Source organism: Falsiroseomonas tokyonensis, from assembly GCF_019024325.1.
Classification (GTDB): domain Bacteria; phylum Pseudomonadota; class Alphaproteobacteria; order Acetobacterales; family Acetobacteraceae; genus Falsiroseomonas; species Falsiroseomonas tokyonensis.
This window is the reverse complement of sequence record NZ_JAFNJS010000004.1, coordinates 55,039-108,715: the sequence shown is the minus strand read 5'-3', so window position 1 is coordinate 108,715 and position 53,677 is coordinate 55,039. Positions and strand designations below refer to the sequence as shown.

Annotated in this window: 59 protein-coding genes (2 of these 59 running past the window's edge); 36 read left to right on the top strand and 23 right to left on the bottom strand. The window is 71.8% G+C overall.

The window, feature by feature from the left end; translation table 11 throughout:
* Positions 1-1,864 carry the 3' portion of a hybrid sensor histidine kinase/response regulator gene (locus J3S20_RS31125; RefSeq protein ID WP_216837172.1) on the top strand. The gene continues 197 nt to the left of window position 1, outside the view, so the window shows 1,864 of its 2,061 coding nt (coding positions 198-2,061); its start codon lies beyond the left edge, outside the window; it ends in the stop codon at positions 1,862-1,864.
* Between the two features lie 89 nt (positions 1,865-1,953).
* Here J3S20_RS31125 and J3S20_RS14275 read toward each other — a convergent pair whose 3' ends face one another.
* Both J3S20_RS14275 and J3S20_RS14270 read right to left on the bottom strand, forming a co-directional pair.
* Positions 1,954-3,132: a M20 aminoacylase family protein gene (locus J3S20_RS14275; RefSeq protein WP_216837171.1), complete on the bottom strand. Its 1,179-nt coding sequence runs from the start codon at positions 3,130-3,132 to the stop codon at positions 1,954-1,956.
* An 80-nt stretch (positions 3,133-3,212) separates the two neighbouring features.
* The gene (locus tag J3S20_RS14270; RefSeq protein ID WP_456305697.1) at positions 3,213-4,109 is read right to left on the bottom strand and encodes a LysR family transcriptional regulator; all 897 of its coding nucleotides are present in this window, start codon (positions 4,107-4,109) and stop codon (positions 3,213-3,215) included.
* 128 nt (positions 4,110-4,237) lie between these two features.
* On the opposite strand from J3S20_RS14270, the gene J3S20_RS14265 reads away from it, so the two are divergent.
* From J3S20_RS14265 to J3S20_RS14255, 3 genes are all read left to right on the top strand, one after another.
* Positions 4,238-4,645, top strand: coding sequence for a cyclophilin-like fold protein (locus tag J3S20_RS14265; protein WP_216837170.1), 408 nt, complete (start codon positions 4,238-4,240; stop codon positions 4,643-4,645).
* Positions 4,646-4,718: 73 nt separating this feature from the next.
* Positions 4,719-5,819, top strand: a complete 1,101-nt coding sequence (locus J3S20_RS14260) for an alpha/beta hydrolase (RefSeq protein WP_216837169.1) — start codon at positions 4,719-4,721, stop codon at positions 5,817-5,819.
* A gap of 91 nt (positions 5,820-5,910) precedes the next feature.
* A complete protein-coding gene (locus J3S20_RS14255; protein ID WP_216837168.1) occupies positions 5,911-6,306 on the top strand; it encodes a (R)-mandelonitrile lyase in 396 nt (131 codons plus the stop codon).
* A 42-nt stretch (positions 6,307-6,348) separates the two neighbouring features.
* On the opposite strand, the gene J3S20_RS14250 is transcribed toward J3S20_RS14255, so the two are convergent.
* Both J3S20_RS14250 and J3S20_RS14245 read right to left on the bottom strand, forming a co-directional pair.
* Positions 6,349-8,055 carry a dihydroxy-acid dehydratase gene (locus J3S20_RS14250; protein WP_216837167.1) on the bottom strand — a complete coding sequence of 569 codons (1,707 nt, stop codon included), beginning with the start codon at positions 8,053-8,055 and terminating at the stop codon, positions 6,349-6,351.
* A 43-nt stretch (positions 8,056-8,098) separates the two neighbouring features.
* Positions 8,099-9,073 carry a Bug family tripartite tricarboxylate transporter substrate binding protein gene (locus J3S20_RS14245; protein WP_216837166.1) on the bottom strand — a complete coding sequence of 325 codons (975 nt, stop codon included), beginning with the start codon at positions 9,071-9,073 and terminating at the stop codon, positions 8,099-8,101.
* Positions 9,074-9,270: 197 nt separating this feature from the next.
* On the opposite strand from J3S20_RS14245, the gene J3S20_RS14240 reads away from it, so the two are divergent.
* Positions 9,271-10,695 carry an aldehyde dehydrogenase family protein gene (locus J3S20_RS14240; protein WP_216837165.1) on the top strand — a complete coding sequence of 475 codons (1,425 nt, stop codon included), beginning with the start codon at positions 9,271-9,273 and terminating at the stop codon, positions 10,693-10,695.
* Positions 10,696-10,699: 4 nt separating this feature from the next.
* Here J3S20_RS14240 and J3S20_RS14235 read toward each other — a convergent pair whose 3' ends face one another.
* Both J3S20_RS14235 and J3S20_RS14230 read right to left on the bottom strand, forming a co-directional pair.
* On the bottom strand, positions 10,700-11,092 hold the full coding sequence (locus J3S20_RS14235) for a VOC family protein (protein ID WP_216837164.1): 393 nt from the start codon (positions 11,090-11,092) through the stop codon (positions 10,700-10,702).
* Between the two features lie 62 nt (positions 11,093-11,154).
* Complete coding sequence (locus J3S20_RS14230; RefSeq protein WP_246602830.1) at positions 11,155-11,547, bottom strand: YkvA family protein; 393 nt, start codon at positions 11,545-11,547, stop codon at positions 11,155-11,157.
* Positions 11,548-11,665: 118 nt separating this feature from the next.
* On the opposite strand from J3S20_RS14230, the gene rplM reads away from it, so the two are divergent.
* The 6 genes from rplM to J3S20_RS14200 all read left to right on the top strand — a co-directional run bounded on the left by rplM (position 11,666) and on the right by J3S20_RS14200 (position 15,580).
* Positions 11,666-12,169 carry a 50S ribosomal protein L13 gene (rplM, locus tag J3S20_RS14225; protein ID WP_216837162.1) on the top strand — a complete coding sequence of 168 codons (504 nt, stop codon included), beginning with the start codon at positions 11,666-11,668 and terminating at the stop codon, positions 12,167-12,169.
* 2 nt (positions 12,170-12,171) lie between these two features.
* Positions 12,172-12,693, top strand: a complete 522-nt coding sequence (gene rpsI, locus J3S20_RS14220; RefSeq protein ID WP_216837161.1) for a 30S ribosomal protein S9 — start codon at positions 12,172-12,174, stop codon at positions 12,691-12,693.
* Positions 12,694-12,847: 154 nt separating this feature from the next.
* A complete protein-coding gene (gene argC / locus J3S20_RS14215; RefSeq protein WP_216837160.1) occupies positions 12,848-13,807 on the top strand; it encodes an N-acetyl-gamma-glutamyl-phosphate reductase in 960 nt (319 codons plus the stop codon).
* A gap of 10 nt (positions 13,808-13,817) precedes the next feature.
* Complete coding sequence (locus J3S20_RS14210) at positions 13,818-14,345, top strand: gamma carbonic anhydrase family protein (protein ID WP_216837612.1); 528 nt, start codon at positions 13,818-13,820, stop codon at positions 14,343-14,345.
* Between the two features lie 130 nt (positions 14,346-14,475).
* Positions 14,476-15,048, top strand: coding sequence for a hypothetical protein (locus tag J3S20_RS14205; RefSeq protein WP_216837159.1), 573 nt, complete (start codon positions 14,476-14,478; stop codon positions 15,046-15,048).
* Positions 15,032-15,580 carry a hypothetical protein gene (locus J3S20_RS14200; RefSeq protein ID WP_216837158.1) on the top strand — a complete coding sequence of 183 codons (549 nt, stop codon included), beginning with the start codon at positions 15,032-15,034 and terminating at the stop codon, positions 15,578-15,580. Before J3S20_RS14205 ends, J3S20_RS14200 begins: the two co-directional genes overlap by 17 nt.
* 74 nt (positions 15,581-15,654) lie before the next feature.
* On the opposite strand, the gene J3S20_RS14195 is transcribed toward J3S20_RS14200, so the two are convergent.
* Positions 15,655-15,861: a cold-shock protein gene (locus J3S20_RS14195; protein ID WP_216837157.1), complete on the bottom strand. Its 207-nt coding sequence runs from the start codon at positions 15,859-15,861 to the stop codon at positions 15,655-15,657.
* A gap of 317 nt (positions 15,862-16,178) precedes the next feature.
* On the opposite strand from J3S20_RS14195, the gene J3S20_RS14190 reads away from it, so the two are divergent.
* From J3S20_RS14190 to J3S20_RS14165, 6 genes are all read left to right on the top strand, one after another.
* Positions 16,179-17,108 (top strand): metal ABC transporter substrate-binding protein, encoded by a 930-nt coding sequence (locus J3S20_RS14190; RefSeq protein WP_216837156.1) that lies wholly within the window; start codon positions 16,179-16,181, stop codon positions 17,106-17,108.
* Positions 17,108-17,980, top strand: coding sequence for an ATP-binding cassette domain-containing protein (locus J3S20_RS14185; protein ID WP_216837155.1), 873 nt, complete (start codon positions 17,108-17,110; stop codon positions 17,978-17,980). The genes J3S20_RS14190 and J3S20_RS14185 overlap by 1 nt, the downstream gene beginning before the upstream one ends.
* Before the next feature lie 184 nt (positions 17,981-18,164).
* Entirely contained in the window at positions 18,165-19,022 is an 858-nt protein-coding gene (locus J3S20_RS14180) for a metal ABC transporter permease (protein WP_216837154.1), read from the top strand.
* Complete coding sequence (locus J3S20_RS14175) at positions 19,019-19,876, top strand: metal ABC transporter permease (protein WP_216837153.1); 858 nt, start codon at positions 19,019-19,021, stop codon at positions 19,874-19,876. The genes J3S20_RS14180 and J3S20_RS14175 overlap by 4 nt, the downstream gene beginning before the upstream one ends.
* Positions 19,877-19,932: 56 nt before the next feature.
* Positions 19,933-20,406, top strand: a complete 474-nt coding sequence (gene mntR / locus J3S20_RS14170; protein WP_216837152.1) for a manganese-binding transcriptional regulator MntR — start codon at positions 19,933-19,935, stop codon at positions 20,404-20,406.
* Positions 20,403-21,356, top strand: coding sequence for a sterol desaturase family protein (locus J3S20_RS14165; protein ID WP_216837151.1), 954 nt, complete (start codon positions 20,403-20,405; stop codon positions 21,354-21,356). The genes mntR and J3S20_RS14165 overlap by 4 nt, the downstream gene beginning before the upstream one ends.
* A gap of 169 nt (positions 21,357-21,525) precedes the next feature.
* Here the strand turns inward: J3S20_RS14165 and J3S20_RS14160 are convergent, their stop codons facing one another.
* The 7 genes from J3S20_RS14160 to J3S20_RS14130 form a co-directional block, all read right to left on the bottom strand.
* On the bottom strand, positions 21,526-21,735 hold the full coding sequence (locus J3S20_RS14160) for a DUF4170 domain-containing protein (RefSeq protein ID WP_216837150.1): 210 nt from the start codon (positions 21,733-21,735) through the stop codon (positions 21,526-21,528).
* Between the two features lie 141 nt (positions 21,736-21,876).
* Positions 21,877-22,212, bottom strand: a complete 336-nt coding sequence (locus tag J3S20_RS14155; RefSeq protein WP_216837149.1) for a hypothetical protein — start codon at positions 22,210-22,212, stop codon at positions 21,877-21,879.
* A 94-nt stretch (positions 22,213-22,306) separates the two neighbouring features.
* Entirely contained in the window at positions 22,307-23,230 is a 924-nt protein-coding gene (locus J3S20_RS14150; RefSeq protein WP_216837148.1) for a LysR family transcriptional regulator, read from the bottom strand.
* 78 nt (positions 23,231-23,308) lie between these two features.
* Complete coding sequence (locus J3S20_RS30840; protein ID WP_216837147.1) at positions 23,309-23,782, bottom strand: M23 family metallopeptidase; 474 nt, start codon at positions 23,780-23,782, stop codon at positions 23,309-23,311.
* Positions 23,783-23,843: 61 nt separating this feature from the next.
* Positions 23,844-24,164 carry a glycine zipper domain-containing protein gene (locus J3S20_RS14140; protein ID WP_216837146.1) on the bottom strand — a complete coding sequence of 107 codons (321 nt, stop codon included), beginning with the start codon at positions 24,162-24,164 and terminating at the stop codon, positions 23,844-23,846.
* A gap of 17 nt (positions 24,165-24,181) precedes the next feature.
* Complete coding sequence (locus J3S20_RS14135; protein ID WP_216837145.1) at positions 24,182-24,643, bottom strand: Rap1a/Tai family immunity protein; 462 nt, start codon at positions 24,641-24,643, stop codon at positions 24,182-24,184.
* 158 nt (positions 24,644-24,801) lie between these two features.
* On the bottom strand, positions 24,802-25,572 hold the full coding sequence (locus tag J3S20_RS14130; RefSeq protein WP_216837144.1) for a DUF3750 domain-containing protein: 771 nt from the start codon (positions 25,570-25,572) through the stop codon (positions 24,802-24,804).
* A gap of 106 nt (positions 25,573-25,678) precedes the next feature.
* On the opposite strand from J3S20_RS14130, the gene J3S20_RS14125 reads away from it, so the two are divergent.
* Positions 25,679-26,467 (top strand): SDR family NAD(P)-dependent oxidoreductase, encoded by a 789-nt coding sequence (locus J3S20_RS14125; protein ID WP_216837143.1) that lies wholly within the window; start codon positions 25,679-25,681, stop codon positions 26,465-26,467.
* A gap of 13 nt (positions 26,468-26,480) precedes the next feature.
* Positions 26,481-27,278 carry an alpha/beta fold hydrolase gene (locus J3S20_RS14120; protein ID WP_216837142.1) on the top strand — a complete coding sequence of 266 codons (798 nt, stop codon included), beginning with the start codon at positions 26,481-26,483 and terminating at the stop codon, positions 27,276-27,278.
* 1 nt (position 27,279) lies between these two features.
* Here the strand turns inward: J3S20_RS14120 and J3S20_RS14115 are convergent, their stop codons facing one another.
* Both J3S20_RS14115 and J3S20_RS14110 read right to left on the bottom strand, forming a co-directional pair.
* The gene (locus J3S20_RS14115) at positions 27,280-28,902 is read right to left on the bottom strand and encodes an ankyrin repeat domain-containing protein (protein ID WP_216837141.1); all 1,623 of its coding nucleotides are present in this window, start codon (positions 28,900-28,902) and stop codon (positions 27,280-27,282) included.
* A gap of 132 nt (positions 28,903-29,034) precedes the next feature.
* On the bottom strand, positions 29,035-29,706 hold the full coding sequence (locus J3S20_RS14110; protein ID WP_216837140.1) for a hypothetical protein: 672 nt from the start codon (positions 29,704-29,706) through the stop codon (positions 29,035-29,037).
* Between the two features lie 77 nt (positions 29,707-29,783).
* On the opposite strand from J3S20_RS14110, the gene J3S20_RS14105 reads away from it, so the two are divergent.
* Positions 29,784-30,500 carry a cytochrome b/b6 domain-containing protein gene (locus tag J3S20_RS14105; protein WP_216837139.1) on the top strand — a complete coding sequence of 239 codons (717 nt, stop codon included), beginning with the start codon at positions 29,784-29,786 and terminating at the stop codon, positions 30,498-30,500.
* A gap of 79 nt (positions 30,501-30,579) precedes the next feature.
* Here J3S20_RS14105 and J3S20_RS14100 read toward each other — a convergent pair whose 3' ends face one another.
* Positions 30,580-31,032 carry a cytochrome c gene (locus tag J3S20_RS14100; RefSeq protein ID WP_216837138.1) on the bottom strand — a complete coding sequence of 151 codons (453 nt, stop codon included), beginning with the start codon at positions 31,030-31,032 and terminating at the stop codon, positions 30,580-30,582.
* 156 nt (positions 31,033-31,188) lie between these two features.
* Here J3S20_RS14100 and J3S20_RS14095 point away from each other — a divergent pair, with 156 nt between their 5' ends.
* Entirely contained in the window at positions 31,189-32,187 is a 999-nt protein-coding gene (locus tag J3S20_RS14095) for a Bug family tripartite tricarboxylate transporter substrate binding protein (protein WP_216837137.1), read from the top strand.
* A gap of 40 nt (positions 32,188-32,227) precedes the next feature.
* Here J3S20_RS14095 and J3S20_RS14090 read toward each other — a convergent pair whose 3' ends face one another.
* Complete coding sequence (locus tag J3S20_RS14090; RefSeq protein WP_216837136.1) at positions 32,228-33,094, bottom strand: calcium-binding protein; 867 nt, start codon at positions 33,092-33,094, stop codon at positions 32,228-32,230.
* Positions 33,095-33,268: 174 nt separating this feature from the next.
* Here J3S20_RS14090 and J3S20_RS14085 point away from each other — a divergent pair, with 174 nt between their 5' ends.
* A complete protein-coding gene (locus J3S20_RS14085; protein ID WP_216837135.1) occupies positions 33,269-34,861 on the top strand; it encodes a GMC family oxidoreductase in 1,593 nt (530 codons plus the stop codon).
* A gap of 13 nt (positions 34,862-34,874) precedes the next feature.
* Entirely contained in the window at positions 34,875-35,615 is a 741-nt protein-coding gene (locus J3S20_RS14080) for an SDR family NAD(P)-dependent oxidoreductase (RefSeq protein ID WP_216837134.1), read from the top strand.
* Between the two features lie 43 nt (positions 35,616-35,658).
* On the opposite strand, the gene J3S20_RS14075 is transcribed toward J3S20_RS14080, so the two are convergent.
* The 3 genes from J3S20_RS14075 to J3S20_RS14065 all read right to left on the bottom strand — a co-directional run bounded on the left by J3S20_RS14075 (position 35,659) and on the right by J3S20_RS14065 (position 38,594).
* Positions 35,659-36,636 carry a cyclase family protein gene (locus tag J3S20_RS14075; RefSeq protein ID WP_216837133.1) on the bottom strand — a complete coding sequence of 326 codons (978 nt, stop codon included), beginning with the start codon at positions 36,634-36,636 and terminating at the stop codon, positions 35,659-35,661.
* A gap of 117 nt (positions 36,637-36,753) precedes the next feature.
* The gene (locus J3S20_RS14070) at positions 36,754-37,989 is read right to left on the bottom strand and encodes an aminopeptidase (RefSeq protein WP_216837132.1); all 1,236 of its coding nucleotides are present in this window, start codon (positions 37,987-37,989) and stop codon (positions 36,754-36,756) included.
* A 17-nt stretch (positions 37,990-38,006) separates the two neighbouring features.
* Positions 38,007-38,594 (bottom strand): TlpA disulfide reductase family protein, encoded by a 588-nt coding sequence (locus J3S20_RS14065; protein ID WP_343215223.1) that lies wholly within the window; start codon positions 38,592-38,594, stop codon positions 38,007-38,009.
* Positions 38,595-38,612: 18 nt separating this feature from the next.
* On the opposite strand from J3S20_RS14065, the gene argH reads away from it, so the two are divergent.
* From argH to J3S20_RS14050, 4 genes are all read left to right on the top strand, one after another.
* Positions 38,613-40,007 (top strand): argininosuccinate lyase, encoded by a 1,395-nt coding sequence (gene argH / locus J3S20_RS14060; protein WP_343215222.1) that lies wholly within the window; start codon positions 38,613-38,615, stop codon positions 40,005-40,007.
* Complete coding sequence (locus J3S20_RS30835) at positions 40,004-40,129, top strand: hypothetical protein (RefSeq protein ID WP_281419527.1); 126 nt, start codon at positions 40,004-40,006, stop codon at positions 40,127-40,129. The genes argH and J3S20_RS30835 overlap by 4 nt, the downstream gene beginning before the upstream one ends.
* Before the next feature lie 20 nt (positions 40,130-40,149).
* The gene (locus J3S20_RS14055; protein WP_216837131.1) at positions 40,150-40,743 is read left to right on the top strand and encodes a TetR/AcrR family transcriptional regulator; all 594 of its coding nucleotides are present in this window, start codon (positions 40,150-40,152) and stop codon (positions 40,741-40,743) included.
* A gap of 86 nt (positions 40,744-40,829) precedes the next feature.
* On the top strand, positions 40,830-41,279 hold the full coding sequence (locus J3S20_RS14050; protein ID WP_216837130.1) for a DUF2852 domain-containing protein: 450 nt from the start codon (positions 40,830-40,832) through the stop codon (positions 41,277-41,279).
* 5 nt (positions 41,280-41,284) lie between these two features.
* On the opposite strand, the gene J3S20_RS14045 is transcribed toward J3S20_RS14050, so the two are convergent.
* A complete protein-coding gene (locus tag J3S20_RS14045; protein WP_246602828.1) occupies positions 41,285-41,653 on the bottom strand; it encodes a winged helix-turn-helix transcriptional regulator in 369 nt (122 codons plus the stop codon).
* Between the two features lie 104 nt (positions 41,654-41,757).
* On the opposite strand from J3S20_RS14045, the gene J3S20_RS14040 reads away from it, so the two are divergent.
* From J3S20_RS14040 to J3S20_RS14020, 5 genes are all read left to right on the top strand, one after another.
* A complete protein-coding gene (locus J3S20_RS14040) occupies positions 41,758-42,366 on the top strand; it encodes an NAD(P)-dependent oxidoreductase (protein WP_216837129.1) in 609 nt (202 codons plus the stop codon).
* Positions 42,367-42,472: 106 nt separating this feature from the next.
* On the top strand, positions 42,473-43,816 hold the full coding sequence (gene lysA / locus J3S20_RS14035; RefSeq protein WP_216837128.1) for a diaminopimelate decarboxylase: 1,344 nt from the start codon (positions 42,473-42,475) through the stop codon (positions 43,814-43,816).
* Positions 43,813-46,461, top strand: coding sequence for a DUF4175 domain-containing protein (locus J3S20_RS14030; protein ID WP_216837127.1), 2,649 nt, complete (start codon positions 43,813-43,815; stop codon positions 46,459-46,461). The genes lysA and J3S20_RS14030 overlap by 4 nt, the downstream gene beginning before the upstream one ends.
* A gap of 4 nt (positions 46,462-46,465) precedes the next feature.
* Entirely contained in the window at positions 46,466-46,969 is a 504-nt protein-coding gene (locus J3S20_RS30250) for a GNAT family N-acetyltransferase (RefSeq protein WP_216837126.1), read from the top strand.
* Between the two features lie 26 nt (positions 46,970-46,995).
* Positions 46,996-47,838, top strand: a complete 843-nt coding sequence (locus tag J3S20_RS14020) for an alpha/beta fold hydrolase (protein ID WP_216837125.1) — start codon at positions 46,996-46,998, stop codon at positions 47,836-47,838.
* A gap of 11 nt (positions 47,839-47,849) precedes the next feature.
* On the opposite strand, the gene J3S20_RS30830 is transcribed toward J3S20_RS14020, so the two are convergent.
* The gene (locus J3S20_RS30830) at positions 47,850-48,587 is read right to left on the bottom strand and encodes a DUF4189 domain-containing protein (RefSeq protein ID WP_216837124.1); all 738 of its coding nucleotides are present in this window, start codon (positions 48,585-48,587) and stop codon (positions 47,850-47,852) included.
* A gap of 182 nt (positions 48,588-48,769) precedes the next feature.
* Between J3S20_RS30830 and hrpB the strand changes: the two genes are divergently transcribed.
* The 4 genes from hrpB to J3S20_RS13995 form a co-directional block, all read left to right on the top strand.
* The gene (gene hrpB, locus J3S20_RS14010; RefSeq protein ID WP_216837123.1) at positions 48,770-51,235 is read left to right on the top strand and encodes an ATP-dependent helicase HrpB; all 2,466 of its coding nucleotides are present in this window, start codon (positions 48,770-48,772) and stop codon (positions 51,233-51,235) included.
* A 103-nt stretch (positions 51,236-51,338) separates the two neighbouring features.
* A complete protein-coding gene (locus tag J3S20_RS14005; protein WP_216837122.1) occupies positions 51,339-52,439 on the top strand; it encodes a trypsin-like peptidase domain-containing protein in 1,101 nt (366 codons plus the stop codon).
* Positions 52,440-52,584: 145 nt separating this feature from the next.
* Positions 52,585-53,265: a winged helix-turn-helix domain-containing protein gene (locus J3S20_RS14000; protein WP_216837121.1), complete on the top strand. Its 681-nt coding sequence runs from the start codon at positions 52,585-52,587 to the stop codon at positions 53,263-53,265.
* 165 nt (positions 53,266-53,430) lie between these two features.
* A protein-coding gene (locus J3S20_RS13995; RefSeq protein ID WP_216837120.1) for a sensor histidine kinase crosses the window boundary here: on the top strand, positions 53,431-53,677 show its beginning. 1,214 nt of this gene lie beyond the right edge of the window; only the first 247 of its 1,461 coding nucleotides appear in the window; the start codon lies at positions 53,431-53,433; its stop codon lies beyond the right edge, outside the window.

The following is a 53,677-nucleotide window of genomic DNA, read 5'->3' as shown; positions in this document are numbered from 1 at the left end:
GTTGGTGGCAGGCCTCGATTCCGAACTGCGCGCCGGGCTGCGCGCGCTGGATGCGCTGGCCGGGTCGCAGCACCTGAAAAGCGGCGACCTCTCCGGATTCCGGCAGGAGGCCCAGCGCCTGCTGGCGCGGGAGCCCTATTGGTTCACCATCGCGCTGACCGATGGCGAACGCCAAATTCTCAACCTGCGCTACCCAGAGGGCGCGCCGCTGCCGGCGATCCAGGACCTGGCCGCCGTCGGCAGCGTGCTGCGCACCGGCTATGCCGCCCTGGGCGGGCTGGTGGAGAGGCGGGTGTCCTACCGCGTGCCGGTGCGGGTCGATGGCGTGGTGCGCTTCGCCCTGGTGGCCACGCAGGAAGCCACGACCTTCGCCATGCTGCTGGACCGCGCCGGCCTGCCGCGCGGCTGGTCCGCCCTGCTGCTGGACGGCGATGGCCGGGTGATCGCCCGCGCCGCCAGCGGCCGGTCGGAGCCCGAGCTGCTGCGCCCCGCGCTCAGCCATCGCGACGTGACCGAGGTGGGCGGGATGACGGCCCTGGCCCTGCCCTTGGGCGACAGCCGCTGGTCGCTGCTGGTCGCGGCGCCGCCGCCAGGCTTCATCGAGAAGGCAACCAGCTGGCTGGTGGTGGCGCTCGGCCTCGCCACCCTGGTCGCGGCACTGGGCATTGCCGCGCGGATGACGCGCCGCGAACCGGCGCAGGAGGTGCCGCGGCCCGGTGGGCAGAGCGAGGCCATGGCCCGCGCCGCCGAGCAGGATCGCAGCCGCAACGCGCTGATGGCCGCCGTCAGCCAGGAGCTCTGCGCCCCGCTCACCGGCCTGCTGGACTATACGGACCGCCTGGCCAAGGCGGAGCTGCCGGCGGAGGCGCGGGGCTGGGTGGAGCAGCAGCGCCAGGCCGGCGGCGCGCTGCTGGCCCTGGTGGGCGATGTACTGGACTTCGCGCGGCTGGAGGAAGGCAGCATCGCGCTGGAGGACACCGATATCGAGATCGCCGCCCTGCTGGAGGATTGCGCCGCGCTGATGCGCCCGGCGGCGCAGGCCAAGGGGCTGGCCCTGCAACTGGCGATCGATGCCGGCCTGCCGCGCTGGATCCGCGGCGACCCGATGCGGCTGCGCCAGGTGACGACCAAGCTGCTGGACAATGCCATTCGCGCCAGCCCGCAAGGCTCGGTGGTGCTGGCCGCCCGGCTGACACCGCGGCCGGAGCGGGTGGAGATCTCGGTGCTCGACCAGGGTCCCGGCATCCTCGAGGCCGAGATGCCGCGGCTTTTCGACCGGTTTCGCGACAGCGCCGCGCAGCAGGCCGTGGGCGTCCAGGCCGTGCGCGGCGGCTCCGGCCTCGGCCTGGCCATCTGCCGGCGGGTGGTGGAGGCGATGGGCGGGGCGATCGGCGCCGAAAGCCCGGGCGGGAACGGTGCGCGCTTCGTCTTCTGGGTCCCCTTCCGCCCTGGCGCCGCCCCGGCGCAGGCGCGTGGAACCCAGGCGCTGCGCATCCTGGTGGCGGAAGATGTGGCGGCCAGCCGGCTGCTGCTCGCCACGCTGCTGGAACGCGCCGGCCACCAGGTGACCGCGACGGCCGATGGCCCGGCCGCGCTGGCGGCGCTGCATGGCGCACGCTTCGACCTGGCGGTGCTGGACCTGCATATGCCGGGGCTGGGCGGGCTCGGCGTGGCGCAGGCGGTGCGGGCGCTGCAGGGGGAGGCGTCCCGCATGCCGATGATCGCGCTGACCGCGGATTCGGCGGAGGAGCTGGAAGGGCAGTGCCGCGCCGCCGGCTTCGACGCGGTGCTGCGCAAGCCCTTCGAGACGCGGCGGCTGCTCGGCCTGGTCGATGGCCTGCGCATGCGCAGGGTGGGCGCCTGAGACATTCGAGCCTTTTCGGTGAAAAGGCTCCCTCGAACGCCGGCGCCCCTCCGGGGCTTGGCTTCTTGCGCCGCGTCGCGCGCCGGGGGCTATCGCCGGGGCAGCACCTGCTCCGCCAGGGTGGCGAACCAGCTGGCGCCGACCGGCAGGATCTCGTCGTTGAAGTCGTATTTCGGGTGGTGGACCATGGCATCGCCCTCCCCCTTGCCGCCGCCCAGGAACAGATAGGCGCCGGGCTTCTCGTTCAGCATGAAGCTGAAATCCTCGCCCCCCATGGTCGGCTGCGGCAGTTTGCGCGCGCGCGCCTCGCCCACCACGGTGGCGGCGGCCTTCGCGGCGATCTCGGTGCTCTCGGCCTCGTTCACCGTGGCGGGATAGGCGCGGGTGAAGCTGGCTTCCGCCGTGGCGCCGAAGCTGGCGGCGATGCCGGTGACGATGCGCAGGAAATTGGCCTCCAGCAGGTCGCTCACCTCGGGCAGGAACCAGCGCGCGGTGCCCTGCATCTGCACGCTTTCCGGGATCACGTTGAAGGTGAAGCCGCCCTTGATATGGCCGATAGTGATGACCCCGGCCTCCAGCGGATTCACGTTGCGCGCCACCACGCTCTGCAGGGCGGTGACGATGTGCGACGCGATCAGGATCGGGTCGATGCCGTTATGCGGCATGGCGCCATGCGCGCCGCGGCCGGTGATGGTGGCCTCCAGATTGGCGACCGCGGCCATGACCGGGCCGGGGGCGTGCAGGAAGGTGCCGGCCGGGGCGCCGGGCCAGTTGTGCAGGCCGAAGATGCGGTCCATCGGGAAGCGCTCGAACAGCCCCTCCTTCACCATCACCTCGCCGCCCGCCAGGTTCTCCTCCGCCGGCTGGAAGACCAGGTAGACGGTGCCGGAGAAATTGCGCGTCTCGGCCAGGTAGCGCGCGGCGCCGAGCAGCATGGTGGTGTGCCCGTCATGGCCGCAGGCATGCATGATGCCGGGGGTCTGGGAGGCATAGGGCTTGCCCGTCGCTTCCTCGATCGGCAGGGCGTCCATGTCGGCCCGGAAGCCGATGGCGCGGCCATTCGGGCCGCCCTGGCCGTGGATCACGCCGACCACGCCGGTGGTGGCGATGCCGGTGATGACCTCGTCGCAGCCGAATTCGCGCAGCTTGGCGGCGACCACGCCGCTGGTGCGGACCTCCTGGAAGCCGAGTTCCGGATGGCGGTGCAGGTCGTGCCGCCATTCGGTCATCTCGGGGTGGAATTCGGCGATGCGGTTGATGATCGGCATGGTGCGGCTCCGACAGGTCCCGGCCTGTTTGCGGCCGCGCCGCCGCCAGGGCAAGGGGATTGGCCCGCAGCGCGACGGCCTCAGTCGCGGGCGCGCAGCGCCTCGACCAGCAGGGCGAAGGCCGGCGTGGGCTGGCGCCGGCTCGGGTAGTAGAGGTGATAGCCCGGGAAGGGCGGGCACCAGTCGTCGAGCACGCGCTCCAGCCGCCCCTCGGCGAGGTAGGGCTGCGCCTGGTCCTCGAAGACATAGGCCAGGCCGAGGCCCGCCAGCGCGGCCCGCAGCAGCGGCGGTGCCACGTTGAAGACGAGCGGTCCCTCGGCACGCACGCGAAGCTCGCGCCCGCCCCTCTCGAATTCCCAGGCATAGACCCCGCCATGCGTCGGCAGGCGAATGTTGATGCAGGCATGGCTGGTCAGGTCCTGCGGCGTCTTCGGCGCTGGCCGTCGCGCGAAATAGGCCGGCGCGCCGACCACGGCCATGCGCAGCGGCGGCCCGATCCGCACCGCAACCATGTCCTTGCCCACCAGCTCGCCGATCCGGATGCCGGCGTCGAAGCGCCCCGCGGCCAGGTCGGCGAGGGTATTGTCCACATGCACCTCGGCTGAAATCTCCGGATAGGCTGGCAGCAGACGCTCGAGCGCCGGCCAGAGTACCGTCTCGGCCGCGTGCTCGCCGGCCGTGATGCGGATGGTGCCGGCTGGCCGGTCCCGGAGGTCGCCCAGTGCGGCGAGCGTCGCCGCGATCTCGTCCAGGGCGGGTCCAAGGGTACCCAGCAGGCGCTCGCCGGCCTCGGTGGCGGAGACGCTGCGCGTGGTGCGGGTCAGCAGGCGGAGCCCGAGCCGCGCTTCCAGGCCGCGCAGCGTCTGGCTCAGGGCCGAGGGGGAGACACCGAGTTGTGCCGCGGCCCGCGTGAAGCTTCGCGCCTCCGCGACAGCGCGAAAGGCCCGGAGGTCGTTGAGGTCGGCCTGCGGCATCATGAAGTCCACCTTCAAGGTCCATGCGGATATTGCCAGCTAATCGTGTGTGACCGCACCCGCCATCTTGCAGGCCACACCCCGCAGGCCCCGCGGATCGACCGGCGCCCGCGCAAGCCAGGAGACCCGGGATGCTGAAATCCATCACCGCCGCCGTGGCCGCTGCCCTCTGGTCCGACCCGGCCCTGGCGCAGGAGCGCATCCGAATCACTTCCGACTGGGGCGAGGTTGCCGTCGAGCTGGCCGACAACGACGCCGCACGCAGGCTCATGCAGATGCTGCCGCTGACGCTCTCCATGCGCGACCACCTCCGGCAGGAGAAAACGGGCCGACTGCCCGAGCCGCTGCCAGCGGCGGATCGGCAGCAGGACTTTGCGGTCGGGACGCTGGGCCTGTGGGCGTCGGGCAACCTGGTCATCTACTACCGCAGCGGCCGCGTCCCGCTGCCCGGCATCGTCGTGCTTGGCCAAGTCAGCGGTGATGTCGCGATCTTCGACCGGCCTGGCCCGGTGACCGTGCGGCTGGAGCGGGGCCCGTGAGCGCGCCGGCCGGCCCCGCACAGACACGCCACGCACCGACACGCCACGCACCGACGCACGAAGGAGCCCGCCCGTGACCGAAACCCATGCCGCCGCCGACCGCACGCGCCGCCCGGGTGCCGGCCCTGCACGCCGCGACCTGCTGCAGCTGGCCGCCGCCGGCGCTGCCACGTCGATCCTTTCCTCTCCCTCCGCAAAGGCCCAGGACATGTCGAATGGCGCCAACAATTTCTATGTCAGCGACCGGGTGACCGCGCAGAAGGTCGCCTTCCGGAACCAGTACCAGATGACCGTCGCGGGCCAGCTGTTCACGCCCAGGGACCTCGCCCCGAACACCGCGCTGCCGGCCCTCGTGGTCGGGCATCCCATGGGCGCGGTGAAGGAGCAGAGCGCGAATCTCTACGCCACGAAGATGGCGGAGCAGGGCTTCGTCGCGATGTCCATCGACCTGCCCTTCTGGGGCGAGAGCGAAGGCCAGCCCCGCAACCTGGTGGCCCCGGATGCCTATGCCGAGGCTTTCAGCGCCGCGGTCGACTTCCTCGGCAGCCGGCCCTTCATCGACCGGCGACGCATCGGCGCGATCGGGGTCTGCGGCAGTGGCAGCTTCGTGGTCAGTGCCGCCAAGATCGACCCGCGCATGCGCGCCATCGCGACGGTCAGCATGTACGACATGGGCGCGGCCACCCGCGATGCGCTCAACAAGTCGCAGACCCTGGCGCAGCGCAAGCAGGTCATCGCGCAGGCGGCTGCGCAGCGCGACGCGGAGTTCAGCGGCGCGGAGACCCAGTACACCGGCGGGACGGTGCATGCCCTGACCGCCGAGACCCATCCCATCCAGCGCGAGTTCTACGACTTCTACCGCACGCCGCGGGGGGAATACACGCCGCCCGGCCAGTCCCCCCTGCGCACGACGCATCCGACGCTGACCAGCAACGTCAGGTTCATGAACTTCTACCCCTTCAACGACATCGAGACGATCTCCCCGCGCCCCATGCTTTTCATCACGGGGGACCAGGCCCATTCCCGGGAGTTCAGCGAGGAAGCCTACCGGCGTGCGGCGGAGCCGAAGGCATTGCACTATGTCCCGGGCGCCGGGCATGTGGATCTGTACGACAGGGTGGATCTGATTCCCTTCGCGAAGCTTGCGGCCTTCTTCCGGCAGCACATGGCCTGAAGCCGGAGCGGATCACGGCGCGGCCGGGTGGGGCGGGCGAAGGCCCATCGCCGCGCTTGCCGACTGTTGCAACTCATGGAGGAGTCAGGTCATGGATATCATGCGCGCGGGATCGCGGCCTTCCGGCAAGGGGCCGGCCGAGTGGTTCACCGGCCAAGTCCGCGTCGATCCGCTTTTCGAGGCCCCCGACCCGGCACGGGTCGCCGGCGCCCATGTCACCTTCGAGCCGGGTGCCCGGACGGCCTGGCATACGCATCCGCTCGGGCAGACGCTGATCGTCACCGCCGGCCTCGGCTGGGTGGCGCGTGAAGGCGGGCCGGTGGAGGAGATCCGGCCGGGCGACGTGGTCTGGTTCCCGCCGGGCGAGAAGCACTGGCACGGTGCGACGCCGACCACGGCCATGTCGCATATCGCCATCCAGGAGAAGTTCGAGGGCTCGCCCGTGACCTGGATGGAGCAGGTCACGGAGGCGCAGTACCGGCGCTGAAGGCCGGAAGGGCGCCCGCCCGGCGTGATGCCGGGCGGAGGACTACTCTGCGGGCGGCAGCAGGAAGGCGAGGTCCGCGCCTTGCGGCGCCTGGGTCACCTGCTCATGCACCAGCCGGTCCCAGCCGCGGGCCGGGGCAGGGGCAGGGGACCATTGGGCACGGCGGCGGGCCATCTCGTCTTCCGCGACCAGCAGCTCGATTCGCCGGTCTTTCACCGAAAGCCGGATCCGGTCGCCAGTCTGGGCCAGGGCCAGCGGCCCGCCCACCGCCGCTTCCGGCGCCACATGCAGCACGATGGTGCCGAAGGCGGTGCCGGACATGCGGCAGTCGCTGATCCGCACCATGTCCTTCACGCCCTGGCGGGCGAGCTTCTTCGGAATCGGCAGGTAGCCGGCCTCCGGCATGCCGGCGGGGGACCGCGGGCCGGCATTCTTGAGAACCAGGATATCGGTCGCCAGCACGTCCAGGTCCGGGTCGTCCACCCGGTTGGCCAGGTCCTCCAGCCCGTCGAAGACCAGGCAGCGCGCCTCGGTCTCGAACAGGGCGGGGGTGGCGGCGCTGCGCTTCAGGATGGCGCCGTCCGGGGCGAGGGAGCCGTAGAGCGTGACGAGGCCGCCCACCGGCGAAACCGGCGTCTCCCGCGCCCGGATGATCTTGCGATCGACGAAATGCGACCCGTCGCCGATGCGGTCGCGCAGGGTCACGCCGTCGAGGTCGAGCGTGTCCAGGTCCAGCAGGTCGCGGATCTCCCAGAGCAGCGCCTGCATGCCGCCGGCGCTGTGGAAGTCTTCCATATAGCCCTCGCCGGTCGGCTTCAGGTCGACCAGCACGGGGGTGGTCTCGCTGAGCTCGTCCAGGCGCTTCAGGTCCAGCTTCAGCCCGGCGCGGCCGGCGATGGCCGCCAGGTGCACCACGGCATTGGTGGACCCACCGAGCGCCAGCAGGACCCGGACAGCATTGTCGAGATTGCCCTGGGTCATCAGCGAAAGCGGCGAGACCGGTTTCCGGATCAGCCGCACCGCCTGCGCGCCCGCTTCTTCCGCCATGCGCAGCCGGTCCGCATGCACCGCGGGGGCGGAGGCGGCGTCCAACGGCATGAAGCCCAGCGTGCTGGCGATGCAGGCCATGGTGCTGGCCGTGCCCATCACGCCGCAGGTGCCGGCGGTGGTGGCAAGCTTGCCCTCCAGCAGCTTGATGCGCTCGCCCGAGACCTCCCCCGCCCGGTAGCGCGCCCAGTAGCGGCGGCAATCGGTGCAGGCCGACAGGCGTTCCCCCGCGAAGGACTGCGCCAGCATGGGGCCGACCACCAGCATCACGCTCGGCGTGCCGGCGGAGATCGCGGCCATCAGCTGCGCCGGCACGGTCTTGTCGCAGCCGCCCACCAGCACCGCGGCGTCCATCGGCTGGTTCGCCAGCATCGCCTCGGTGTCGAGCGCCATCAGGTTGCGGTAGTGCATGGAGCAGGGGGTGAGGGACGGCTCGCAGATGCTGATGGTCGGGAAGGCCAGCGGCAGGCCGCCGGCGGCCAGCACGCCGCGCTTCACCGCCTCGATCAGCTCCGGCGCCGTGCGGTGGCAGTTGTTGTAGTCCGACCCCGTATCGGCGATGCCCACCACCGGCTTGTCCAGCATGGCCTGGCTGTAGCCCATGGACTTGGCGAAGGAGCGCCGGAGATAGAGGGCGAAATCGCGGTCCCCGTAGTTCGAGGAGCGGTTGGCAAGGCCGTGCGGCTTGGGGGTCGTTTCCATGCGCCGAGCCTGGGTTGTCGCGCGCGGCCTGTCCAGTGGCCGGCTACATGACGATATTCGCCTCCCGCACCACCGGCTCCCACCGCCGCAGCTCCGCGGTGATGAAGGCGCGGAGGTCCGCCGGCGTGCCGCCCACGGGCTGCATGCTGAGCCGCGCCATCGCCTCCGCCCCCTTCGGCCCCTGCAGGAAGGCGTTGATCGCGGCGTTGAGGCCATTGACGATCTCGGGCGGCGTGCCCGCGGGGGCGGCCAGCGCATACCAGGCGCTGGCCTCGAAGCCGCGGAAGCCAGCCTCCTGCACCGTCTCCACCATCGGCAGGTCGGCCGCGCGCTGCGCGGTGGTCACCGCCAGCGCCCGCACCCGCCCGTCCTGCGCCGCCTGCACATAGGTCGGCAGGAAATCCACGGCGAGGTCGATCTGGCCGCCGAGCAGGTCGCTCAGCACTTCGGAGGAGCCGCGATAGGGCACGGCGGTCAGCTCGAAGCGCAGCTCCCGCGCCAGCAGCAGGGCGGCGATATGGCCCAGCGTGCCATTGCCCGGCACCCCCGCCGTCAGGTTGCGGTTGGCCCGCGCCAGGGTCGCCAGCTCGGCGATGCTGCGGACGGGCAGCGCTGCCTTGGCCGCCACCACCAGCGGTGACTTCGCGATCAGCACGATCGGCGCCAATGACTTCTCGGGGTCGTAGGTCAGGTTGCGGTAGGTCAGCTTGTTGTTCGCCAGCGGCCCCGGCGTGCCAAACAGCAGTGTGTAGCCATCCGGCGCCGCGCGGGCGACCAGCGCCGCGCCGATATTGCCGCCGGCGCCGGGGCGGTTGTCGACGATGAAGCGCTGGCCCTGCGTCTCGCTGAGATGCTGCGCCACGGCGCGGGCCAGCAGGTCCGTGCCGCTGCCGGCGGCGAAGGGCATGATGATGGTGACGGTGCGGGACGGCCAGGCCTGCGCGCGCACCGCGGGGGCCGCCAGCAGCCCGGCGGCGCCGAGGCCGAGCGCCATCCGGCGGGACATTAGCTGTGTCACGTGAACCTCCCCGAAATCCGGCCTTGGACTGTTGCGGCCAGCCTAGTTGGGCGGCGGGTCGGTGCGGCGGGGATTGTTGAGGAATTCCATCAGCCGGAATGCGGCGGATTTTCCGGCTGACGGAATGGGCGCGATGCGCGGGCCGTGCCCAGCGCGGGCTCGGCTAGCCTGCCGCTCGCGACTGGGGACGGAAGGTCATGCAGCGGCTGCACTTCTACATCGACGGCGCCTGGGTGGACCCGGCGGTGCCGGCGCGGCTCGGGGTGGTGAACCCGGCGACGGAGGCGGTCTTTGCCGAGATCAGCCTGGGCACTGCCGCCGATCTGGACCGGGCCGTCGCCGCCGCGCGCCGCGCCTTCCCGGCCTATGCCGAGACCAGCGTGGCGCAGCGGCTCGAATGGCTCGACCGCATCATCGCCGGCTTCCGCGCCCGGCTGCCGGAGCTGGCGCGCACCATGACGCTGGAGATGGGCGCGCCGATCACCTTTGCCACCGAACGTCAGGCGACCGTCGCGCTGTTCCACTTCGAGGAAGCGCGCCGCGTGCTGCAGGACTATGCCTTCGAGGAGCGCATGGGCGCCGGCATCGTGCGGCGGGAGCCGATCGGCGTCTGCGGTTTGATCACGCCCTGGAACTGGCCGCTGAACCAGGTGGCATCGAAGGTCGCGCCGGCACTCGCCACCGGCTGCACCGTGGTGCTGAAGCCCAGCGAGATCGCGCCGCTCAGCGCATTGCTGTTTGCCGAGGTGGTGCATGCGGCCGGCCTGCCGCCCGGCGTCTTCAACCTGGTGAATGGCGACGGGCCGACGGTGGGGGAGGCGATCGCGGCGCATCCGGGGATCGACATGGTGTCCTTCACCGGCTCCACCGCCGCCGGCATCCGCGTGGCGAAGCTGGCCGCCGATACCGTGAAGCGGGTGGCGCAGGAGCTCGGCGGCAAGTCCGCCAATATCATCCTGGAGGATGCCGACCTGCGCGCCGCGGTGATCCAGGGCGTCCATGCCTGCAACACCAATGGCGGGCAGAACTGCCAGTCCCCCACCCGCATGCTGGTCCCCCGCGGGCGGCGGGAGGAAGCCTTCGCCGCGGCGCGGGAGGCGATCGGCGCCATCCGCCTCGGCGATCCGCTGGACCACGCCACCACCATGGGCCCGCTGGTCAGCCAGGCGCAGTCCGACCGGGTTCAGGGCTTCATCCAGTCCGGCATCGAGGAAGGCGCCACGCTGGTGGCCGGCGGGCCGGGGCGGCCGGCGGAACTGAATCAGGGCTTCTACGTCCGTCCCACCGTCTTCGGCGACGTCACGCCCGCCATGCGCATCGCGCGGGAGGAAATCTTCGGCCCCGTGCTGGCGATCCTGCCCTACGACACGGACGAGGAGGCGATCGCCATCGCCAACGACACCCCCTTCGGCCTGGCGGGCTTCGTGCAGTGCCGGGACAGGGCGCGCGGCCGGGCGGTGGCCAATCGCATCCGGGCCGGGCGCGTCTACCTGAACGGCGCGCCCTTCGACCGAAGCCTGCCCTTCGGCGGCTACAAGCAATCCGGCAACGGCCGCGAATTCGGCGTCTTCGGCTTCGAGGAATACCTGGAGGTGAAGGCGATCCTGGGCGCGGAGGCCTGAGCCGCTATTCCGGCCGGTGGCAGACGCAGCACAGCTTGTTGCCGTCCGGGTCGCGCAGATAGGCGCCGTAATAGTCCGGGTGGTAGTGCTGCCGCAGCCCGGGCGCGCCTTCCTCCGTCCCGCCCAGCTCCAGGCCGGTGGCGTGGAAGCGGCGGACGGCGGCACGGTCCGGCGCCTCGAAGGCGATCGTCACGCCATTGCCGATACTGGCCGGCCGGCCATCGATCGGGCGCATCAGCCAGAATTGCGGACTGGCCTCCGGATTGGCGGCATAGCCGGCCTGGCCCTGCGCCTCATCCGTGTGGAAGCGGGTGAGGCCGAGCGGGGTGAGCAGCGCGTCGTAGAAGGCCAGGGCGCGCGGGAAGTCGTTGGTGCCGAGGGTGGCGTGGCTGAACATGCGGTGGTCTCCTGCCTTGCACGCCTGGTCTGGCACGCCCCGGCTTGATCCGTCCTGCGGCCTTACGGCCAGGCCGCGCGCAGCAGCAGGGCGGCCGCCGCGATCCACAGCCCGACGATCAGGGCCGCGGCCAGCCGGCTGACCGGCCGGGTGGCGCGGCGCTCGGCCTCCGCGCGGAATTCCTGCATCAGGGGGGCGGGCACCAGGCGGATCGCCAGCCACAGCGCCAGCGGCAGCAGGATCACCTCGTCCAGATAGCCCAGCACCGGGATGACATCCGGGATCAGGTCGATGGGCGAAAGCGCATAGGCGGCGATGGCGGCGCAGAACAGCCGCGCCGGCCAGGGGGTGCGCGGGTCCCGCGCGGCCAGCCACAGCGCCACCACGTCCCGCTTCAGAGTTTTGGCCCAGGCCTTCAGCCGGGCCCAAAGGCCTGCCGGCCTGGCGCTGTCCAAGATCCGCTCCTTTTGACGGTAACCCGATACCGTCACGCCAAAACCCAGCTTTGCCTTGACTTTCCGCCCCTGCGGCCGGATAAGGCGCGCCAGACCGATACCCGGAATCACGAAGCAGATGCTTACTCGGCAAACCACCTCCATCAAGCCGGCGGAGGTCACCAAGAACTGGGTGCTGATCGACGCGGAGGGCCTGGTGCTCGGCCGCCTCGCCAGCCTCATCGCCAATCGCCTGCGCGGCAAGCACAAGGCCACCTTCACCCCGCATGTGGATTGCGGCGACCATGTCGTCGTCATCAACGCGAAGAAGGTGAAGGTCACCGGCCAGAAGGCCGACCAGTCCGTCTTCTACTGGCACACCGGCTATGCCGGCGGCATCAAGGGCCGCACGGTGGGTGAGCGCCTGGCCAGCCCGCACCCCGAGCGGGTGCTGGAAAAGGCGGTGGAGCGCATGATCACGCGCGGCCCGCTCGGCCGCGCCCAGATGCGCAACCTGCATGTCTATGCCGGGCCGGAGCATCCGCATGCCGGCAATACGCCGACCGCGCTGGATGTCGGCGCGCTGAACCGCAAGAATGTCTTCGGCGCCCCCGCGAAGGCCGCCGCTGGTAAGGCTGCCTGAGCATGAGCGAGACCGAATCCCCCCGCGCTGAGACGTCCCGCACCGGCGGCTCCCTGGCCGAGCTGAAGGACCTGGTTGCGGCCGCCGGCGGACCCGCCGCGGAAGGCGCCGTGGTCGTGCAGCCCAAGCGCGACGCGCAGGGCCGCTCCTACGCCACCGGCCGCCGCAAGAACGCGATCGCCCGCGTCTGGGTGAAGCCCGGCAAGGGCAACATCGTGATCAACGGCAAGCCGTCCAACACCTATTTCGCGCGCCCGGTGCTGCGGATGGTGATCGGCCAGCCTTTCCTGGTGGCCGATCGCGACCAGCAGTTCGACGTCTTCGCGACGGTGACCGGCGGCGGCCTCTCCGGCCAGGCCGGCGCGCTGCGCCACGGCATCACCCGCGCGCTGACCTATTACGAGCCGGGCCTGCGCGGCATCCTGAAGAAGGCCGGCTTCCTGACCCGCGACAGCCGCGTGGTCGAGCGCAAGAAGTACGGCAAGGCGAAGGCCCGACGTTCCTTCCAGTTCTCCAAGCGCTGACGCCCGGCGGACCGGGCGCCACGCCCGGCCGCATGGCTGGTACATCAGGGGGGCAGGTCCGCAAGGGCCTGCCCCTCTTGCTTTTTCGGCCGCCGGAGGGCGGCATGCGCGCTGCCGGAGGGCGGCACGGCAATCGATCCGAGGGAATACGACCATGGCCAAGGGATCCATCCCCAGCGTCTTCATCGACGGCGAAGCCGGCACCACCGGCCTGCAGATCCGCGACCGCCTGGCCCGCTTCCCCGGCATCGCGCTGCGCTCCATCCCGGATGAGCAGCGCAAGGACCCCGCGGCCAAGCGCGCGCTGATGGCGGAGGTGGATCTGGTCGTGCTCTGCCTGCCGGATGCCGCGGCCAAGGAAAGCGCGGCCATGGCGGCCGGGCTCGGCGCCGATGCCCCGAAGCTGATCGACGCCTCCACCGCGCATCGGGTGGACCCCGACTGGGTCTATGGCTTTCCTGAATTGAACGCCGCGCAGGCCGAAGCCGTGGCCAAGGCCATGCGGGTGGCGAATCCCGGCTGCTACCCCACCGGCGGCATCGCCCTGCTGCGCCCGCTGGTCGAGGCCGGCATCTTGCCCGCGGACTACCCCGTCACGGTCAATGCCGTCTCCGGCTATTCCGGCGGCGGCAAGCAGATGATCGCGGAATTCGAGCCCGCCCGCACCGCCGCGCCCTTCTTCCTCTACGGCCTGAACCTGCAGCACAAGCATGTGCCGGAGCTGCAGAAATACAGCGGGCTGGCGCGGCGGCCGATCTTCGTGCCCTCGGTCGGCGATTTCGCGCAAGGCATGCTGGTCTCCGTTCCGCTGCATCTCGACCTGCTGAACGGCACGCCGGGCCCGGCCGATCTCGAGGCCTGCCTGCGCGCCGCCTATGCCGGCAGCTTCTGGGTGCGGGTGGAGGCGGCCGATCCCAAGGCGCGGCTGGCGCCGGAGGAACTGAACGGCAGCAATTTCCTCGAATTGCGCGTCTATGGGAATGAAGCGGCGGGGCAGGCGGTGCTGGTGGCCAAGCTGGACAATCTCGGCAAGGGTGCCTCCGGCGCCGCGGTGCAGAATATCGGCCTGATGCTGGGCGTGGACGTCACCGCCGCCCTGCCGCTGGCCGCCTAGGGAGAGAATGATGACCGGCCCCGTGATCCCCTTCGAGGACAAGACGCCAAAAATCCATCCGGAGGCCTGGGTGGCGCCGACCGCCCTCGTCATCGGCGATGTCGAGATCGGCGAGGAGAGCAGCATCTGGTACCACTGCGTGCTGCGCGGGGACACGAACTTCATGCGCATCGGCGCCCGCACCAATATCCAGGACGGCAGCGTGCTGCACCTGAATGCGGGGGCGGAGCCGCTGGTGATCGGCGATGACGTGACGGTGGGCCATGCCTGCATCATCCATGCCTGCACGCTGAAGAACCGCGCCTTCGTCGGCATGGGCGCCACCGTGCTGGACCGCGCGGTGATCGAGGAAGGCGGCATGCTCGGCGCCGGCGGCATGCTGCCGCCCGGCAAGGTGATCGGCCCGAACGAGCTCTGGATGGGCAGCCCGGCCAAGCTGGTGCGGGTGATGTCGGCCGAGGAGCGCGCGAAGTTCGACCGCACCGCGCCGAGCTACGTGGCGCTGGCCAAGCGGCATCGGGCCAGCCTCGCGCGGTAGAGCGTTTTCAAGCCTTGCGGCTTCGCAAGGCGACTTGGAAAACGCGTCGAGACAGGTCCAGCCGTGGCGTGACTTGGCCGGGCGCCGGGCGGACCCCATCTCCCTGATGCCCTGGATGAGGCCGTCCCGCATGCGCCACCCCCTTGCCGCCTTTGCCCTCCTGCTGCTGGCCGGCTGCACGCCGATGCCGCCGCCCGAATCGGTGACGCTGCCGCCCACCGCCCAGGCGGCTGGCGCCGGCGACCCGACCAGGGGCGCCATCCTCGCCTCCTCCTTTGCCTTCGGCACGCCGTCGCGGCTGCAGGGCAACCCCGAAGCGGCGGCGCGGGCGCTTGGGCAGCTGGAATACCTGACGGTGGAGCTGGGCCAGGGCGGCGCCTGGCGGGACATCCACCCGCTGGTCGCGTTGGAATTGCGCCAGGCCCGGACGGAGGCCCGCCAGGCGCTGGGCTTCCGGGAGGATGCCACGCCGCAGCGGGCAGTGGATGCGCTCTATGGCGCCGCCGCGGCGCTGGGCCAGGGCGACCGCGCGGCGGCCCTCGCGGCGCTCGCGCCCTTCGCGGTGCCTGGTGGCGGGGAACAGGCGCTGGCGCGGCTGGCGGACCTGCCGCCGCTGCCCCGCGCCGCCTCTGCCACCGCCCGGGCGCGGGATGCGCTCAATCGCCGCGACAATGACCGGGGCCAGCGTGACCGTATCTTCTAGGCTTCTGCCGCTGCTGCTGCTGGCCGCCTGCGCCGCGCAAGGCCCGCCCGCGGCCGAGGTGCCGCTGGCCATGCCGGCCGGGGCGGGCGATCCGGCGCGCGCCGCGGTACTGGCCGCCGCCCCGGCCTTTGCCGATACCGCGTCCCTGGCCGGCCGCCCGGCCGAGGCCGCGCGCCAGGCGGCGCGGCTGGAATGGCTCGCCGCCTCCCTGGTGCAGCGGCCGGATTGGCGGCGCGCGACGCCGCTGCTGGGTCCGGCGCTGGAGCAGGGGCGGGCGGAGCTGCGCGGCGCGCTGGGATTGGCGCCGGCGGTGCCGCCGCCGGCCGCGGCCGCCGCCCTGCTGCGCGCGGCCGCGGGGCTGGATGCGGGGGATGCGGGGCGCGCCGCGGCGGCGCTGGATCCGGTCTCGGCCGGGCAGGGCCAGGCGCTGCTGCAGCGCCTGGCCGCCCTGCCGCCGCTGCCCCGTGCCGCCCAGGCCACGGGCCTGGCGCAGTCCGAGCTGATGAATGACGGCCGCTGGGACGTGGACTGACCCAAGGCGCTGAAACGAAAACGGCCCCGCTGCAGGGCAGCGGGGCCGTCGGAAGGCTCAGGCGCTAAAGAAGGTCAGACCTTCTTCAGGTTGCCCGCAGATTCCTTGCCCTGCTGGCCGCGCTGGATCTCGTACTGGATCTTGTCGCCTTCACGCGGGTCCTGAAGGCCGGCGCGCTGGACGTCAGAGATGTGCAGGAAGACGTCCTTGGAGCCGTCCTCCGGCTGAATGAAGCCAAAGCCCTTGGTCGCGTTGAACCACTTGACGGTGCCGATCGGCATGGGGGTGTTCCGTTCTTGAGAAAAGACCACAGCGCGACATTGCACCGCGGATCACAACTGAGGGGAAACGGACACCACGCCTTGGGCGCTCACGGATGAGCAGGAAGAGCCGGCCGAACCGAACAACAATGACCCCACTCATATGGCGGCTGCGAGGGGGGCTGGCAAGGAGAGAAGGCCCGGCGCGCGCGCGCAGTGGCCATTTAGCGGGGCTTGCATCGTCTGTAGCCAAGGCTACATACTGACGGCCAGGCAAGATGTTCAACCACCAACGACATCCATTCATCCTCCATGCACCTTCGCGCCAAGGGAATGCCATGACCGGAGCCGCCACCCGCCGCCGCCTGCTGGCCGCCACGATCGGGATTGCAAGCCTGGGCGCCCTAAGCGCGCCCACCGCGCAGGCCCAGCCGGCGCCCAAGCGCATCGTCGCCACCTTCACCGTGCTGGCCGACATGGCGCAGAACGTGGCCGGGGAGGCCGCGCTGGTCGAAAGCCTGACCCGCCCGGGCTCCGAGATTCACGACTATTCGCCGACCCCGCTCGATGTGGTGCGGGCGCGTTCCGCCGACCTGGTGCTGTGGAACGGCATGGGGCTGGAGCGGTGGTTCGAGCGTTTCTTCAGCCGCGCCGGCAATGCCCGCCAGGCAGTGCTGACCGAGGGCATCGCGCCGATCGGCATTGGCGAGGGTCCCTACCAGAACCAGCCCAACCCGCATGCCTGGATGTCGCCCACCCTGGCGCTGGTTTATGTCGAGAATATCCGCAAGGCGCTGTCGGACCTCGACCCGGCCAATGCCGCGACCTACGCCGCCAATGCCGCACGCTATTCTGACCAGATCCGCGCCGTGGACGCCCGGCTGCGCGAAAGCCTGGCGCGGCTGCCGGCGGATCGCCGCGTGCTGGCCACCTGCGAGGGCGCCTTCAGCTACCTGACGCGCGACTACGGCCTGCGCGAGGCCTATCTCTGGCCGATCAACTCGGAGGATGAGGGCACGCCCCGCCAGGTCCGCGCCATGATCGACACGGTCCGCCGCACCCGCGTGCCCGCGGTCTTCTGCGAAAGCACGGTGAACGACCGCCCGATGCGCCAGGTGGCGCGGGAGGCCGGGGCCCGCTACGGCGGCGCGCTCTTCGTGGACAGCCTGACGGCGGAGGACGGCCCGGCGCCGACCTATCTCAAGCTGCTGGAGGCCAATGCGGAGTTGATCCTGCGCGGCTTCTTCGGCAGCCAGGCGACACGCTGATGGATGGCGGGGACTTGCCGGGGCTGACGGTGCAGGGCGTCACCGTCACCTATCCGAACGGCCACCTGGCGCTGCGCGATGCCAGTTTTGCGCTCGCGCCCGGCACGGTCTGCGGGCTGGTGGGCGTGAATGGCAGCGGCAAGTCCACCCTGTTCAAGGCCATCATGGGCCTGGTGCGGCCTTCCGCAGGCCAGGTGCGCATCGGCGGGGAGAAGGTGCAGGCGGCGCTGAAGCACAACCTGGTGGCCTATGTGCCGCAGGCGGAGGAGGTGGACTGGTCCTTCCCCGTGGGCGTTCGCGACGTGGTGATGATGGGCCGCTACGGCCATATGAACATGCTGCGCATTCCCCGCGCCGCGGACCGCGCCGCGGTGGATGCGGCGCTGGCCCGCGTCGGCATGCTGGAACTGGCGGAACGCCAGATCGGCGAATTGTCCGGCGGCCAGCGCAAGCGCGTCTTTCTCGCCCGCGCCCTCGCCCAGGGCGGCCAGCTGCTGCTGCTGGACGAGCCTTTCACCGGCGTCGACGTGACCACTGAGGATGCGATCATCGAACTGCTGAAGGCGCTGCGGGCCGAAGGCAAGATCATCCTTGTCTCGACCCACAACCTCGGCTCCGTGCCGACCTTCTGCGACCATGTGGTGCTGGTGAACCGCACGGTGCTGGCGGCGGGTCCAACGCCCGAGATCTTCACCGGTCCCAACCTGCTGCGCGCCTTCGGCGGCGCGCTGCGCCAGCACAGCCTGCCCGAACAGGCCAAGGCGCATGCGCCGCTGGAGGCGGGGCATGTGGTGGTGCTGTCGGATGACGAGCGGCCGCTGGTGATGGCGCCGGACGGGCGCGTGCTCGGCCGGCTGACGCAGGATCTGTGAGGATGGGCGCGACGGATGCCCCCACCCCGACCAGCCCTTGGCGTCGCGGCAGTGCCGCAACCCCCCGCAAGCGCGGGGGAGGGAGTCCGCTGCTCCCTCCCCCGCGCTTGCGGGGGGTTGCGGCACTGCCGCGACGCCGAAGGCTGGTGGGGGTGGGGGTCAGCGGGCCCGGAACGCCCACCCCATGACCGAACTCCTCATCCCCTTCGAATACGACTACATGCTGCGCGCCATGGGCATCGCCGCCCTGGTCGGCGCCGTCGCCGGGCTGCTGTCCTGCTACGTCGTCCTCAAGGGCTGGTCGCTGATGGGCGATGCGTTGAGCCATGCCATCGTGCCGGGCGTGGTGCTGGCCTGGCTCGGCGGCATTCCCTTCGCCATCGGCGCCTTCGCCTCCGGCATGCTGGCGGCGCTGGCCATGGCAGGCCTCCGCGGCCGTACCCCGATCCGGGAGGATGCGGTGATCGGCGTGGTCTTCACCGGCTTCTTCGGCCTCGGCCTGTTCCTGCTGTCCATCTTCCCGTCGAACGTCCGGCTGCAGACCATCATCTTCGGCAATGTGCTGGGCATCGCGGATGCGGACATCGTGCAGATGGCGATCATCGCGGTGGTGGTGGCCCTCGCCCTGGCCATCTGGGGGCGAGACCTTATGCTTTCGCTGTTCGATCCGGTGCAACTGGTGGCCGCCGGCGGCAGCCCGGGGCGGATGCGCGTGCTGCTGCTGACGCTGCTGGCGGCGACGGCGGTGGCCGGGCTGCAGGCGGTGGGCGCGGTGCTGGTCATCGGCATGCTGGTGACGCCGGGCGCCACCGCCTACCTCCTCGCCGACCGCTTCGGGCGGATGGCGGCCATCGCGACCGGCATCGGCGCTTCCACCGGCCTCATCGGCGCCTATGCCAGCTACTTCCTGGATGGCTCCACGGGCGGCAGCATCGTCGCGCTGCAGGCCGCGATCTTCGTCCTCGTGCTGGTCTTCGCCCCCAAGCACGGCATTCGCGCCAGCCGGCGCGCCGCCGCCAAGGCCGTGGAGACGCCCGCATGATCGAGGCCTTCCTCGCCCCCTGGCAGCACGGCTTCATGATCCAGGCCCTCGCCGTCGGCCTGATGGTGGCCACGCTGTCCGCCATCCTGTCCTGCTTCGTGGTGCTGAAGGGCTGGTCGCTGATGGGCGATGCGGTCAGCCACGCCATCCTGCCCGGCGTGGTGCTCGCCTGGCTGATCGGCATACCGCTGGCGATCGGCGCCTTCGTCGCGGGGCTTGCCTGCGCCATCGCCTCCGGCGCCATCAAGGCCACGTCGCGCATCAAGGAGGATGCGGCCATGGGCGTGGTCTTCAGCGGCATGTTCGCCGTCGGCCTCATCCTGCTGTCCCAGGTGCGGTCGGAAGTGCATCTCTCCCATGTCCTCTTCGGCAGCATCCTGGGGATCGAGGCGGAGGATTTCTGGACGACGCTCGGCATCGCCTCCGCCGCGCTGGTGATCCTGGCGCTGCGCGGGCGGGACCTCGTGCTGTTCTGCTTCGACCCGGGCCAGGCCCGCATCGTCGGCCTGCATGTCGGGCGGCTGCGGCTGCTGCTGCTGACCGTGCTGGCGGCCAGCATCGTGGCCGGCGTGCAGGCGGTGGGCGTCATCCTGGTGGTGGCGCTGCTGATCACGCCCGGCGCCATCGGCATCCTGATGACGGACCGCTTCGGGCGCATGGTCTGGGTGGCGGTCGGCAGTGCCTGCGCGGCGACGCTGGTGGGCATCCAGGTCAGCTTCATGCTGGATGCCTCCACCGCCGGTTCCATCGTGCTGGCGCTCTCGGCTATTTTCGTGGTGGCGCTGCTGGCCTCCCCGCGGCACGGCCTGCTGCGCCGCCGCCGTGCGGCCCCCGCGCCGGTCCCGGCGGGGTGAAAGTGAAGCCGGTGCCACAAATTGGCGCCGCGCTTCCCCGATGATAGGCTCCCTGCATGAGCACGGCCGAGTCCCGCGCGGACGACCCCCTCCCTGAGACCTCCGCCGAAGGGGCCGATGAGGCCGCGCGCCATGCCTCCGCCCGCACCGCCCGCGCCGCCGCCCTGGCCGAGGACTATGTCGAGATCATCGCGGACCTGCTGGAACGCGATGCCGAGGCGCGCCCCACGGATATCGCCCGCCGCCTCGGCGTCACCCATGCCACCGCCATCAAGACCATCGGCCGCCTCAAGCGGGACGGGTTGGCCCATTCGAAGCCCTATCGCGGCGTCTTCCTGACCGAGGCGGGGCATGAACTCGCCCGCCGCGTCCGCGCCCGGCACCAGACGGTGGTGGCCTTCCTCGCCGCGCTGGGCGTGCCGGCGGAGATCGCGGAGGCGGATGCCGAGGGCATCGAGCACCATGTCAGCGATGCGACGCTCGCCGCCTTCGAGCGTTTCCTGCTGGCCCGCGGGAAGCCTGACGAATGATCGACCTGCTCGACGCCATCCGCGCCCATGTCCATGAAGGCTGGGTGATCCCGGCGCTCTACGACCTCGGCCTGATGACCTGGGAGGAGGAGGCCTTCGACTGGCTCGGCTTCGCGCTGCTTGGCCTGGTGCAGATCGCGGTCTGCATCGCGCTGTGTGGCACGCTCGAAAAATGGCGGCCGGTGGAGCGCTGGGACGACCACGGGCCGGTGCGCACCGATATCCTCTACACGCTGCTGATCCGCCTCGGCATCCTGCCGCTGGCGGTCTTCGTGCTGTTCCGCCCGCTGCAGGTCTGGCTGCACGGCACCATCGTGGATTACGGCGCGGTGCCGCCGACGCTGGAATCGCTGTTCCCCGCGCTGCGGGAGGCGCCGCTGCTGGCGCTGGCGGTCTATGTGGTGGTGCTGGATTTCGGCGAATACTGGCGCCACCGGCTGCAGCACGCGATCCCCTGGTGGTGGGAACTGCATGCGGTGCATCACGCGCAGAAGCAGATGACCTTCTGGACGGATGACCGCAACCACCTGGCGGATGACATCATCGCCGCCATCTGGCTCGGCCTGTTGGCACTCGCCATCGGCGTGCCGCCGGCGCAGTTCCCGGTGATCGTGCTGGTCACCCGCATCGTCGAATCGCTGTCGCATGCCAATGCGCGGCTGAGCTTCGGGCGGGTGGGGGAGCGCCTGCTGGTCTCGCCCCGCTTCCACCGCGCGCATCACGGCGAACAGGCCACCGATGTGCAGGGCGTGAACTACGGTGTGCTGCTGCCCGTCTGGGACTGGATTTTTGGGACTGCCGATTGGAATCGGCGCCATTATCCGGCTACCGGCGTGCCGGGCGCCGATCCCGCCATCGTCTCCGGCGGCTTCTGGGCGCAGCAGGTGTCCGGGCTGCGCGCTGCGCTGGGCCGGATCTGGCCGCGGGCGAAGCGGCAGCCGGAGAGCTGACGCCCCAGAGGTCGTTTGAGAATGCCGGACGGGTCGGTTCCGCGGCGCTTTTCCGCCCCTGCCGCGTTGGGCGGCTTGCCGATGCAACCAGCATCGGCCGCACCGCCCGTCTTGCAGGAACGAAAAATCGCCTGCGGTCCCTCAGCCGCCGGCATTCTCAAACGGTCTCTCAGGCCTTGGTCGGCGGCTTCGCCAGCATCACGAAAAGCCGGTGCGTCGCGATATCCACCTTGCGCCGCATATGGTCCTGCCAGGCGCGATTGGCGGTGGCCTCGTCCGGATAGGGGCCGTGCAGCTCCTCCGTCCCGGGCTCCAGCACGGTGAAGCTGGTATCGGTGAAGATGCCGCCCCAGACCACCCAGACCTGCCGCTCGCTCATCGCGCAATCCTCGATTCATGCCGCACCGCAGCATTTAAGCGAATCCGGCGCCGGGCGGTATGGCCCGGCGGCCGAAAACACCGCGAGGATAGCGATCCCGCCTTCACCAGCGGTGAAGACGGGGCAGGGCGGGGCCGGGATTCAGCGGCTGCCGCGGGCCCGGCGCATCATGTCCACCATGCCGGCGGGGACATAGACCGTCTCCTGCGACTCACCGGATCCGATGGTCAGCGGCACATAGCCCGGGCGCGGGGACTGGGAGAAGATGGCGTCGAGATGCACCACCCGCACATCCATGCCGGTGGGATCCGTCACCATCACCCGCCCGCCGCCCACCAGCGTCCCCTGGCCCATGGGGCCGTAATCCACCATCATATTCTCGCCGGAGCCGGTGACCCGCGGATAACTCTGCGCCATGGCGGCGGGGGCGGCCAGCAACAGGGTGGTGGCCAGGAACATCGTGCGGCGCAGCGTCATGGGAGCTTCTCCTTCATCCCGGCGCCGCGAAGGCCGGCGCCTGGCGGAAGACTTCCGGATGCCGCCGCGCCAGCGCAGCCTTCATGCGCGGCTTCTATCGGAACAATGCGCGCGGCGCATGAAGCTGGTCATTCGCCGCGGGCGTGGCGAAACGGGTGCGGCGCAGCGCCTCCACGAATCGCGCCAGCGGGCCGGACCAGCGGCGGCCGGACACCGTCACCAGACACACCTGGCGCGCCACCGGTGCATCCTCCACCGGGCGCAGCACCAGCCCCGCTTGCACCGCGCTGAATTCCGGCAGGAAGCAGACGCCCATGCCGGCGGCGACCAGGCATTGGATCCAGTCCTCCCGCTCGCTGCGGCAGGCATGAACAAGGCGGGCGCCTACCGCGGCCAGGTGGCTGCCCAGCACGTCCCGGTGTTCGCAGTTGATGCGGGACAGGTAGGTCTGCCCGTCCATGTCGCGCATGGCGATGGCCTTGCGCTGGGCGAAGGGGTGGCCCGGCGCGCAGGCCACCAGGAAGCGCTCGGCATAGAGCGGCTCCGCCCGCAGCCGCTCGTGATAGGCCTCCGGCTGCACCATCAGCGCGGCGTCCAGGTCGCCCTGCAGCAGCTGTTCCGCCAGCCGGTCGGGGGTCGCATCCGTCAGGCTGAGGTCGATGCCCGGCTGCGCATCCCGGAAGCGCCCGAGCAAGGGCCCGAAGCGGGAGGGGCCGAGCGAGCACATGATGCCGAGGCGCAGGTCGGAGCCCTGCAGCCGCAGATGCAGCGAGGCCTGCTTGCGGACGGAGCGGCTGCGGGCGACGATATCCTCGATGCGCGGCAGCACCATGCGGCCGAGCGCGGTCAGATGCGTGGTCCCGCCTTCCCGCACGAAAAGCGGGCCGCCGAGCTCCTTCTCCAGCTTCTGGATGCCGCGCGTAAGCGTGGGCTGGGTGACGCCGCAGAGCGCGGCGGCGCGGGTGAAGTGCATGGTCTGGCTGGCTGCCAGGAAATAGCCCATCTCGCGAAGATCCATGCCGCCCACCCCGTCCTGTCCCGCAAAGGCGGGCCATTGGCGCTTCGCCGCCGAGGGCCGGATGGTTCCGCCGCCGGTTCAGCCGCAGGGCGCGATCGTCAGGAAGGGCGCGGGATCGACCGGCTGGCCGCGCACCACCAGTTCGAAATGCAGATGCGTGCCGTAGGTGATGCCGCTGCGGCCGATGCGGCCGAGCCTTTCGCCGCGCGCCACACGGCGGCGGCCGCTGGCGATGGCCGGGGCGACGCTGCCGAGATGGGCGTAGCGGGTGGCGAAGCCGCCCTCGTGGCGGATCTCCACCTCCAGCCCCGCCGCGCCGCGCCGGCGCACCGCGACCACCTGGCCGGCGGCGGCCGCCGTCACCCAGGCGCCGGCCGGTGCCGGCATGTCCAGGCCGCGATGCTGGCGAGAGGCGCGGGGCCCGGCATCACGCCTTTCGCCAAAGGGGGAGGAGATGCAGGCCTGGCCGAGCGGCAGGGCCAGCTCGCCCGGCCCGGGCTGCGCCAGGGCGGGTGGGACCAGCAGTGTCGAGAGAAGCAGGAAATATCGCACAGGACCTGCCAGGATCGGGGCGAGGGGCCTTTGCCGCCCCTCGCCCCCTCTGGCAAGGGGATCAGCGGCGGTAGCCGTCGCCGCGATAGCGGTCGCGATAGCCGCCGCGGTAGCCGCGGCCGTCGCCGCGGCGGTCGTCGTAGCGCGGCTGCGACTGGTCATACAGGTAGCCGCCGGCACCGCCGACACCGGCACCCAGCAGGGCGCCGAGCCCCGCATTGCCGCTGAAGGAGCCGAGCACGCCGCCGACGGCGCCGCCGCCCAGCGCGCCGGTGGCGACCCGCTGCTGGGTCTGGTTGAGATCGCCGCAGGCGGACAGGCCGAGGCCGGCGATCAGGGGGAGGACGAGCTTAAGGCTTTGAAGGGGGCGCAGGGCGCGCATGACGAGTTTCCTTTCGCTCAGCGGGACGGGCGGTTGCGCATCGGCCGGGCCGGCGGGCAGGGGAACTGTTCCTGTGCATAGCGCAGGAAGCCATCCAGTGCCGGCTCGTTCGCGTAGCGCGGATTGCCGCGGGCCCAGGCGGCGAAGCCGATGCCCGTCTCGGCGACGCTGGGGCCGGGCGTCGGCACGCAGAACAGCGGCCGCGCCGGGCCGCCGGCGGGGTAGAGCAGCGCATGGTACTGGCCGGCGCCGGTCAGGAAGCCCTGGCAATAGGCGATCGCCTCGAAGCGCCGCATGCCGCGCACATCGGGGTCGCAGACGGCGGCGAGGTCCGAGACGGTCTGTACATGATCGGTGACGCTGGGCTCGCGGTCCGGGCCGCCCCGTCCTTGGGAATACCCCTGGGCGAGGCCCGGGGCGGAGCCCATTGCGGCCCCCATCAGGCCCAGCAGTGCCGCTGTTGCCACAAGGCGCATCATCGTTTCCTTCCTTCGGAAGTGGAGTCGAAGCCCCTGCCACGGCGGCGGCAGCCCGAAGGCGGGCGGCCGGACGCGCAAGCATCCCGGTGACAACGTCCGGGCGCCGCGGTTCGTTCAATGCGCGAGTAAATTCACCGGCGGGCGCTGATCCGCCGCGTTCAGGGCAGGGCGGCGGCGGCCTCCGGCATCGGGTCCAGCCCGAGGCGGCCCAGGCCGGGCAGCTTCAGCGCCGGCCGCCGCAGGTCCAGCCCGGCGACAGCGCCCAGGATATTCACCTCGATCCCCTCGACCCAGCCCAGCGTCAGCCCGGCATAGCCGCCGAGCGTCAGGCGGATGCCGGTGCCGGACCCGGTGAGCCGCAGCCAGCGCCCGTCATGCGGGTAGTCCTTGCCGATGGCATTCGGCGGCAGCGCCGCCGGCAGCCCCGGCACCGCCTCCATCACCGCGGCGACGAAGGTATTGGAATTGGGGCCGGGCCAGACCCGGTAGTCGCCGCGGTTGCGCCAGGCATAATCCGCGATGGCCGCCTGCATGCGCGGGATCATCGCCGCCGCCTCCGGCCCATCCGCCGCGAAGACCAACTGCGGCGCCCGGCCGAACCAGCGGCCATCAGCCGCGAAGCCGTTCACCCGGATGGGGTCGCCCCAGGCGGTATAGTCGTAGCGGGTATAGGCATCCGCGCCCTCCGGCTTGATGACCAGCCAGCTATGGACCGCGAAGATGCCGCGCCAGCGCACCGTGGGGGCGGCGAAGATGCGCACCACCGCCTCCGGCTTCTGGGATGCCGGCGGCAGCAGCCCGGCGCTGCTGCGATCCGCCACCTGCCAGCCTGGGCCGATGCCGTTCCAGTGGTGGATTGCGGCGGAGATGCCGAGCGGCAGCAGGAAGAACAGGGCGAAGAGGAGGAGGGCGGTCTTCAGGATCGGCATCTTCTGCGGATTTTGGGTCCCGCCCCAGCTTCCGCAAGCCGGGCCCGGTTGACACCCCTCCGCGCCGCCCGCCAGTGACACGCCGGGGAAACGGGAAGGGCATGCGATGGAATTGGGCCTGAGGGGAAGGACGGCGCTGGTCACCGGCGCCTCCATGGGCATCGGCCGCGCCATCGCGCGCGAACTGGCGGCGGAGGGCGTGGCGGTGGCCATGCTGGCGCGCGGCGCCGACCGCCTGGCCGAGGCCGCCGCCGCCATCCAGGCCGAGACCGGCAGCCGCACCCTGCCCATCGCGGTGGACCTGGTGGATGCCGCGGCGCTGGAGGCAGCGGTGGCGCAGGCGCAGGACGCGCTCGGCGCCATCGACATCCTGGTGAACAATGCCGGCGCCACGCCGATGGGCCGCATCGCCGAAAGCGACGACGCCACCTGGCGCAAATCCATCGAGCTGAAGCTGATGGGCTATATGCGCTGCGCCCGGCTGCTGGTGCCGGCGATGCGGGCGCGGCGCTGGGGGCGGGTGATCAACATCATCGGCCGCTCCGGCCACCAGCCGCGCGCGACCTATATCGTGGGCTCCAGCGTGAATGCCTCGCTGCTCAGCTTCACCCATGCGCTGGCGCAGGATTGCGCGCCGGACAATGTGCTGGTGGTGGGGGTGAATCCGGGACCCATCGCGACGCCGCGCTGGGATGCGCTGGTGGCGCAGGGCGCCGCCGGCAGCGGGCGGGACCCGGCGGCGGAGAATGCGGCGGCCATCGCCTCCGTCGCGCTGGGACGGCTGGGCACGGCGGAGGAGGTTTCCGGCCTGGTGGCCTTCCTCTGCTCCGACCGCGCCGGCTTCATCACCGGCACGAACATCGACATCGACGGCGGCGGCACCCGCTGCATCTGAGAGGCGACGCACCATGCCCCATTTCGAGGTCTCGCCCGGCGTGACCCTGCACTACACGGTCGATGACTTCACCGACCCCTGGGTGCCCGCGCCGACCGTGCTGCTGCTGCACGGCCTGGCCGAAAGCGGCGAGGCGTTTCGCGCCTTCGTCCCCGCCTTGGCGCGGCAGGCGCGCGTGGTGCGGCTGGACCTGCGCGGCTATGGCGGATCGACGCCGATGCCCGAGGACCATCCCTGGCGCTTTGACCAGCTGGTGGCGGATGTGGTGGCGCTGATCGGCCATCTCGGCGTGGCGCGCGTGCATCTGGTGGGCGGCAAGATTGGCGGCACCATCGCGCTGGCCGTCGCGGCGCGGCATCCGGAGCTGGTGGAGAAGCTGGCGGTGCTGGGCGGCCCGGCCTCGCTGACCAATATGGCCGGGCGCACGCCGGGCTGGCGGGCGCAGATCGCCGCGGAAGGCGTGCCGGCCTGGGTCGCGGCCTCCAATGCCGGACGCATGGGCACGCGGATGTCGCCCGCGGCGCTGGCCTGGTGGACGCAGATGATGGGCCGCACCGCCGCCTCCACCCTGCAGGGTTTTCTGCAGATGGTGCCGAGCGTGGACGTGACGGCGGAAGTGGACCGCATCCGCGCGCCGACGCTGGTGGTGACGACCACCGGCAGCGGGCTTGGCTCGGTGGAGGAAGTGCGCGCCTGGCAGGAGCGCATCGCCGGCTCCCGCCTCGTGGTGGTGGAGAATGACAGCTACCACGTCGCCGCCTCCGACCCGGATGAAACGGCGGCGCTGGTGCGGGATTTTCTCGCCGGCTGAGTCAGTCCTCCGCCACCAGCACCTCCGCCACTTCCTCCGCGAAAAGGCGGCGCTTTCCGTCGAAGATCACCACCCCGGGCGCCGCGGGGTCGCGCTGGCCCGGCGGCAGCCCGTGGTCGCGCAGTGCCTCGGCGCAGCCGATCCAGTCGCCGCCGGGGACGGGCTCATTGACGGAAGCCCAGGCGAGGGTGCCGCGGACATCGTCGCCATGGCCGTGCCGCTCCGTCCAATGCGCGCCATGCGCCAGCAGGAAGCGCGCCAGCGCCGCATCGCCGCGGAACACGGCGAGGTTCAGCGCGGAGGCGTGCCAATCCCCGCCCGGCACGGCGATGGGCCAGCCCAGCGCCACAATCAGCCGCACCGCGTCCGCCGCCCCCTCCGCGGCCAGGTCCGGCAGCAGGCGCAGCTGCTGCGGGGTCAGCGAAGCCGGCAGGTCCGGGCGGCGGGCCGCGAGGGCGCGGGCCGCTCCGGCGTCGGCGCCGGCGCAGGCGGCGAGGAAAGTCTCCTCCTCCGACAGCGGCTCCGCCGCGCCGCGCTGCGCCAGCAGGGCGGCGACCTCCGGCAGGCCGAATTGCAGCGCCAGGCGGTAGGCGCTGACGCCGGCGGCGGTGCGGCCCTGCGGATCGGCGCCGGCTGCCAGCAGCGCCGTGACATGGCGCGGCGACCGGCGGCGGCGGATCGCCCAGAGCAGCGGCGTGCCGTAGTCGGAGAGTGGCGGGTTCGGCGCCGGCTCCCGCGCATCGCCGCCGGCAGCGAGCAGCAATTCCAGCGGCCGCGGATCGTCCAGGTCGAGGGCGCGGTAGATGGCATTGGTGCCGGCGATGCGCGCGCCATGCGCCAGCAGAAGCCGCGTGCAGTCCGGGCTTTCGAGGGAATGGTACAGCGATTCGCCGTCATCCGGATCGGCGCCCGCTTCCAGCAGCAGCCGCGTCATCCCCGGATCCCGGTTCTGCCCCGCCGCGCCATGGAGCGCCGAAAGCGGCTGCGACTCATCCGGCGCAGTGAGGGAGGCGGGTGGAGAGCGGTTGCCGATGCGCTGGTTCGGGTCCGCGCCGGCGGCCAGCAGCAGCCGCGCGGCATTGCGCAGCGCCGCGGCGAAGGCGGGCCGGCGCAGCAGGCTGGAATGGGTCACGGCGACCAGCGGCGGCAGGCGTAGCGGCCCGCCCGGGCGGTTCACCCAACCGGGATCCGCCGCGATTGCCCGGCGCAGCGCCGCCGCATCGCCGATGGCGCAGGCGAGCCAAGGATCGCCCGCGACCAGATCGGGCATCTCCGCCAGCATGCGCGCGGCCACCGCCGGCCGCGCCGGGCTGCGGCTGCCGGTGACGTCCCCGGCATAGACGCGCTCCAGCCACTGGCGCTGGCGCGCTTCGCCCTGCGCCTCGGCGTAGCTTTTCAGCTCGGCCCAGCTGGAAAACCCGTGGTCGCGGGCGAGGCAGGATTGGGCGTCATGCAGCCGCAGGCCGAGGGCGGCGATGGCCTCGGCCGACAGGCCGGCGGCGGCGGGCAAGGCGCGCTGGAAGCGGGCGATGGCTTCGGGATCGCCGGCGCGGAGCGCGCGCAGCAGGGCCTTGGCCTGTTTCCGCAGATGGTCGAGATTCACCCGCTCGGGCAGGATGGGCATGCGGAACCTCCGTGCACAGGATCGCCGAAGGCCCGCAAGGACGGCGGCACAAAGGTTTGGCGGGAGGCGGACGCGGCAAGTGGGTTGAACCCTGCCCGCGGGCCCGGATGCGGCTTGCTCCGCCGCGCAAAGCTATCGGCGGGGGCGGCGCAGGGTCAAGCGGTGGGGCCATGGCAGCAGGGCGGCCAGCGGCAGCAGGGCAAGGCCCCAATCCAGCGCCGCGCCGCGCGCCAGCACCGGCAGGGCGGCCAGCGCCGCCAGCGCGGCCGCGAAGGGCAGGGCGCCCGCCAGGCCGGGACGTGGCCCCGCCAGCGCGCCGAGGCTCGCGCCCAGCAGCACCAGCGCCAGCAGCGCCGCCGGCCCCGGCGGCCCGGCCAGCGCCAGCCCGGCCCAGAGCAGCGCCGCCGCCAGCATGGCGCGACCGCCGCGCAGCCGCAGTGCCAGCACGGCGTAGAGCGCGACTGCGACGATCAACGGCGCCGCCTGCGCCAGGTCCGCCAGGTTGCGCGGCGCGCCGCCCATCCACCAGCCGGTGCCGAGGGCACCGAGCCCCCCCAGCAGCCATTCCGGCACCCATCGCCGCAGGCTGAGCGCCGCCACCAGAAGCATCGCCAGCGCCAGCGGCGGCAGCCTTTCCGGCAATTGGCGGGGGGAGGCCGACAGCCCGCCGAACAGCCACAGCCATCCCGCCAGCACCCCCGCCCCCACGGCCAGCACGCCGAGCCGCGGCCAGCGGCGCCCGGCCAGCGCCAGCCCGGCGGCGAGGACCAAGGCCAGCAGCGCCTGCAGCGCCTGGGCCATCATGCCGCGTCACCTTCCGAAACTTGCGGCGGCGCGCCGCGCCGGCCTAAGCCGGGTCGTTGCCACCCCGAGGAGACCCGATGGCCCGCGAAGCCACCCCCTTGCCGGGCACCCGCCGCCTGAAGGTCTGGGATCCCTGGATCCGCCTGGTGCATTGGAGCATCGTCCTGCTGATCCCGCTCTCCTGGTGGTCGGCCGAGACGCATCGCTTCGACCTGCATGTGCTCTCCGGCTACACCATGTTGACGCTGCTGATCTTCCGCATCGCCTGGGGTTTCGTCGGCAGCCATACCGCGCGCTTCCGGAATTTCCTGTCCTCGCCGCTGGAGGCGCTGCGGCATCTCGGCCATTTCCGGCGGCGCCAGGCGGCCGTCGAGATCGGGCACAATGCGGCCGGCGGCTGGATGGTGCTGGTGCTGCTCGGCCTGCTGCTGGCCCAGGCGGGCAGCGGGCTTTTTGCCGACGACGAGATCTTCACGCGGGGGCCGCTGGCGCGCGCGGTCGATACCTCGACGAGTGCCCTGGCGACCTCGATCCATCTGCGGGTGTTCTGGGTGATCGTCGGCGCGGCGGTGCTGCATATCCTGGCGATCGTGCTGTATCGCCTGGTGCGCAAGCAGAATCTGGTGGGGCCGATGATCACCGGCGCGCTGCGGCTGCCCGTGGTCTATCGCGGGCCGGTACCGCGGATGGGCAGCAACTGGCTGGCGGCCGCGCTGCTGGCCGTGGCGGCCGCGGCGGTCTGGGCGCTTGTGAACTGGGGCTCGGCCCAGGGCAGCGCCAGCGCCTTCGGGTAGAAGGGGGCAGCGGCGAAGGCCTGAGACGGCCCCCCTCACCCAACCCTCTCCCCCCGTCGGGGGGAGAGGGCTTTGGCCATCAGCGGGCCCGGAACTGCTGGTGGCAGGCGCCGCAGGTGCCGCCGGTGCTGCGCAGCAGGTCGGGCGAAATGCTGCCCGATTCGGCCGCCGTCTTCAGCGTGGCGAAAGCCGCGACCATGGCGGTGGCGCGGGTCTGGAAGCCGGCGCGATCGGCATCGATGGCCGCCAGCGCACGGGTCTGGCCGGGGTTGGTGCCCTGCGGCTGCGGCGGCGTCAAGCTGGCGGTGGGCACCAGGTTCGGCAGGGTCTGGATGAAGGCGGACATCGCCTCGATCCGCGGCACCAGGGCGCGCGTATCGCCGCGCGACTGCACGGCGGCGGCCACCGCCTCCATCCCCTGGCCCAGGCCACGCAGCCCGGCGCGGCGATCCGCGATCACATCCTGCGCCAGGGCACTGCCCGCCATACCAACTGCCACCAGGGCGCAAGCCGCCATCATCCCACCACGCATGCCTTGATCCTTTCCGATCGGGGTGTGCCGAAACTGGCAGGATGCGGACAGGACCGCAACGATGGCCTGCGCGCCGTTGCATTTGGTCATGTGACGGTTGCGCTGGCGCCCGGCCGGGGCGAGGCTGTCCGCAACAAAGCCTGGGAGGAACAAGGGATGTCGCGACGCAGCTTGCTCGGCATGGTTCTGGCGGCGGGGCTCGCCGCCGGTCTGGCGCCACCGGCCTGGGCCTTTCCGGACCGGACCATCACCCTCGCGGTCGGCTTCGCCCCGGGTGGCTCCACCGACATCACCTCCCGCCTGCTGGCAGACCGGCTGGGGCCGGCGCTGGGGCCGAATGGGCGCGTGGTGGTGGAGAATCGTCCGGGTGCGGCCGGCATCATCGCCAGCGACTGGCTGCGCCGGCAGACACCGGATGGCCATGTGCTGATGCTGGTGGAGGCCTCGTCCCACGCCCTCGCGCCGGCGGCCATCGTCGGCGGCACGCGCTACGACCCGATCGCGGACTATACCCATATCGCCATTGTCGGCAGCGGGCCGATGATCCTCGTGGCGCAGCCGGAGATGCCCGTGCGCACGCCGCAGCAGATGGTGGCGCGGATGCGGGAGGGGGTGGCGGAGCAGCTGCCCTTCGCCTCCTCCGGCGTTGCCTCCATGCCGCATCTCTCGGGCGAGATGTTCGCCCATGCCATGGGCCTCGGCGGGCGCTTCCCGCATGTGCCCTATCGCTCCGGCGGGCTGATGGTCGAGAGCATCGCCAAGGCGGAGACGCAGTGGGGGGTGGCGGTGCTGGCCTCCGCCGCCGGCCAGGTGCGGGACGGGCGCGTGCGCGGCATCGCGGTGACGGGGATGGAGCGGTTTCCCGCCTTCCCCGATATCCCCACGCTGAACGAAACGGCGCTGCCCGGCTTCGACCTGGAGAACTGGTTCGCCGTGATCGGCCCGCCCGGCCTGCCGCAGCCGGTGGTGGCGCAGCTCAATGCCGCGATCCGGGAGGCGCTGGGCCAGGCGCAGCTGCGGGAGAGGCTGCTGACGGCGGGCGTGGCGCCCTGGACGCGGCCCAACAGCCCGGCCGATGCCACCGCCTTCTTCCGCTCGGAGCTGACAAAATTCCAGCAGGTGGTGGCGCGCACCGGGGTGAAGCTGGAGCCGTAAGCGGGAAGGGAAGGGGCTCGCGCCCCTTCCCCGATATCCTTCAGCCGAAGGAGAAGTCGTCGCTCGACAGGCTTGCGGCCTTGACGCCACCGAGCGAGACGGTGGCGGCATCGGCGCCGCTGCCCCAGCTGACCAGCGCCGCGGTGCCGGCCGAATTGTTCGTGATGCGCAGGTCGGAGAAGTCATCCACGCCGGGGACGCCTTCGATCTTGAAGCTGTCGTTGTTCACTTCGAAGTCGCGGATCTGGTCGCGGCCGGAGCCGCGGGCGAAGTAGAAGGTGTCGTCGCCCTCGCCGCCCAGCATGGTGTCGTTGCCGCTGCCGCCGGTCAGTTCGTCCGAGCTGTTGCCGCCATACAGGATGTCGTTGCCCGCACCGCCGAGCAGCGTGTCGTCGTCATTGCCGCCATAGACGGTGTCGTTGCCCGTGCCGCCGAGGATCAGGTCGTCGCCATCCTCGCCGTAGAGCAGGTCCTGCCCGGCGCCGCCGTCGATCGTGTCGTTGTCCACGCCGCCATAGGCGCGGTCATTGCCGTTGCCGCCCAGAATCGAGTCATTGCCCTGGCCGCTGCGGATCGAATCATTGCCATCGCCGCCGTCCAACGTGTCGTTTCCGACATCATCCCGCAATGTGTCGTTGCCGCTGCCGCCCGAGAGCAGGTCGTTCCCAAGGTTGCCGATGAGGCTGTCGTTGCCGTCACCGCCGAACACCTCGTCATTGCCGTCGCCGCCATCCGCCGTGTCGTTGCCCGTGCCGCCGATCAGCGTGTCATTGCCGGTTTCGCCGAACAGGCTGTCATTGCCGGCGCGGCCATCCAGGCGGTCATCGCCCGAACGCCCGTAAAGCTGGTCTGACGCGGTGCCCCCGAGCAGGGTATCCCCGTCCTCCGTCCCGATCCGCTTCACCATCCGAGTCGCTCCTGCGGGCCGAAATGCCCGCCTGGGTTGTGGCGTTATAATCGGGTCAGCTTCGTGGCAGATTGTTCACGTGGAGGACATCTCTTTTCACGGATGCGTGGGCCGGGTGGCCTTGCGGCCAAGGGCTGGCGGGGCGAGGCTGGTGAAAGGGACAGGGAGCGGTTCATGACGCCGAACGGCGTGGCGGACATCATCGTGATCGGCGGCGGATCGGCCGGCTGCGTCGTGGCGGCGCGGCTGTCGGAGGATCCCGGCTGCCGCGTGCTGCTGCTGGAGGCCGGGCCGCCGGACCGCGACCCCTGGATCCGCCTGCCGATGGGCTATGCCAAGCTCTACGGCACCGGCCGCTACGACCCCCGCTTCATGACGGAGCCGGAGGCGGCCTTGGCCGGGCGGTCCATCCATTGGCCCCGCGGCCGCGTGCTGGGTGGCTCGGGCTCGGTCAATGGCCTGGTCTTCCTTCGCGGCAGCCCGAATGACTATGACCGCTGGGCGCAATCCGGCGCGCGCGGCTGGGCGCATGCGGATGTGCAGCCCTTTTTTCGCCGGTTGGAACGCTGGGAGGGGCCGCCCTCGGAGACGCGCGGGACCGATGGCCCGATCCGCGTCAGCGAGCCGAAGCGCCTGGCGCCGGCGGCCAAGGCTTTTGTCGATGCCTGCGTGGCCGCGGGCCTTCCGCGCTTCGGTGATGTGAATGCGGGTGGGCCGATCGAGGGCGCCGGGCCGATCCAGCTGAATGTCGGCAACGGTTTTCGGTCTTCCTCCGCCCGCACCTATCTGCACCCCGCGATGCGGCGGCCGAATCTGCGGGTGGAGACCGGCATCACGGTGCAGCGGATCCTCTTCGAGGAGGGTCGCGCGGTTGGCGTGCAGACCGCGCAGGGCGTGTTCCGTGCGTCGCGGGAAATCGTGCTGAGCGCCGGGGCGATCGAATCGCCCAAACTGCTGATGCTGTCAGGCATCGGCGATGCGGAGGCGCTGGCGGAGCTCGGCATCGCGAGCGTCGCGCACAGCCCCGATGTCGGCCGCAACCTGCAGGACCACCTGATCTCCAAATTCATCTTCCGGACGAAGCCCTGCGGCACGCTGAACGAGATCCTCGGCAGCAACCTGCGCAAGGGCGCCATGGGGTTGGACTGGCTGCTGCGCCGGTCAGGGCCGCTGGCGATCGGGGCGGGGGAGGCGACGGCCTTCGCCCGCATCACGCCGGGGGCGGAGGAGGCCGAGGCGCAGATCCTCTTCGTGAATTTTTCGACCTTTGACTACAGCAAGGGGCTGCATCCCTTTCCCGGGGTGATGTGGAACTACGGCCCCTGCCGGCCGGACAGCCGCGGCTGGCTGACGCTCGCCTCGCCCGATCCCGCGGACAAGCCGGTGATCCGGCCGAACTACCTGGACCATCCGAATGATTTGCGAGTGATGCTCGGCGCCGCGCGCCTGTCACAGCGCATCGCCGCCAGCGCGCCTTTCGCCGGGCTCATCGAGGAAGAACTGCGCCCTGGCCCGCAGGGCAACAGCGACGCGGCGTTGGAGGAAAACATCCGCGCCACGGCTGGCACGGTCTTCCACCCCTGCGGCACGGCGCGCATGGGCACGGACAGTCGCGCAGTGCTCGACCCCGAATTGCGGGTGCGCGGCGTGACGGGGCTGCGCGTGGCGGATGCCAGCGTCTTCCCGCTGATCCCATCCCCCAACATCCAACCCGCCGCCTTGATGGTGGGCGAACGCTGCGCCGATTTCATCCGGCGGGCCGCATGAGGAAACGCGACGCATGAGTGACCGCAAGACCGCCCTGATCACGGGCGCGGGCCGCAATATCGGCCGCGCCGTGGCGCTCGCCTTGGCCGGTGACGGCTTCAACGTCGTCATCAACGGCTCCTCCGACCGGGCGGCGGCTGAATCCGTGGCGGCCGAGGCGAAGGCGCTGGGCGTGCAGGCGCTGGTCGCCATGGGCGATGTCGGCGACCCCGCCGCCTGCGGCCGCATCGCCGCCGCGGCGCTGGGGGAATTCGGCGCGGTGGACGTGCTGGTGAACAACGCGGCGCTGCGCCCCGCCAAGCCCTTCCTGGAGACGACGGCGGAGGATTGGCGCCGGGTGATGTCGGTGGACCTGGAAGCGGCCATCTGGCTGTCCCAGGCCTGCCTGCCGGGGATGCTGGAGCGCGGCTGGGGCCGGATCGTGAATTTCACGGGCATGAATGCCATCCACGGCTATGCCGGGCGTGCGCCGGTCTCGGTCTCCAAGCATGGGCTCTGGGGGCTGACCAAGTCGCTGGGCAAGGAATTCGGGCCGAAGGGCATCACGGTGAATGCCATCTCGCCGGGGCCGATCGCGGCGGATGACGAGGACGACAATCCCTCAGAGTACCGCCAGAAGATGGTGGCGCGCGTGCCGGTCGGCCGCATGGGCCAGCCGCGGGAAGTGGCGGCGGCGGTGCGGCTGCTGGTCTCGGCGGATGGCGGCTTCATCAATGGCCAGATGCTGCAGGTGAATGGCGGCACGGAGACCTGACCCGTATGGCCCGCCGCCGCAGGGGCGGCGGGCCGCGGGGGCTTCAGAGGATGGCGGTGGGCGCCACCGTGCTGCCGGAGCCGCCCTGCACCTTCAGCGGCTGCAGCAGGAAGGCGAATTGCCGTTCCGGTCGGCGTGCGAGCTCATCCAGCTTCACATTCTCCAGCAGATGCACGCCATGCACCACGAGCGCCAGCTGGTGCACGGGCAGCGAGGCATCGGGCAGGGTCTTGGAGGGCGCGCATTCCACCGGCCAATTGTCCGCCCCCATCAGGATCGGGTTGCGCGCAATCAGCCATTCCGCCGCCGCCACGCCGATCCCCGGGCAACTGCGCACATAGCGCGGATTGTCGCGGCCCCAGAGCGTGCCCCAGCCGGTATGGATCAGCACCGCATCGCCTTCCGCCAGCTGCGTGTTCTGGCGGCGCAGCGCCTCCTCCAGATCCGCCACGGTGATCTCGTAATCGTCGCCCAGCACCGGCACGCCCTTGGCGCCGGCGACGTCGATCAGCACGCCGCGGGTGAAGATGGTGCCGATGGTGTGCACGCCCATCTCGGTGAAGCCGGACCGGCCGGTGATGCCGGGCAGGTCCACGCAGTTGTACACCTGGTCGCCGATGGTCTGGTGCGGGAAGGCATCGAGCTGGGTGCCGACCTGGCCGATCTCGGTGATGACAATCTCCTCGTTCGAGCCGCGGCGATTGCCCTCCGGGTTCATGAAGGTGCGCTTGGTGTGCAGGTCGAAGCGCCTGGTGCCGAAGAAGGGCATGGTCGGCGCCAGCACATGGCCGAGCTCCACCATTTCGCCCGTGCGGATCAGGCTGGAGGCGGATTGCGCGCGCGCCGGCGTCATCAGGTTCATCGAGCCGCGGCGGTCATTCGGCCCCCAGCGGCTGGGGCAGCGCTGCGCGGCGGCGGGGGGCGACCAGCCTTGCGCCTGAACGGGCGTTGCGGCCAGGTGGCCGGTGCCGCAGGCTAAGCAGGCGGCACCAAACAGGCCGCGGCGCGATATCTGTCTCATGGCGTTTCATCCCGGTTTTTGGGCCAGCGGCTGTGACCGCCGCCGGCACCGGGACGCTACGGCATATTTTCTCCGCGTAACGCTCGTCGCGGGGATTTGCTGGTCAGACCGCCCCGCCTAGACGGCGACGAACTCGCCGGCCCGCATCAGCGGCTCCACCGCGCCGTCCTTGGTCACGCCATCCACGTCCAGCTGCCCGCTGCCGATCATCCAGTCGATATGGATGAGGGAGGCATTGGCGCCGCGTTCCGCCAGCCGGTCCATCGGCACGCCGGCGGCATCGCGCAGGCAGGTGGTATAGGCCTGGCCGAGGGCGATGTGGCTCGCCGCGTTCTCGTCGAACAGCGTGTTGCGGAACAGCAGCCCGCTGGCGCTGATGGGCGAGGAATGCGGCACCAGCGCCACCTCGCCCAGCCGCGCCGCGCCCTCATCCGTTTCCAGCACCTTGCGGAGGACCTCTTCGCCCTTGGAGGCATGCGCCTCGACGATGCGGCCTTCCTCGAAGCGCACCACGATGTCCTCGATCAGCGTGCCGGCATAGGCCAGCGGCTTTGTAGAGCGGACCGTGCCGTGCACGCGCAGGCGGTGCGGCGTGGTGAAGACCTCCTCGGTCGGGATGTTCGGGTTGCAGGTGATGCCGTTCTTCGCCGGCTCCGCCCCGCCGGCCCATAGGTGGCCATCGGCCAGCCCGAGGGTCAGGTCGGTGCCCGGCCCGCGATAGCGCAGCTCGAGATAGTCCTTGTTGTTCAGATACGTCGTCCGGGCGTGCAGGCGGGCGTTGTGGGCGGCCCATTCGGCCACAGGGTCTGCCACATCGACGCGGCAGGCCGCGAAGATCGCATCCCACAGCTTGGCCACCGCCTCGGCCTCCGGCATGCCCGGAAACACTTCCTTCGCCCAGCCGGGGGTGGAGGCGGGGACCAGGTTCCAGTTGATGGCGAAGCTGGTGATCAGCTCCAGCGCCGGGCGATAGGCGATGGAACGGGCCCGGTTGGACCGCGCCACCTTCTCCGGGTCCTGGCCAGCCAGCAGGGTCGGGCTCTCGCCGACCACGGCCAGGCGCGCGGCATTGCCGCGAAAGGCCTGCGCCATGCCCTCGAACAGCCAGCCGGGGGCGACATCGAAGGCCTCGGGCGCGGCGTGGCGGTAGCGGGCCAGCGCCACCTCGTCATCGCCGATCAGCGGCGTCACCAGCGTGGCGCCGGCCTGGTAGGCATGCACAGCGATGCGGCGGACCAGGGGCAGGGCCTCCACCGGGCTGGTCATCACCAGCTCCTGCCCCGGCTGCAGGTTCAGCCCGACCCGCACGGCCAGCGCCGCCAGCTTGTCGAGCCGGGTTTCGAAATCGGTCATGGCGGAGGAGTCCTGTCTCAGGTGCGGGTGCTGGTTTCGGCGCTGGCCGGTGTCCGGGTCAACCGGCGGATGGCGGCCACCACCTCCGGCTGGTCCCACTCGGCCTCGCCCATCAGCCGGGCCACTTCAAGGCCCCGCCGGTCGATGATGAGGGTGGTGGGCAGCACCCGCACGGACAGCGCCCGTCCGGTGGCGCCGCGCGGGTCCAGCCAGATGGCCAGGCGGCGGAGGTTGGTGCGCTGGTAGAAGGGCTCCACCTGGGCGCGGCCGCCGCGGTCGTTGGACAGCGCCAGCACCTCGATCCCGTCGCGGGCCACCATGCCGTGCAGCCGGTCCAGTGCCGGCATCTCGGCCACGCAGGGGGGGCACCAGGTGGCCCAGAAATTCACCACCAGGGCCTTGCCGCGAAACCCCTCGAAGCCGAAGGGCTTGCCCTCGGCATCGGTGAAGGACAGGCCCTCGGGCAGCGGCTGGGGCTCCGGGTGCTCGGTCAGTCTTTGCAGGCCATTTGCCGCGGCCGCTTGGCGGCCCCCCGTCGCGGCGAGTAGGGTCGCGCCGGTTGCGGCCCCCAGAAGGGTGCGGCGGCTGCCGGATTTCCAAGACACCTGCGAAAGACCTCCTCCGTGACCGAACAGCGTGCGAGCAACGACCTCTGGGGCGGGCGCTATGCCGAGGGCCCCTCCGCCATCATGCGGGAGATCAATGCCAGCATCGGCTTCGACCGCAAGATGTGGCGCCAGGACATCTTTGGGAGTCTCGCCCACGCCGCCATGCTGAAGCATGTAGGGATCATCAGCGCCGAGGACGAGGCTTCGATCCGCCAGGGCCTGGCCGATATCGCGGCCGAGATCGAATCGGAAAACTTCGTCTTTAGCGACGCGCTGGAAGACATCCACATGAATATCGAGGCGCGGCTGACCGAGCGCATCGGGGAGGCCGGCAAGCGCCTGCACACCGCGCGCAGCCGCAACGACCAGGTGGCGCTGGACGTCCGCCTCTGGACCCGCGACGCGATCGATGGCCTGGACCGGCAGATCGCCGATGTGATGCGCGCCCTGGTGGCGCGGGCCGCGGAACATGCCGGCACGGTCATGCCCGGCTTCACCCACCTGCAGCCCGCCCAGCCCACCACCTTCGGCCACCACCTGCTGGCCTATGTCGAGATGCTGTCGCGCGACCGCGGCCGGCTGGCCGATGCTCGCCGCCGCCTGAACGAAAGCCCGCTCGGCGCCGCGGCGCTGTGCGGCACCGGCTTCCCGATCGACCGGCACATGACGGCCAAGGCGCTCGGCTTCGACGGCCCGATGCGCAACAGCCTGGATGCCGTCGCCTCCCGCGACTTCGCCGCCGAGTTCCTGTTTGCCTGCGCCATGTGCGTCACCCACCTGTCCCGCCTGGCGGAGGAGGTGGTGATCTGGACCAACCCCTATTTCGGCTTCGTGAAGCTGTCGGACGCCTTCACCACCGGCAGCTCCATCATGCCCCAGAAGCGCAACCCGGATGCGGCGGAGCTGGTGCGCGGCAAGACCGGGCGCGTCTTCGGCGCGCTGGTGGGCATGCTGACCGTGCTGAAGGGCCTGGCCCTGACCTATGGCAAGGACATGCAGGAGGACAAGGAGGGCATTTTTGATGCCGCCGAGACCCTGGCCCTCTGCCTGGCGGCCACCGGTGGCATGGTGCGGGACATGGTTCCGCAGCCGGAGCGGCTGAAGGTCGCCGCCGGCGCCGGCTTCTCCACGGCGACGGACCTCGCCGACTGGCTGGTGCGGGAGCTGAAGCTGCCCTTCCGCGACGCCCATCATGTGACCGGCAAGCTGGTGGCGATGGCCGAAGCCGCGGGCGTGGACCTTGCCGGGCTGACACTGGCACAGATGCAGCAGGTGGAACCGCGCATCAGCCAGGGCGTCTTCGACGTGCTGACGGTGGATGCCTCGGTTCGGTCCCGCACCTCCTTCGGCGGCACGGCGCCGGCGAATGTGGCGGCGATGGCGGCCGAATGGCAGGAGAAGCTCGCATGAGGCTGTTCATCGCCCTGCTGCTGGTGGCGGGCACGCTGGCCGCCTGCGGCCGGGCCGGCGGCATCCGCCCACCCGGCCCACCGGACCAGATCACCTATCCGCGGGCCTATCCCAGCCGCTGAGGCAGGGCTAAAGGGGCGAAATGTCAAACGACGACACATCGCCCCCCACCAATCTCGCCGCCCGCCGCGGCTACCACCACGGCAATCTACGGGAGGCGCTGCTGGAGGCCGCCCGCCGGCTGACGGCGGAGCGCGGCCCCTATGGCTTCACCCTGGCCGAGGCGGCGCGGCTGGCCGGCGTCTCCCCCTCCGCCCCCTATCGCCACTTCAAGGACCGGGACGAGATGCTGGCCGAGCTGTGCCGGCGCGGCTTCGCCCTGTTCGGCGCCAGGCTGAAGACGGCGGCCGAGGCCGGCGGCCTGAACGCCATGGGCCCGGCCTATCTCGGCTTCGCGCGGGAGGAGCCGGGCTACTACGGCGCCATGTTCGACTGGCGCGCCCCGCCCGGCGTGGCGAATGAGGACAGTTTCGGCGCCCTGGTCGGCGCCATAGCCCGGCAATTGCCCGAAGGCGCGGCGCGTGACGAGGCGCGGCTGCTCGCCCTGCAGGTCTGGGCAGTCTCGCATGGGGTGGCCGGGCTGGAACGCGCGGGCATGCCCCGGCCGGGCAACCGCGCGCCCGATCCGGAACAGGTGCTGGGCGACGCGGTGGCGCGGCTTCTGCGCAAGCGTTGATGTGAATGACCGTCACATATTTCCCTTGAAGGGTTGCGTCGCGCTTGATATGTGAATGTCAGTCACATTCACAAAAGAGGCCGCCCGTGTCCGCCGCTCTTCATCCGATCCCCCCCGCCGCACTGCCGCAGGCCGGCTGGCGCGGCGGGGCGCCCTGGCCGCGGGGCGCGCTTCGCGGCTGGCGCCTGCCCGCCATGATCGCGGGCTTCATCGCCTGGTGGCCGATCGGCCTCGCCCTTCTGACCCTCTTCGCCTGGAGACACGCCATGTTCTGCTCGCCCCGCTCGTTTTCCCCCTGGGGTGCCCGCCGCCTGAAGCACCGCGCCCGCGCCGCGATGGAGGGCGCCTTCGCCCCCGCCTCCTCCGGCAATGCCGCCTTCGACGAACACCGCGAGGCGGTGCTGCGGCGGCTGGAGGAGGAGCGCCTGGCGCTGGATGCGCAGCAGGCCGAATTCGCCGACTTCCTCGCCCAGCTGCGCCGCGCCAAGGATCAGGAGGAATTCGACCGCTTCATGGCCAGCTGCAGGGCCGGGTAAGGGCCCTAGGCCGCCGTGTCGTAGCGCGCCTGGGCGGCCTGGACCTCCGCGATGTGCCGCTCGGCCCAGTCGCGCAGCAGGTCCAGCCGCTCGGCCAGCGTCGCGCCGAGCGGGGTGATGGCGTATTCCACCGTCACCGGCACGGTGGCGAAGGCGGTGCGGCGCACCAGCCCGTCCCGCTCCAGCCCCTTCAGCGTCTGCGACAGCACCTTCTGCGACAGGCCCTGCACCCGCCGGCGCAGCGCGTTGAAACGCAGCGGCCCGTCCGCCAGCAGCCCCAGCAGCAGCACCGCCCATTTGTCGGCGATCCGGTCCAGCACCACGCGGGTGGGGCAGTCCGCGGCATAGGCATTGGGGGTCGGCATATCGGTCATGGCGGTTCCCGTGCGGTAACCAAGTGAGAAACAAGTGCCTTCTTCACAGCAGATAGCGAAATGGGCATCTGGTTTCCATCAGAAACTGCTATGGAGTATCGACCGTGAAGATCGCCATCATCGGGGCCAGCGGCCGCGCCGGGTCCGAGATCCTGAAGGAGCTGGCCGCCCGCGGCCACAGCCTCACCGCCATCGCCCGGCATCCGGAGCGGATCGCCCCGCTGCCCGGCGTCACCGCCCGCCAGGGCGATGTCCGGGACCAGGCCGGCCTCGCCGCGCTGCTCGCCGGGCATGAAGTCGTCATCAGCGCGGTCATGTTCCTGGACAGCGATGTCGAGGTGCTGTTGGGCGCCGTCCGCCAGGCCGGGGTGCCGCGCTACCTGGTGGTGGGCGGCGCCGGCAGCCTGGAGGTGGCGCCCGGCCTCAAGCTGCTCGACGCCCCCGGCTTCCCCGAGGCCTATCGCGCCGAGGCCAGCGCCGGCGCCGCCTTCCTCACCCGCCTGCGGCAGGAGACGGCGCTGGACTGGACCTTCCTCTCGCCCTCCGCGGACTTCTTCGTGGGCCCGCGCACCGCGAAATTCCGCCTGGGCGGCGACCAGCTGCTGACCGGGCCGGAGGGCAGCCGCATCTCCTTCGCCGACTATGCCATCGCCATGGCCGATGAGGTGGAGCGCCCGGCCCATTCCCGCCGGCGCTTCACCGTGGGGTACTGAGCGGTCCGATGACCGGAGGGCCGCAGGGCCCGCAGGTCTGAATCGGCCCGCAGACTCACAAGCAACAAAGCTTGGCGTGTGCGGGCCGTGCCCCCAGAATAGGGGCATGGCCGCACCCGCTCCCCTGCTTCACCCGGATCTCGACCCCAGCTTTGCCGAGCTGCTCGCCCTCCGCCCGCAGCTCCGCATGGACCCGCTGGCCGGGCTGATGATGGAGGAGGTGCCGCTGGCGCGCATCGCAGCCAGCGCCGGCACACCCAGCTGGGTCTATTCCGCCACCACGCTCCGCCGCCGCCTCGCCGCGCTGCAGGGCGCGCTGGAGGATGCCCGGCTTGGCGCGCAGGTGCATTTCGCGGTGAAGGCCAACCCCAACCTCGCCGTGCTCCGCACCCTGGGCCAGGCCGGCGCCGGCGCCGACGTGGTCAGCGAGGGCGAGCTGCGCGCTGCCCGCGCCGCCGGCATCCCGGCCGACCACATCGTCTTCTCCGGCGTCGGCAAGACCCTTGCCGAGATCCGTCTGGCCCTGGCCGAGGACATCCAGCAGATCAACGCCGAGAGCGCGGAGGAGGTCGAGATGATCTCCGCCGTCGCCGTGGCCATGGGCCGCACCGCGCGCGTGGCGCTGCGGGTGAACCCGGATGTGGACGCCAAGACCCACGCCAAGATCACCACCGGCAAGTCGGAGAACAAGTTCGGCATCGCCATCGGCGACGCCCCGGCCCTCTATGCCCGCATGTCCGGCCTGCCGGGCATCCAGGCCATCGGTGTCGCCGTGCATATCGGCAGCCAGATCACCGCCGGCCTCTCCGCCTACCGCGTCGCCTATGGCCACCTGGCCGACCTGGTCCGCAGCCTGCGCGCCCAGGGCCTCTCGGTGGAGCGCGTCGATTGCGGCGGCGGCCTGGGCATCCCCTATCGGGACGAGCCGGCGCCCAGCCCGGCGGCGCTGGCCGGCGCCATCCAGGCGACGCTCGGCAATCTCGGCGTGCAGCTGATGGTGGAGCCCGGCCGCTGGATCGCCGGCCCCGCCGGCGTGCTGCTCGCCTCCGTCATCCTGCAGAAGCAGGGCGCGGAGCGCCGCTTCGTGGTGCTGGACGCCGCGATGAACGACCTTGTGAGGCCCGCCATGTACGATGCCTGGCATGGCATCGTCCCTGTCGCGCCGGCCGATTTCACCGCCGTCCCCTCGCCGGCCGACGTGGTCGGGCCCATCTGCGAATCCGGTGACACCTTCGCACGTCAGCGTGGCCTTCCGCGCCTCGATGCGGGTAGCCTCGTCGCCTTGCTGGATGCGGGAGCCTATGGCGCGGCGATGAGCAGCACCTACAACAGCCGACCCCTGGCCGCGGAAGTCCTGGTCGAGGACGACCGCTTCGCCGTGGTGCGCGAACGCCAGACGCAGGACGCGCTGCTCGCCGGGCAGCGCCTGCCGGACTGGTTCGCGGCATGAGCGGCGGGCGCGAGGCTTCCCCGCTTCGCGCCCTGCCGCGGCGCCGGCGGCTGGCCCGGCTGGCGCTGGGCTGGGAAATTCTCTGGCCCGCCCTCTGGCCGCCGCTCGGCGTGCTCGGACTGTTCCTGCTGGTGGCGCTGCTCGGCCTGCCGCTGCTGCTGCCGCCCTGGCTGCGACCCTTCCTGACCTTCGGCTTCGCGCTGGCCATCGGCTACGCGGCGTGGCGCGGTTTTCGGGGCCTGGCCGTTCCAGGGGCGGAGGAGGCGGATCGGCGGCTCGAATCAGCCTCCGGCCTCGCGCACCGGCCACTCGCCGCGCTGGCGGACCGTCCGGCGGGGGATGACCCGCTGGCGCTGGCGGTCTGGCAGGCGCATCGGCGCCGGGCCGCGTCCTCGATCCGCGCGCTGAAGGTGGGGCTGCCGCGTCCCGGCTTGGCGCGGCGGGACCCGATCGCGCTGCGCACCGGCCTCGGCCTCGCGCTCGGCGCCGCGCTGGTGGTGGCGGGGGCGGAGGCGCCGGAACGGCTGCGCCGCGCTTTGCTGCCGCAGCTGGGTGTCACCGTCGCCGCCCCGGCCCTGCGGCTGGAGGCCTGGGTCACGCCGCCCGCCTATACCGGCGCCGCGCCGATCTTCCTCGATGCCGCCGGCGGCAGCCTGACGGTGCCGCAGGGCAGCACGCTGCAGGTGGCACTGTCCGGCGGCCGCGGCGGCACGCCGGAACTGCAACTGGGGCCGGAGGTCTCGCCCTTCCGCGCGCTGGATGCCCGGTCCTGGGCGGCGGAGGCGCGGCTCGACCAGGGCGCGCGGCTGGTGATCCGCCGCGACGGTGCCGAGGTGGCGGGCTGGACCCTGACCGTGCAGGCCGACCAGCCGCCGACTGCCGCCTTCACCGAGGCGCCCGCCCGCGCCCCGCGCGGCCTGGCGCTGCGCCTGCCCTGGCGGGCCGAGGATGATTGGGGGCTGGTCAGCCTGGCCGCGGAATTCCGCCTGGTGGCCCGACCCCAGGCCCCGGCGCATGTCCTGGAGATCAACCTGCCCTCGGTCCAGCCGCGGGAGGCGCAGGGCCTGTCGGCCCCCGACCTTTCCGCCCATCCCTGGGCGGGGCTGGAGGTGGAGGTGCAGCTGCGGGCGCAGGATGCGGCGGGGCAGGAGGGGCGCTCCGCCACCGCCCGGCTGACCCTGCCGGAACGCGCCTTCAGCCATCCCGTGGCCCTGGCCCTTGTGGCCATCCGCCGCGCCCTGTCGCTGGACCCCACCGCGCGTCCCGCGGCGCAGGCGGAGCTGGACCGGCTGGCCGCCGAGCCCGAGGCCTTCGAGCATGACACCGCAACCTTCCTGGCGCTGCGCAGCAGCCGCCACCGCCTGACCCGCGACCATCGGCCGGAAGCGGTGGGTGAGGTGCAGGAGACGCTGTGGGAAACCGCGCTGGCGCTGGAGGAAGGCCGCGCCGACCGCACCGCCCGCGCCCTGGAACAGGCCCGCGCCGAGCTGCGGGAGGCGCTGGAACAGCAGCTGCGCGAGCAGCAGGAACAGCAGGCGCAGCGCACGCCGGAACAGGAGCAGCAGGCGCAGGAGCAGCGCGCCGAGACCGATCGCCGCATCCAGGAACTGCGCGACGCCGTCCGCCGGCACCTGGAGGCGCTGGCCGAGCGGCTGCGCCAGGAAAACGCGGAATCCATGACCAGCGATCCGCAGAACCGCCTGATGGACCGCCGCGACCTGGAACGCCGCACCGACCGCATGCGCGAGGCCAACCGCCAGCAGCGCCCGCAGGATGCCGAGCGCGAGCTGGCGGAGCTGGAGGAAATGCTGCGCGCGCTGGAGGAAGGCCGCTCCGCCCGCAACGAGGCGCAGGAGCGCAACCGCCAGCAGCGCCAGCGCGGCCAGCAGCAGATGGGCGTGGTGCAGGACATGGTGCGCCGCCAGACCGGCATGCTGGACAGCGGCCACAGGCGCGCCGAGGCCGAGGCGCAGCGGCAGGAGGCCGAGCGCCGCGCCCAACAGCTGCAGAACCGCGCCCCCTGGGCCCGCCCGCAGGACCAGCAGCCGCAACAGCAGCAGCGCAGCGAGGCCGAGGCCGAGGCGCGCACCGAATCGGAGCGCGAGGCGCGCACCCAGCGGGCTCTGCGCCGCGCGTTGGGCGAGGTGATGCAGCAATTCGGCGACCTGGCCGGCGAAATCCCCGCCCCCCTCGGCCGCGCCGACCAGGCGATGCGGGAGGCGCAGGAGGCACTGTCCGAGGGCCGCGATGCCCGCAACGCCCAGCAGACCGCGATCCGCGAATTGCAGGAAGGCGGCCGCCAGATGGCGCAGCAGATGCAGCGCCAGTTCGGCCAGGGCGAGCCGGGCGAGGAGGGCGAGGAAGGCGAGGGCGAGGGCGAGATGTTCGGCCAGGGCCAGGGCCAGGACGGCCAGCAGGGCGGTCAGGAGAATGCCCAGGGCCAGGGCGCCGGCCGCGACCCGCTCGGCCGCCGCACGCGCGAGGCCCCGGGCGCCCAGGACAATGGCAGCGACACCCGCGTGCCCGACGAGGCCGAGCAGCTGCGCACCCGCCGGATCCAGGAGGAACTGCGCAAGCGCGGCGCGGAGCGGACCCGGCCGCAGGAGGAGCTGGACTATATCGACCGGCTGCTGAAGCGGTTCTGAACCCGTGTTCCGCATCGCCACGGACCCGGTCCCTGGCAGCCTCGCCCGGCTGATCGGGCTGCAGGCGGAGTGGTATGCCCGCCACTGGAATTTCGGCCTGCCCTTCGAAGCCAAGGTGGCGGCGGAGCTCGGCGCCTTCGCCGCCAGCCTGCCGCGCGCCGATTCCCGGCTTTTCCTGGCGCTGGATGGGCAGGGCTCGGTGCAGGGTGGCCTGGCGCTGGATGGGCGGGAGGGCCGGCGCGCCCGCATCCGCTGGTTCATCCTGGCCGAGCCCGCGCGCGGCGGGCTCGGCCGGCGGCTGCTGGCGGCGGCGCTGGATTTCGCCGATGCGCGCGGGGTGGAGGAGGTCTGGCTGACCACCTTCGCGGGGCTGGAGGCAGCGCGGCGGCTTTATGAATCGGCCGGCTTCAGCCTGGTCAAGGAGGAACCGGAAACCGGCTGGGGCGCGCCCGTGACCGGTCAGACTTTTGCGCGGGCCTTCCCCGGAGCGGCCCGCCCTGTAGGCTGAGCCGTCCTTCAGGAACGGTACGAAAAATGACCTTCACCGCCCCCGCCCGGCGCCTTGGCACGCTGGAACGGCCCGATTGCACCATAACCTATGAGGTGACGGGCAGCGGGCCGCCGATCGTCTTCGCGCATGGGCTGGGCGGCTGCTACCTGTCCTGGTTCCAGCAGGTGGCGCATTTTGCCCGGCGCTACACCTGCATCGCCTTCTCCCATCGCGGCTTCTTCCCCTCCACCGCGCCGGCGGGCGGGCCGGATCCGCGCGACTATGCGGCGGACCTGGCGGCGCTGGTGGACCATCTCGGCCTCGGCGACATCGCGCTGGTCTGCCAGTCCATGGGCGGCTGGACCGGGGTGGAATATGCGCTCGCCCGGCCCGGCCGCGTGGCGGCGCTGGTGCTGGCGGCGACCACCGGCTCGCTCGACCCGTGGCAGATGGCGGAGCCCGCGCGGGGGCGGTTGGAGGACTGGAACGCCGAATCGGCCAAGGCCCGCACCGCGATGGCGGCCCAAAACATCCACCCCGCCGCCGGCCCGGCCATGGCGGCGCGGCAGCCGGCGATGCACCATCTTTATGCGCAGCTGGACCGGCTGAGCGCCGGGCTGGACAAGGAGGCGCTGCGCGCCCGGATGGGGGAGATGCGCCGCCGCCCGCCCGCCGACCTCGCGGCGGCGAAATGCCCGGTGCTGTTCATCCCGAACGGCCAGGACCAGGTGATCCCACCCTTCGCCCTGACGGCCATGGCACCGGAGATCCCGGGCGCCCGCGTCGCCCCGATCCCCGATGCCGCCCATTCCGCCTATTTCGAGGCGCCCGCCGCCTTCAACGCGCTGGTCGAGGCCTTTCTCGCCGAGGTCGGGCACGCCGGCTGAGGGGCGCCCCCTCAGCCCCTATTGGCGCAGGCCGAGGCCGCGATGCGGCAGGTGGCCATCGGGTCGCGGGACCGGCATTCGGCGATCGCCTGCTGTTCCGCCGCGATCTGCGTCCGGCCGCTGCCGGCCGAGAGCGAGGTGACGGTGTAGGAGGAGGGGTCGGAGGTCATGAACAGCGCCCATTGGCTGCGCTTCACCCCATGCGCCGCGGCGGCGCAGGCCTCCGTCGTCTCGGCGATCACGCGGCAGCCGGGGCCGCCGGCGGTGCAGCCGCGCTCGGCCAGGCGATGCGCCGTCATCCGATCCGGCTCCCCCACCACCAGGCCGAAGGCGGCGGAGGGCGTGCGCGCGCCATAGATCACGCCATGGGTGACGGGGGTGCGGGTCGAGGCCGGGCGGACCGGCGCCATCTGGGGTGCCATTTGGGGCGCCGGCTGCTGCACCCGGTGCAGCACCGGCTGCGCCAGGCCGGCCGCCTGGCCGCGGCCCGTCGCCTCCGCGCTGCCGCGGCGGTTCTGGTTCTGCAGGAAGCCCATCGTCGCGGCGCAGCGGATCTCGCAGGCCCGTGCCGCCTGGGCCGGGTTGCTGCCGAGGCGGGATTGCGCCGTCTGCAGGCATTCCGCGCGGCACATGGCGCCCGCCTGCGGGTGCAGCCGCTGGTCGCGGGACGACTGGCCCTGCGCCACCGCCAGGCCCGGCAGGCTGCAGAGGAGAAGGCCGGTGAGAAGCCGGATCAGGGTGGGGCGCATCGTCGGTTTCCTCGGATGGCGGCGCCCTTGTTTCGGGAACCGCGTCGGGTCGACGTTTTGCCGGCTGGACCTTGCCGGGCGATGTTGCCGCATTGCGGTGAACAGGGCGTTTGCTTCGCGCGTCTCGCCTGCCGCGACATGCGATGTGACTTATGTTTCGCGCCGTCCTAAGGCAGGCGCCCATGATCCTCCCCGAATTGCCCGTTTCCGAGGCCCTGCCGCGCCTGGCCGAAGCGCTGCGCCAGGGCAGCAATGCCGTGCTGGTGGCACCCCCCGGCGCCGGCAAGACCACGCTGGCGCCGCTGGCGCTGATGGCGGAGCCCTGGGCGCAGGACGGCAAGATCCTGGTGCTGGAGCCGCGCCGGGTGGCGGCGCGGGCGGCGGCGCGGCGGATGGCGGACCTGCTGGGCGAGGGCCAGCCCGGCGGCACCATCGGCCTGGCGACGCGGCTGGACCGGATGGTCTCCGACCGCACGCGGGTGGAGGTGGTGACCGAGGGGCTGTTGGTGCGCCGGCTGCAATCCGATCCCAGCCTCGATGGCGTTGCCGCCGTGCTCTTCGACGAGGCGCATGAGCGCAACCTCGACACCGACCTGGCCCTGGCCTTCTGCCTCGACATGCAGCGCGCGCTGCGGCCGGAGCTGCGGCTGCTGGCCATGTCCGCCACGCTGGATGTCTCGCGCTTTGTCGGCCTGCTGGGCGATTGCCCCGTGATCGAATCGCTCGGCCGCGCCTATCCGGTGCAGGTCGAGCACCGCCCGCGCGACCTGAAGGAGGCGCGGGAGCTGCCGGAGGCGATGGCCGGCGCCATCCGGGACGCGCTGCGGGCGCATCCCGGCGACGTGCTGGCCTTCCTGCCCGGCTGGGGCGAGATCCGCCGCACCGCGGAGCGTCTTTCGGGCATCGAGGCCGAGGTGCTGCCTTTGCATGGCGAGCTGCCGCCCGCCGAGCAGGACCGGGCGCTGAATCCCTCGTCCCGGCGAAAAGTGGTGCTGGCGACCTCGATCGCGGAAACCTCGCTGACCGTGCCGGGGGTGCGGATCGTGGTGGATGGCGGCTTCCGGCGCACGCCGCGGCTGGACCCGGCCAGCGGCCTGGCGCGGCTGGCCACGGTGCGGATCAGCCGCGCGGCGGCGGACCAGCGCGCCGGCCGCGCCGGGCGCACCGCGCCGGGTGTTGCCATCCGCCTGTGGTCGGAGGCGCTGCATCGCGGCCTGCCGCTGCAGGACCGGCCCGAGATCCTGGAGGCGGAGCTGTCGGGCCTCGCCCTGGATTGCGCCGCCTGGGGCGCGGCGCCGGCCGACCTGCCCTTCCTCGATCCGCCGCCGGCCGGCGCCCTGGCCGCGGCGCGGGCGCTGCTGCGGGACCTGGATGCGCTGGATGGCGAGGGCCGCATCACCGCCATGGGGCGCGGCATGGCACGGATGGGCACGCATCCCCGCCTCGCGCGCATGCTGCTGGCCGCGGTGGACGAGGGGGAGAAGGCGCTGGCGGCCGACCTCGCCGCGCTGCTGGAGGAACGCGACCCCATCCGGGGGCGCGACCAGCCCTCCGACATCAACCTGCGGCTGGAGCTGCTGCATGGCGGCGACCATCAGGATGCCGACCGCGCGACGATCCAGCGCATCCGCCGCGCCGGCGCGCTGCATCGGCGCCGCCTGAAGCTGCATGGCGCGGCCCTGCCGGGCGGCGAGGCGGGGCCGCTGCTGGCGGCGGGTTTTCCCGACCGCATCGCGGCCCGGCGCGGCAGCATGGACGGCGCCTTCCGCCTGGCTTCAGGGCAGGGGGCACGCCTGGCCGCGACGGACCCGCTCTCCCGCGCCCCGTTGCTGGCGGTGGCCGACCTGGAATTGCAGGGCACCGAGGCACGCATCCGCATGGCCGCCCGGCTGGATCGCGCGGCGCTGGAGGCGCGCTTCCCCGAGCGGTTGCGCTGGGTGGAGGGGGCGGCCTTCGATGCCCGCGCCGGCGCCGTGCTGGCCCGCCGCCGCCTCGTCTTCGGCCCGCTGGTGCTTGAGGACCACGCCCAGCCCAGCGCCGACCCCGCCGCCATCGCCGCCGCGCTGGCGACCGCCGTGGCCGAACGCGGGCTGCGTGACCTCGACTGGTCCAGTTCGGGAAAGCAGCTGCGCGCCCGCATCGGCTGGATGCGTCGCGCCGAGGGCGAGGCCTGGCCGGACCTTTCGGATGCCGCGCTGATCGCGACCGCCGAAGAATGGCTCGCCCCGCATCTGCACGGGCGCACGAAACTGGCCGAGGCCAAGGCGCTGGACCTGGTCGCGGTGCTGCGCGGCATGCTGCCCTGGGATCGCCAGAAGCGCCTTGATGCCGCGCTGCCGGCGCGGCTCGACCTGCCGGCCGGCCGCTCGGCCGCCATCGACTATGACCGGGAGGTGCCGACGCTGGAGGCCCGCGCCCAGCACCTGTTCGGGCTGGAGACCCTGCCGCCGCTGGCCGGGGGCGCGGTGCCGCTGCAGGTGGCGCTGCTCTCGCCCGCCGGGCGGCCGGTGGCCATCACCGGGGACCTGGCCGGCTTCTGGCGCGGCGCCTGGGCGGATGTGCGGCGCGACATGCGCGGCCGCTACCCGCGCCACCCCTGGCCGGAGGAGCCCTGGGCCGCGACGCCGCCGCCGCCGCCGGCGCGGTAGCATTTCCCAATCCCCCGTGCGCTTGACCGCATCGCGCGCATGGCGCCCGTTGGGGGCAAGACCATATCCTGGGCCATCCGTGCCCCCTTGCCTCGGAGTTCCCATGTCGCACGCGCTTCCCCGCCGCGCCTTCGCGGGCCTCGCTTTGTTGCCGCTGCTGGGCTGCACCGCGCCGCCCGCCCGGGCGCAGCGCGGCGCAGCCCCCCTGGTGACCCTGCCGGATTTCGCCGACCTGGCGGAGCGCGTGCTGCCCGCGGTGGTCAGCATCGCCGTGACCTCGGAGGCGCGGGCGGAGATTCCGGCCGAACTGCGCGGCACGCCCTTCGAGCGCTATTTCCGCGACCGTCTGCGCGGCCGCGGCCAGCAGGTGATGGGGGCGGGGTCCGGCTTCGTCATCGATCCCTCCGGCCTGCTGGTCACAAACAACCACGTCATCGGCAATGCCAGCCGCATGCAGGTCACCTTCCAGAATGGCGAGGAGTATCCGGCGCGGCTGGTCGGCATGGATGAGCTGACGGACCTGGCCCTGCTGCGGATCGAGGCGCGCAACCCGCTGCCCTCCGTCAGCTGGGGCAGTTCCTCCGCGCTGCGGGTGGGCAACTGGGTGCTGGCGGCGGGCAATCCCTTCGGCCTCGGCGGGTCCATCACCTCCGGTATTGTTTCTGCCCGGGGGCGGGAGATCGGCGCCGGGCCCTTCGACGACTTCATCCAGACCGATGCGCCGATCAATCCGGGCAATTCCGGCGGGCCGCTTTTCAATACGGCCGGCGAGGTGATCGGCATCAATACGGCGATCTACTCGCCCTCCGGCGCCTCGGCCGGCATCGGCTTCGCGGTGCCCTCGGATCTCGCGCGCGGCGTGATCGACCAGCTGCGCAGCACGGGGCGGGTGGAGCGCGGCTGGCTCGGCGTCTCGGTGCAGGATGTGACCTCGGAACCGGGCGCGGCGCGCGGCGCGGCGGCGCCGGCGGGCGTGCTGGTGGCCGGCGTGGAGCGCGGCAGCCCGGCGGCGCGGGCCGGGCTGCGCCAGGGCGACCAGGTCATCGCCATCAATGGCGACCGGGTGGAGACCAGCCGGGCGCTCGTGCGCGGCATCGCCGCCATCGCGCCGGGGCAGACGGTGCGGCTTTCCATCCTGCGCAATGGCCGGCCGACCGAGTTGCCGGTGCAGGTCGGCCGCCGGCCGGCGCAGCCGCCGGGCTGAGCTGGGCTGTGGCCCCGCTGGGCCGCCCCAGCTGGGCCATAGGCATCCGGTTGCGCTATGGTCATGCAAGGGTCGCGGCAGGGGCAGGTGACGCGCCCCCGCGTCGCGCCCTATCCTCCGGCCCTTGTTGTGCACTGGAACACCCATGCGGATCCTGCTGGTGGAGGACGATGCCGAGGTCGCCCGCTTCGTGAAGAAGGGGCTTCAGGAGGCAGGGCATACGGTCGAGCACGCCGCCAATGGCCGGGACGGCCTGTTCCTGGCGGCCTCCGAAGGCTTTGACGTGCTGGTGCTGGACCGCATGCTGCCCGGCGGCGTGGACGGTGTGCGCCTGGTGGAGACGCTGCGCGGCCAGGGCAATCGCAGCCCGGTGCTGTTCCTTTCCGCCCTGACGGCGGTGGATGAGCGCGTGAAGGGCCTGAAGGCCGGCGGCGACGACTACCTGACCAAGCCCTTCGCCTTCGCGGAGCTGCTGGCGCGGGTGGAGGCGCTGGGACGCCGCCCCTCGGCGGAGGTGCCGACGACGCGGCTGAAGGTGGCGGACCTGGAGCTCGACCTGCTGTCCCGCACCGTGACCCGGGCCGGCCGCAAGATCGACGTGCAGCCGCGCGAATTCCGCCTGCTGGAGCATCTGATGCGCCATGCCGGCCAGGTGGTGACGCGCACCATGCTGCTGGAGAAGGTCTGGGACTACCACTTCGACCCGCAGACCAATGTGATCGACGTTCATGTCAGCCGCCTGCGCCACAAGCTGGACAAGGGGTTCGACAGGCCGCTGATCCATACGGTGCGCAATGCGGGCTATATGATCCGGGCCCAGGCCTGAAGGCGTGACGTCGCCCTGCGCAATTTGGGACCTGCGGCCACCAAAGGTGGCCGAGGCGCCGAATGGCGCCCGCCGCCTATGCGGCGAGCCAAGCGGCCGCAGGCCGCGCCCGGCGCTTGAGGGTTGGGAAAGAATACCAACGAGTCGCCGAAGGCGGCCGTTGGTATGAACCCCGGCCTTGCTCAGCTTCCGCTGATCGGGCTGCTGCGCAGCGCCTCCGGCCGCTTCGCGCTGTTCTTCACCGCGCTGTTCGCCGCCTCCGCCACCGCGGCTGCGGTGGTGCTGTGGTGGAACACCGCCGGCGCGCTCGACCGGCAGACCGATGCGGCGATCCGCGCCGATGCCACCGCTTTGTCCGAACGCCGGGTCGATGCCGGGCCGGGCGCGCTGGTGCCGGCCATCGTCGATCGAC

Bases quoted from the DNA above. Each gene is read 5' to 3' on its own strand.
- J3S20_RS14275 (WP_216837171.1), bottom strand. From the start codon at position 3,132: ATGCCGATCATCAACCGCATCGCCGAATTCCACCCCGAGATGACCGAA.
- J3S20_RS14270 (WP_456305697.1), bottom strand. From the start codon at position 4,109: ATGATGCCGCAGGCCGACCTCAACGACCTCCGGGCCTTTCGCGCTGTC.
- J3S20_RS14265 (WP_216837170.1), top strand. From the start codon at position 4,238: ATGCTGAAATCCATCACCGCCGCCGTGGCCGCTGCCCTCTGGTCCGAC.
- J3S20_RS14255 (WP_216837168.1), top strand. From the start codon at position 5,911: ATGGATATCATGCGCGCGGGATCGCGGCCTTCCGGCAAGGGGCCGGCC.
- J3S20_RS14250 (WP_216837167.1), bottom strand. From the start codon at position 8,055: ATGGAAACGACCCCCAAGCCGCACGGCCTTGCCAACCGCTCCTCGAAC.
- J3S20_RS14240 (WP_216837165.1), top strand. From the start codon at position 9,271: ATGCAGCGGCTGCACTTCTACATCGACGGCGCCTGGGTGGACCCGGCG.
- J3S20_RS14235 (WP_216837164.1), bottom strand. From the start codon at position 11,092: ATGTTCAGCCACGCCACCCTCGGCACCAACGACTTCCCGCGCGCCCTG.
- rplM (WP_216837162.1), top strand. From the start codon at position 11,666: ATGCTTACTCGGCAAACCACCTCCATCAAGCCGGCGGAGGTCACCAAG.
- rpsI (WP_216837161.1), top strand. From the start codon at position 12,172: ATGAGCGAGACCGAATCCCCCCGCGCTGAGACGTCCCGCACCGGCGGC.
- argC (WP_216837160.1), top strand. From the start codon at position 12,848: ATGGCCAAGGGATCCATCCCCAGCGTCTTCATCGACGGCGAAGCCGGC.
- J3S20_RS14210 (WP_216837612.1), top strand. From the start codon at position 13,818: ATGACCGGCCCCGTGATCCCCTTCGAGGACAAGACGCCAAAAATCCAT.
- J3S20_RS14205 (WP_216837159.1), top strand. From the start codon at position 14,476: ATGCGCCACCCCCTTGCCGCCTTTGCCCTCCTGCTGCTGGCCGGCTGC.
- J3S20_RS14195 (WP_216837157.1), bottom strand. From the start codon at position 15,861: ATGCCGATCGGCACCGTCAAGTGGTTCAACGCGACCAAGGGCTTTGGC.
- J3S20_RS14190 (WP_216837156.1), top strand. From the start codon at position 16,179: ATGACCGGAGCCGCCACCCGCCGCCGCCTGCTGGCCGCCACGATCGGG.
- J3S20_RS14185 (WP_216837155.1), top strand. From the start codon at position 17,108: ATGGATGGCGGGGACTTGCCGGGGCTGACGGTGCAGGGCGTCACCGTC.
- J3S20_RS14180 (WP_216837154.1), top strand. From the start codon at position 18,165: ATGACCGAACTCCTCATCCCCTTCGAATACGACTACATGCTGCGCGCC.
- J3S20_RS14175 (WP_216837153.1), top strand. From the start codon at position 19,019: ATGATCGAGGCCTTCCTCGCCCCCTGGCAGCACGGCTTCATGATCCAG.
- mntR (WP_216837152.1), top strand. From the start codon at position 19,933: ATGAGCACGGCCGAGTCCCGCGCGGACGACCCCCTCCCTGAGACCTCC.
- J3S20_RS14165 (WP_216837151.1), top strand. From the start codon at position 20,403: ATGATCGACCTGCTCGACGCCATCCGCGCCCATGTCCATGAAGGCTGG.
- J3S20_RS14160 (WP_216837150.1), bottom strand. From the start codon at position 21,735: ATGAGCGAGCGGCAGGTCTGGGTGGTCTGGGGCGGCATCTTCACCGAT.
- J3S20_RS14155 (WP_216837149.1), bottom strand. From the start codon at position 22,212: ATGACGCTGCGCCGCACGATGTTCCTGGCCACCACCCTGTTGCTGGCC.
- J3S20_RS14150 (WP_216837148.1), bottom strand. From the start codon at position 23,230: ATGGATCTTCGCGAGATGGGCTATTTCCTGGCAGCCAGCCAGACCATG.
- J3S20_RS14140 (WP_216837146.1), bottom strand. From the start codon at position 24,164: ATGCGCGCCCTGCGCCCCCTTCAAAGCCTTAAGCTCGTCCTCCCCCTG.
- J3S20_RS14135 (WP_216837145.1), bottom strand. From the start codon at position 24,643: ATGATGCGCCTTGTGGCAACAGCGGCACTGCTGGGCCTGATGGGGGCC.
- J3S20_RS14130 (WP_216837144.1), bottom strand. From the start codon at position 25,572: ATGCCGATCCTGAAGACCGCCCTCCTCCTCTTCGCCCTGTTCTTCCTG.
- J3S20_RS14125 (WP_216837143.1), top strand. From the start codon at position 25,679: ATGGAATTGGGCCTGAGGGGAAGGACGGCGCTGGTCACCGGCGCCTCC.
- J3S20_RS14120 (WP_216837142.1), top strand. From the start codon at position 26,481: ATGCCCCATTTCGAGGTCTCGCCCGGCGTGACCCTGCACTACACGGTC.
- J3S20_RS14115 (WP_216837141.1), bottom strand. From the start codon at position 28,902: ATGCCCATCCTGCCCGAGCGGGTGAATCTCGACCATCTGCGGAAACAG.
- J3S20_RS14110 (WP_216837140.1), bottom strand. From the start codon at position 29,706: ATGATGGCCCAGGCGCTGCAGGCGCTGCTGGCCTTGGTCCTCGCCGCC.
- J3S20_RS14105 (WP_216837139.1), top strand. From the start codon at position 29,784: ATGGCCCGCGAAGCCACCCCCTTGCCGGGCACCCGCCGCCTGAAGGTC.
- J3S20_RS14100 (WP_216837138.1), bottom strand. From the start codon at position 31,032: ATGCGTGGTGGGATGATGGCGGCTTGCGCCCTGGTGGCAGTTGGTATG.
- J3S20_RS14095 (WP_216837137.1), top strand. From the start codon at position 31,189: ATGTCGCGACGCAGCTTGCTCGGCATGGTTCTGGCGGCGGGGCTCGCC.
- J3S20_RS14090 (WP_216837136.1), bottom strand. From the start codon at position 33,094: ATGGTGAAGCGGATCGGGACGGAGGACGGGGATACCCTGCTCGGGGGC.
- J3S20_RS14085 (WP_216837135.1), top strand. From the start codon at position 33,269: ATGACGCCGAACGGCGTGGCGGACATCATCGTGATCGGCGGCGGATCG.
- J3S20_RS14080 (WP_216837134.1), top strand. From the start codon at position 34,875: ATGAGTGACCGCAAGACCGCCCTGATCACGGGCGCGGGCCGCAATATC.
- J3S20_RS14075 (WP_216837133.1), bottom strand. From the start codon at position 36,636: ATGAGACAGATATCGCGCCGCGGCCTGTTTGGTGCCGCCTGCTTAGCC.
- J3S20_RS14070 (WP_216837132.1), bottom strand. From the start codon at position 37,989: ATGACCGATTTCGAAACCCGGCTCGACAAGCTGGCGGCGCTGGCCGTG.
- J3S20_RS30835 (WP_281419527.1), top strand. From the start codon at position 40,004: ATGAGGCTGTTCATCGCCCTGCTGCTGGTGGCGGGCACGCTGGCCGCC.
- J3S20_RS14055 (WP_216837131.1), top strand. From the start codon at position 40,150: ATGTCAAACGACGACACATCGCCCCCCACCAATCTCGCCGCCCGCCGC.
- J3S20_RS14045 (WP_246602828.1), bottom strand. From the start codon at position 41,653: ATGACCGATATGCCGACCCCCAATGCCTATGCCGCGGACTGCCCCACC.
- lysA (WP_216837128.1), top strand. From the start codon at position 42,473: ATGGCCGCACCCGCTCCCCTGCTTCACCCGGATCTCGACCCCAGCTTT.
- J3S20_RS14030 (WP_216837127.1), top strand. From the start codon at position 43,813: ATGAGCGGCGGGCGCGAGGCTTCCCCGCTTCGCGCCCTGCCGCGGCGC.
- J3S20_RS14020 (WP_216837125.1), top strand. From the start codon at position 46,996: ATGACCTTCACCGCCCCCGCCCGGCGCCTTGGCACGCTGGAACGGCCC.
- J3S20_RS30830 (WP_216837124.1), bottom strand. From the start codon at position 48,587: ATGCGCCCCACCCTGATCCGGCTTCTCACCGGCCTTCTCCTCTGCAGC.
- hrpB (WP_216837123.1), top strand. From the start codon at position 48,770: ATGATCCTCCCCGAATTGCCCGTTTCCGAGGCCCTGCCGCGCCTGGCC.
- J3S20_RS14005 (WP_216837122.1), top strand. From the start codon at position 51,339: ATGTCGCACGCGCTTCCCCGCCGCGCCTTCGCGGGCCTCGCTTTGTTG.
- J3S20_RS14000 (WP_216837121.1), top strand. From the start codon at position 52,585: ATGCGGATCCTGCTGGTGGAGGACGATGCCGAGGTCGCCCGCTTCGTG.